We start from the raw sequence: 54,506 nt of genomic DNA on the forward strand, positions 1-54,506 counted from the left end.
GCGGCGCAGGGCGTGCGCGAGGTCCTGGGCGGGGGCTCCGGAGGCGCCGGGGTGCGCGGGGGCTCGGACCGGGGCTTGGGCGGGGATGCTGCGAGGGCTTGGGCGGGTTCTGAAAGTCGGTTGGGATCGAGTGAACCGATCCGCGGGGCTCGTCCGATGAGAGGACGTGAGCGAAACGAGAAGCGACGGTGAGCTGCTGCGTGCCGTTGCCGAGAGCGCCGACCGGCGCGCCTTCGAGGAGCTGTACCGGCGCTACGCCCCGTGGCTGACCGCCCGGATGCGCAGCCGGTGCGCCGACGCGGGGATCGTCGACGACGTCGTGCAGGAGACGTTCCTCGCGGTGTGGCGGGGGACGGCCCGGTACCGGGAGAACACGGCGGCCGCGGCGGGCGCCGCCGGTACGTCGAGTGGAGCTCGTGGGGATGCCGCCGGGTGGCTGTGGCGGATCGCCTCGCGCCGGCTGATCGACGCGCTGCGCGGTGCCGGGGCGCGCGGCCGGCTGCGGCAGACGCTGGCCCGGCTGCGGCACCGGGACGAGGTCTCGGCGGAGGAACGCGTGCTCGCGGGGGTGGAGCACGGGGACCTGGCCGGCGCGCTGGTCCGGCTGTCGCCGGAGCTGCGCGCGGTGCTCCAGGCCACCGTCGTCGACGGGCTGACCACCCGCGAGGCGGCCGTACTGCTCGGCATACCACCGGGGACGGTCAAGACGCGGGCGATGCGGGCCCGCAAGCAACTGCGGGAGGCGCTGGCATGACGTACGACTCGACGGACGGCGCGGCCGGTGGCATGGCGGAGGGCGCGAACGGTGGCACGGCCGGACGCCCGGTCGGTGGTCCGGCCGGGGGGACAGAGGGCGGCTCGCGGTGGCACGTGCCGGCGGAGGACCTGCGGGCGTACGCGCGAGGTGAGCTGGCGGCGCCGATGCTGTGGTCCGCCGACACCCACCTCACCGCCTGCGCGCACTGCCGGGGCGTCCTCGCCGAGGCCGGGGACCCCGTCGCGCTCGACGCGGGCTGGGAACGGCTCGACGCCGAGCTGGACGCGCCCCGGCCGGGGTTCCTGGAATCCCTGCTGCTGCGCCTCGGCGTCGCCGATCACACGGTACGCCTCCTCGCGGCCACGCCGATACTGCGCCGTTCCTGGCTGGGCGCGGTCGTCGCCGTGCTGCTGCTGACCGTGGTCGCGGGACGTTTCGGCGCGGCCACCGGTTCGCCCACCGGTTCGCCCAACCTCTTCCTCGCCCTCGCGCCGCTGCTGCCGCTCCTCGGGGTGGCGCTGTCGTACGGGCCCGCGCTGGACCCGACGTACGAGATGGCGGTCGTCGCCCCGATGCACGGGTTCCGGCTGCTGATGATCCGTACGGTGGCGGTGCTCGGCGCCGTGCTCGCCCTCAACGGCCTGGCGACGCTGGCCCTGCCCTGGTACGGCGCGGCAGCGCTGGCGTGGCTGCTGCCCGCCCTCGCGCTCAGCGCCAGCGGCCTCGCCCTGACGGCCCGCCTGGGTCCGGTGCTCGCACCGTCCCTCGTCGGCGGCGGCTGGATCGCGCTGCTGCTCGTCGCCCGGACGGGCCGGGAGGCCGTGACCGACCCGCTCGCCCCGTTCACCGCGGCCGGGCAGGGGGTGTCGGCACTGGTCGCCGTACTCGCGGCCGGACTGCTCTTCCTGTTCCGCGACCGTTTCGACCTCAGCCGGGCGACGGGCACGGCCGCGGGCGGTGGCGGCACGGCCTGAAGGCCGCCTCTGCCGTCCCGTCTCTGCCGTCCCGTCTCTGCCGTCCCGTCTCTGCCGTCCTGCTTCATCGGCTGCGTCGTCTCGTTCTCTCCTTTTCTTTCCCGTTTTTTCCCGCTCCGTCCCTTCCCTTCTGCTTCTTCCACGACCTGTACGGGAGTTCTGCATGACCCCGACCGTCTCCGCCTCCGGGCTGAGTCTCCACTTCGGTGGCACCCGGGCCCTCGACGACGTGTCGCTGCGGCTGTCCACCGGTGTCACCGGCCTGCTCGGGCCCAACGGCGCGGGCAAGACCACCCTGTTGAGGGTGCTCGCCACCGCCGTACCGGCCGACCGGGGCGTGTTCACGGTGCTCGGCCACGACCCCGGCACCTCGCGCGGCCGTCAGGAGGTCCGGCGCCGGCTCGGCTATCTGCCGCAGGCGCCCGGTTTCCATCCCGACTTCACCGCCTTCGAGTTCGTCGACTACGTGGCGATCCTCAAGGAGCTCACCGACCGCACCGCCCGGCACCGCGAGGTGCGGCGCGTACTGGACGAGGTCGGGCTCACCGACGTCCGCGGAAAGCGGCTGCGGAAGCTGTCCGGCGGGATGCGCCAGCGGACCGCCCTCGCCGCGGCCCTGGTCGGCGACCCCGCTTTCCTCGTCCTCGACGAGCCGACCGTCGGACTGGACCCCGAACAGCGCATGAGGTTCCGGGAGTTGATCGCTCAGGCCGGTGAGGGGCGGACCGTGCTCCTGTCCACCCACCAGACCGAGGACGTGGCGATGCTCTGCAACCGGGTGGTGGTCATGGCCGCCGGCGGCGTCCACTTCGACGGCACCCCCGCCGAACTGACCGCACAGGCCGCCGGGCGGGTGTGGAGCAGTGCCGAACGCGACCCCGGCGCGAAGGCGGGGTGGCGCACCGGCCTCGGCACCTTCCGCAACGTGGGCGATCCGCCCGACGGCGCCGACCTCCTCGAACCCACCCTGGAGGACGGCTACCTGCTCACTCTCGACGGCATGGGCGGCGTCGGCGCGGAGGTGGCGGCATGACCACGCCGACCATTGCGACCGTGACCCCGCCCGCGGCGACCGCGCCGGCCGGACCGCGCGCGTCCTGGGCGGCCGTGCTCGCCCTGGCCGGCTTCGAGGCCCGCAGACTGCTGACGCGCTTGCCGGTCCTCATCGCCTTCGCCGTGTACATCGGCTGGACCGTGTGGCGTACGCGCACCTCCTTCGAGGGCTTCCCCGCCCTTCAGGACGCCGACCGCGCCACCCAGGCCGCCCCCCTGCTCGTGGGACTCGCGGTGCTGCTCTCCGCCAACCAGGCCGTGCTGCGTTCGCGGCGGTACGGCACCGAGCGGCACTTCGCCGTGCTGGTGCTGCCGCCGTGGCGCCGTACCGTCGCGCATCTGCTGTCCCTCGTACCGGCGGTGCTGCTCGTCGCGGTGTGCGTGGGAGGGCAGTTCGGGTGGGAGGCGCTCAAGCCCGGCGCGGTCGGGAACGGTTCGCCGGGCGAACTCCTCGTCGGGCCGCTGTCCGTGCTGCTGCTCGGGACGTTCGGGGTGCTGCTCGCCCGGCTGTTCGCCTCCGCCTTCGCGGCGCCGCTGCTGCTCGTCGTGCTGCTCTTCTCCTCCCTGTTCGCCGCGGTGTTCCAGGACGACGACGCGAGCCGGTGGCTGATGCCGGTGGTCGGCGAGTACAGCACCAGGACCCTGCCGTCCGAACTGCTGGACCGTCCGGCCGCCTGGCACGCCCTGTACCTCGCCGGGCTCGCGCTGAGCGTGGCGTCGGCGGCGGTGCTGCTCTCCGGCGAGGGCGCCGGTTCCCGCCCCGGTTTTGGCCGGGGGCGGGGCCTTCGGGGCCGGTTCGTCGGCAACTGGAGTGTTCATGCCGGGCTCGCCGGGGCGGTGGCGCTGGCGCTGCTGGGCGCGGTGATGCAGTCCGGCGGCGTGTCGGCACGGACGGAGAAGGCCCGTACGCGGTACTCGACCGCCCCGCAGGACCTGCAGAAGTGCGTCGAACGGGACGGCACGTCGTACTGCGCCTTCCCGGAGTGGACTCCGCGCACCGGCCACTGGGCCGAGGTCGTGGGCCAGGTGCGTTCCCTCGCGGGCGACGCCGTGCAGGACCGGCCGCTGGTCGTACGGCAGCGGGTCGAGGCACGGTACGGACTGACCGGCGACGCGGCGATGGCCCCGCTCACCGACCCGAACCAGGTGAGCGTCGGTACGACGTGGGGCGGCAACCGCGTCCCCGAGTTCGCCGTCGCCGTGGCCGGTGTGCTGGTCACCGGGAAGGAGGCGGAGGTGGGCGCCATGTGCGACGGCCGGCTCGTCACCGTGATGTGGCTGGCGCTGGCCGGCCGGTCCGACCCGCTGTCCGACCTGAGCGACATCCGCCTCGACGACAGCACGTCCGGTTCGGCGGTCGTCGTCTCGGAGACGGAGCCGCTGTACATGACCGCGGCGCACACCGAACTCGTCCGCGAACTGCTGGACCGGCCGCGGGAGGAGACCGGTGCGAAGGTCACGGCGAACTGGGCCGAGCTGACGACCCCGAAGGTGACGACGGACCGGGTCGCGCAACTGCTGGGTCTGGACGCGCCGGAGGAGGCGGACGAGTGCCTGCAGTGAGTGGGGGCGTGAGCAGGGACATGAGCCGGGGCACGGGGGCGTGGCGCGCGCTGGTGCGGCCGGTCGTACGGACGGTGCCGTGGCGGGCGATCGGGGTGGCGGGCGGCCTCGGGCTGCTGTTCGCCACCGCGCCCCGGCTGATGGGGGAGGACGCGACCGGCCGGTCGGCGCTGAACGCGCTGCGGATGTCCGCCATCGCCTTCGCGCTCGGCGCGGCCTTCCTGCTGGACGACCCGGCCCGGCACACCACCGCCGCCGTACCGACCCGGCGTACCGTGCGGCACATCCTGCGCCTGGCCCTCCTCGCCCCGGTCGCGGCCCTGTGGTGGACGGTCGCGCTGCTGCTGGTCCCGGCGGGCGTACGGCCCCCGGTCGGCGGCGTCACTCTCGAAGCGGCGGCGACCCTCGCCCTCGCCCTGGCCGGAGCGGCGTTCGCCGTCCGCCGGTCGGACAGCACGCGGCCGGGCCAGGCCGTCGCGGGTGCCCTGTTCGCGACGGCGGTACTGGCCTCCCTGCTGTGGCCGGAGCGCTGGGCCCTGTTCGTGGCGCCGGACGACGAGAGGTGGGCGGCGGCCCACGACCGGTGGACGGTACTGCTGTGCGCGGCCCTGGCGGTGTGGGCGGCGTGCGGGGCGGAACCGGTACGGAGGCGGGGCGGCGGAGGCTTCGGGTTCCGCTCCTGAGGTCTGTGGGATCTGCGGGATCGGGGCCGGGGCCGGGGCCCGCGGTGGAGGTGATGCTGTCGGTCGATTCGGCCTGGCGTTCCGGGCTCCGCGAGCCCGGAACGCGGGAGCCGGGTACGCCGGCCGCGACCGTGGCACCTTCCCGGGAAGTGTCACGGTCGGCGGACTCATGCCCCGGGTCCGCCGGACTCGCCCACAGCGTGCGGAGGCCCGCGGGTTGGGGGGCTCGTGGTGCGGGGCCGGGTCTCGGGCCCCGGGGCGGGGGTCGCGGGCTGTGGGCCCCGGGTTTCCGCTCTCCGTGCTGCGGGTCGGGTTTCGGCCCGTGGGTTCAGGGTCCTACGGCTCGGGTCGCGGGCTGTCGGTTCCGGGTCACGGTGTCGCGGGCTGTCGGTTCCGGGACCCGGGGCGCGGGCCGCGCGGGGGCAGGTCTCAGGTCTCGGTGCGGTACATCAGGTCCGTCTCGTGGGTCAGGAAGCCCAGCCGTTCGTAGACGGCCACCGCCGCCTTGTTGTCGGCGTCCACGTACAGCATCACGGTGGGCAGTCCCTGCTCCGCCAGATGCCGCAGGCCGATCGTCGTGAGGGACTTGCCGAGCCCGCCGCCCTGGGCCTGCGGGCTCACCCCGAGGACGTACACCTCGCCGAGGCTCTCCGCCCGGTGAACCTTGGTCCAGTGGAAGCCGACGAGCCGGCCGCCCCGCTCGGCGAGGAAGAAGCCCTTCGGGTCGAACCAGGGCTCGGCCTTGCGGTCATCGAGGTCGCGCTGGGTGAGGGAGCCCTGTTCGGGGTGGTGGGCGAACGCGGCGGCGTTCAGCGCGAGCCAGGCGGCGTCGTCCTGGCCGGGGACGAAGGCGCGTACGGTCACGCCCTCGGGGAGCACCGGGTCGGGCAGGTCCAGGTCTGTCAACGGCCTCCGCATCTGCCGCAGTTCGCGGAAAAGGGTGAGGCCGAGGACCTGGGCGAGGTGCCGGGCGGCGGAGTGACCGCCGTGCGCCCACACCCGCAGCCGCTTGCCGGAGGCGGCGAGCAGCGCGGACCCGAGCGCCCGCCCGTGCCCCTGCCCGCGGTGCGAAGGGTGCACGACCAGTTCGGCGGCCGGGGGCTCGACCAGGTCGGTGTCCTCCAACTGGGCGTAGCCGACGAGTTCACCCGCGTCGGCATTGTTCCCCTCGCCCGTGAGGGAGAGCAGCAGATGCGAGACACCTGCCCGCTCCCCGCCGCGCAACTGCAACCGCCCCTGCTCGGACACCGCCTGCTGTCCGTCGGTCCTGGCGGCCTCGTCGAGCAGGGCGAGAACCACCTCGACCTGCTCCGGGGAGAGGGCGGCGTACGTCCGGAGCGAGCGGGTGCGGCCGGAGTGTGCGATGTCGTCGCTGGTCATGCGTACGAGGGTAAGCCGAGGCCGCCGAAAACGGACGGGACACGGAGAACGCCGTGACAGCCGATCGGGCCCGGCAACCACTGGCGGTGCGAAAGATAACCAGGACGTAACCGCGAACCCCCTGTCCCGCTACGCGCGTTGACCTTAGGATTCCGGGCGGTCGGCGTGCCTGGCGAGGATCCCACCCGGATTCACGTAGACCGGCCCCGACCGACCCCGGACGCAGCTCGAAGCACGCACACTCACCCGGACCCATGCAGACCCACGCAGATCCACGCAGACCCACTGGGGGGCACATGCCAGCCACACCCGCATCACCGGCCTCGTCCGTACAGCGCCGCAGACGCCGTACGAACCGTCTTCTCGCGACCGCAGCCGGTGTGCTCACCGTCGGCGCGCTGACCGCGGCCGCCCTGCCCGCCGGTGCGGCGAGCGCCGGCGGGGGCAAGGGCGGCACGTCGCACGGCCACCACAAGGGTCACGACGGCGGCAAGGGCGACAAGGGCCGCTACCAGGACGTGCAGTTGCTGTCCTTCAACGACCTGCACGGCAACCTCGAACCCCCGGCGGGCTCCTCGGGCCGGGTCACCCATCTCCACGAGGACGGGACGACGGAGAACATCGACGCGGGTGGTGTGGAGTACCTCGCCACGCACCTGCGCGAGGCCCGCAAGGGCAACCGGTACTCCGTCACCGCGGCCGGCGGCGACATGGTCGGCGCGTCCCCGCTGATCTCGGGCCTGTTCCACGACGAGCCCGCCATCGAGGCGCTGAACAAGCTCGACCTGGACGTCACGTCCGTCGGCAACCACGAGTTCGACGAGGGCGCGCAGGAGCTGGCCCGCCTGCAGAACGGCGGCTGCCACCCCACCGACGGCTGCTACACGGACAAGAAGTTCAAGGGCGCCGACTTCCCGTACCTGGCGGCCAACGTCCTGAACGAGAAGACCGGGAAGCCCGTCCTCAAGCCGTACTGGGTGTGGAAGCAGAACGGCGTCAAGGTCGGCTTCATCGGCGTGACGCTGGAGGGCACCCCGGACATCGTCTCGGCCGAGGGCGTCAAGGGCCTGTCCTTCAAGGACGAGGTCGAGACGATCAACAAGTACGCCAAGGAGCTCCAGCGCCAGGGCGTGAAGTCGATCGTCGCCCTGGTCCACGAGGGTGGCTTCCCGGCCTCGTCCGCGTACAACTACGACTGCGACTCCCCGGGCGCGGGCGACGGCGTCTCCGGCCCGATCGCGGACATCGCCAAGAACGTGTCGCCCCAGGTGGACGCGCTGGTCACCGGCCACACCCACGCGGCGTACGTCTGCACGATCCCGGACCCGGCGGGCAACCCCCGCATGGTCACCTCGGCCGCCTCCTTCGGCCGCCTCTACACGGACACCACGCTGACGTACGACCGCCGCACGGGTGACATCGCCCGTACGGCCGTGAAGTCGGCGAACCACGTGGTGACGCGGGACGTCCCGAAGGCGCCGGACATGACCCGGCTGATCGACAAGTGGAACACCCTCGCCGCACCCATCGGCAACCGCGCGATCGGCCACATCTCCGGTGACATCGTCAAGGACGGCACCGAGTCCCCGCTCGGCGACCTGATCGCCGACGCCCAGCTGGAGTACGGCAGGACGCTGGACCCGGAGACCGACCTGGCCCTGATGAACCCGGGCGGCGTCCGCGCGTCCCTCACCTACGCGGCGAGCGCCGCCGAGGGCGACGGCGTGGTCACCTACGCCGAGGGCTTCACCGTCCAGCCCTTCGCCAACACGGTCAACCTCCAGGACTTCACCGGCGCTCAGCTGATCCAGGTCCTCAAGGAGCAGGTGAGCGGCCCGAACGAGGCCTCGATGAAGATCCTTCAGGTCTCCTCCGGCCTGACCTACACCCTGGACCTGACGAAGACGGGCGCGGACCGGGTGGTGACGGACTCCATCCGGCTGAACGGCGCGCCGATCGACGGGGCCGCCACCTACCGCGTGGCCACGAACAGCTTCCTCGCGGGCGGCGGCGACGGCTTCACCACCCTCGGCGAGGGCACGGGCGACCTGGTCGGCGAGGACGACCTGACGGCCCTGGAGCAGTACCTGACGGCCAACTCCTCGGCCTCGAACCCGATCGCACCGCCGGCGGCGGACCGCATCACGATCGTCCAGTAGCCGACGGACAGCCCTGGGGAGGGGCCCAGCACCTGGCAGGCCGTACGAGCCCTACAGGTACCGGGCCCCTCCTTCCTGGTCCGGTTCAGGCCCGCTTGGGGCCGGTGATCGACTCTCCGATCACGAAGCCCGTGGCGGGGCCCTTCGGGATGTCGACATCGGTTCCGTAGGGGACCCGCACGACGCCCAGCCAGTCGGCCTTGTCGGGCCGGGGTTCGGTGAGGACGGTCACGGTGCCCTGCGCGTCGTAGTCGTCGATGATCACGTACACCGGGATGCCGGCGCGGGCGTATTCACGGCGCTTCCTGACCCGGTCGCGGTCCTCGTGGCGCTTTCCGGGCGAGACCACCTCGACCACCAGACGAACCGCCGCCGCATCGACACCGAGCCCGTCCTCGTCCGCGTACGGCTCCAGGTCCTCGGGCGCGACGAGGACATCGGGGATCCACCCCTTGCGCCGGAAGATGACATGGGCGTCCTGGTACGCCGAGTACTCGCCCTCTCCCAGGAACCGCACCAGCGCGTTGCGCAGCCGGTTGGCGATCCGGGTATGGGACAGGCGACCGGTGGGCGACACCTCGATGGCTCCCTCGATGATCTCGGCGCGGTAGCCCTCCGGGAGTTCCACGGCCTTCCATGCCTGCCACACGACCTCGTCCAGATCGGGCCCGTTCCCGGTTCCGTTCTCCGGCCCGGCCGCGGTCCTGATCTCAGACATGGTCTCGGGCCTCTCGTACGCAAGAGCGGTCATGGTGGCGTCACCTCCTCAAGTGTGGGCTGAGCGTGCCCAGGGCACAAGCAACGCGATCACGGTAGGCACGGCGTTACAGCCGACCAGGGGAAACGTCTCCTTCTCGCTCGATCGGATGAGGTCCTGGCCCGGCATCCGACGAGGGGAACAGGGCTGCCGCCACCGTACGGTGGCAGCCCTGACAGACGATGACGCGGCATCTCCCGCCGACACCGACGGGACGTGAGCGGGGAGGGGCGGACGCGTACCGATCCCGCGCGCACGCCCGGCGCGGACCCGTCACGCCGAGGCGGCGTCCCCCGCCCCGGGCCACACGACCGCCTGCGCGACGATCACCCGGTCGCCGTCGAACGTGGCCGACGGCCCTTCGTGGAGGCGATAGCCCATCGCCAGGGCCTCGCTCACACGATGACAGAACGCCACATCATCAGGACCGGTCAGTACGCGGTACACAGGCAGCCCATCCGGTGGTGTCTTCATGATCCCCAGCGTGCCACACGCGCCCTCGGTGTCAGAGGGCCACGAGGTCGATGACGTTGATGACGACGTGGCGGTTGGAGACGACGTAGGTGACGAAGCCGCCCTGGAAGCCCGCCGACCAGCTGTTGTCGCGATTGCTGAGCGCCTGCGGGCCGAACGGGTTGAGAGCGAGCAGCTTCTCGAGGCCCTCGAGCGAGGTGCGCTGGGAGTCCGGTAAGGCGGCCTTTCGCGCCGCCGCGCGGTCCACGTACCGGATGGTGTACGCGCTCACCGACGCCCGCCCGCGTCGACGGGCCGACCGTCCGCGTCATAGCCGTGGCCCTCCGCGTCACGGAACACGAGGCCTTCGGTGTCGTCCTCCGTCATGCGCTTGACGGTCTGCTCGACGTCGTCGAGGTAGCCCGGCGTGGCGCAGGCGCAGGCGAAGGGGAACCACTTGCCGATCACGGCGTCGAGTGCCGACTGGTCGAAGTCGGCGGCGGCGCTCAACCACTCCTGCTCGAAGGCCTGCAACCAGTCCCGGCGCCGTTGCAGGGCCGCTCGGATCGCCTCGGGCGTCCTTTCGCAGGAGTTCGGATCCACCTCGTGGGTCATGGCGGGCTCCTCATCTCCGGCCGGGGTGTGACAGGGGGAGGGCCGGAGGTCCACGGTAGAACGCGAGAGGCGACGGGCGGCTTCGGTTGTACGTGTCACCGGCCACCTGCCTCGACGCGTGCTCCCCGGCTGACCGCGACACGGAGTACGTCCTCCAGGGACTCCGTCGCCCTGGTGAGCGCGAAACGCACCGCCCGTTCACCGGCCTTCGGGTCGCCGAGCACGGCTCTGGCCCCCGCGAGCACCTGCTCACCCGAGTCCAGCTGGTCCGCCTCGACGTCGTCGGCGAGCCGGGAGAGTCTGCTGTCGTCCCTGTCGGTGCTCAGATAACAGGGGTTGCCTTCGGGAGTGGTCCAGGGGAGGAGGCGGAGCGGAGTGTTGCTCATGCGGAGACGTCCATTCTCTGGCGGCGACGGTGTCGTTCCTCTGACGTGAGTGCACAAGGGCGGGCGAGGTGCGTATCGCGCTCGTACGGGCGCGTACGCACGGCCGCCCGGTGACTGTCCTCGATGGTGGGAGTGCCCCCTGTCCGTGCGGGCCGCAGGGCCGGATGACGGCCGACGGCGATTACTACTTGTGTCCCGATCGTCACTTACGGCACGTACGCTGCGGAAGGGGGCCGCCGTGGTCCGGCACCCCGGACCACGGACAGGAGCGGCATGGCCGAACAGATGGACACGCGGACGGAGTCGGGACGCGTGGTGCTGGGGCGGACGCTTCGTTTCCTGCGGGAGAAGGAGGGCAAGTCGCTGGGGCGGCTGGCCGACGAGTCCGGGTACGACAAGAGCTATCTGTGTCGCCTGGAGTCGGGCGAGCGACTGTCCAAGGTGACGGTCATGGAGGATCTCGACGGGTACTACAGGTCGGGCGACCTGCTGGTCAGCCTCTGGAAACTGGCCCGGATCGACGCCTTCAAGGACAAGTACAAGGAGTACATGCGGCTGGAAGCGGCAGCACGCGTCATCCACGTGTACACGTCGAACGTACCGGGGCTGTTGCAGACCGAGGATTTCGCCCGCGAGGTGTTGTCCGAGCCGGAGGCAACGGGCCGGGACCGTGAGGCCATTGAGGAGCAGGTGGCCGCTCGCCTGGGACGACAAATCCTGCTGGGTAAGAGCCCGGCGCCGAGTGCCCGCTTCGTCATCGACGAACTCGCCTTCCGCCGGCCCGCAGCCGGCCCGGAGACGTGGGAGGGCCAGTTGAGGCGCATCGAAGCGGTCGCGCAGTGGCCCAGCATCGTCATTCACGTACTGCCGTTCTCCGCGGGGATCCATCACCTCATGGGGAAGGGATCGCTGACCCTGCTGTGGCAGAAGGACGGAAGCTCCGTGGCCTACACGGAAGGCGGCAGCAGCGGTGTACTGATGGATGATCCGGAGGACGTACTGCACCACCGCTTGTCCTACGATCGACTGCGGGATCTGGCGCTGACCCCGTCGGATTCGCTGACGTTCATCCGGGACGTACTGGAGGAGCACAGACCATGAAGCAGGCCCCTGACCTCAGCAACGCCACCTGGCGCAAGTCGAGTTACAGCGACGGGGGAGCCAACAACTGCGTCGAGGTCGCCGACGGCTGCGCGGGCCTCGCCCCGGTCCGCGACAGCAAGGTGCGGGACGGCGGGGTGCTCGTCTTCGGCTCGGCCGCGTGGGCGCTGTTCCTGACGGGGATCAGGAACGAATCGAGTCTTCGGTGAGGTGCCGGGGCCCGGCACGTCGTCTCCAGGCCCCGGACGAGCAGGTCAGGACGCCGTGGGGGTCCAGTCTCCTAGCCAGGTGCCGACCGCCTGGGCCGTCGCCTGAGTGTCGGTCAGGTGGGGGCGGGTGGAGGAGGCGGAGCCCGCGCCGGGGCCGGTGTTGCGGTATTCGGCGAAGCGGTCGTCCTTCCAGGAGAAGCCGCTCATGTCGGTCCAGGGCGCGGTGCGGATCGCGGCGCTGAGGGAGGTGTCGCGGACCGTGGCCTGCGGGTCGAGGGAGGCGTCGCCGCCCGCGTGCCAGGGGCGGCCCAGGTAGAAGGTGCGGTCCGAGACGTCGCCGTTCACCGTGGAGTTGGCGATCAGGATGCCGTTGCGGCCGGCGGCCGTGCTCGGGGCGGTGACGTAGCCCGCGGAACTGCCGTCCCAGCGCTTCTTCAGCGTGATGACGGAACGGTCGATCAGCGCCGTCGCCCGGCCGAAGATGAAGTCGACGTTGCCGACGACGTAGGAGTTGGTGACCTTGACCCTGCCGAGGCGGTCCTTGGCGGCCGTGTCGAGGAGCAGGGTGTCCTGGTCGCCCTCGACGATGACGCCGTCGAGGAGGACCTTGTCGGCGGCGGTGCGCAGGGCCACGGCCTGGTGTCCGGCGAGGGACTGGTTGGCCCGCTCGTCGAAGTCGTTGGCGATCGTCAGGTTGCGGGCCTGGAAGTCGTCGGCCTGCACGGCGACCGTCGCGCTGCCCGAGGTGCCGTAGGTCCCCGAACCGTCCGGCTTCGCCGTGCCCGCCGCGTTGTTGAAGACGATCACCGTGTCCTTGCGGCTGCCGCCGGTGCCCTGCACCGTGATGTGCGGCTTGTTCGACGGGACCTGGACCGTCTCCCGGTACGTGCCCGGCTTGACGGAGATCAGCACGCGGGACGGGTTGTTCGCGGGTACGGCGTTCACCGCGGCCTGGACCGTGGTGTATTGGCCGGTGCCGTCCTTGGCGACCGTGAGGGTCGTCGCGGCGGCCAAGGCGGTGGCTCCGGTAGCGGGGGCGGCCGACGCGGTGGGCGCCGCGGCCGGTGGTACGACGGTGGGGGTGGGGGCGGGAGCGGCCGTGCCCGGGGCGGCTGAGTAGGCCAGGACGGCGGCGGACGTCAGGGCCAGCGGGATGGCGATCGCCAGGGACCTTCCGGCCGGGCGGGGCCGGATCTTGCTGGGGTGCTCGCTCATACGGCGATCCGTTCCGTGTGGGGGGATGAGTCGCCGTTCGGTCGCCGCCGGGCATCGAAAAGTTGCCGCCCGGACCACCTGATGGTCTGATCTACGGCACCTCGGGGGGTGGGATCGGGGCCCCGGGAAGACGGATCGTGGCCGTCGTGCCTCCGGCGCCGTCCTCGGCGCCGGCCAGGGCGACCTCGCCGCCCGCCTGCTGGACCGTGCGGGCCACGATGGACAGGCCGAGACCCGAGCCGGGGAGCGCGCGGGCGGTCGGGGAGCGCCAGAAACGGTCGAAGACGTGGGGGAGTTCGTCGGCGGGGATGCCGGGCCCGTGGTCGCGGACGGTGAGGACGCCGTCGGCGAGGCGGACCTCGACCGTGCCGCCCTCCGGGCTGAACTTCACCGCGTTGTCGAGGACGTTGACGACGGCCCGCTCCAGCGCGGAGGGCTCCGCACGGACGTACCACGGCCGGACGTCCGCCGTGATGGTCAGCTCCGGGCCGCGCAGCCGGGCGCGGCGCAGCGCCGACTCCACGACGTCCTGCCAGGCGACGATCTGCGCACGGCCCTCGTGCTGGCCGGTGTCCGGCCGCGACAGCTCCTGCAAGTCGCCGATGAGCGCGGCCAGTTCCGTCATCTGTGCCTTGACCGAGGTGAGCAGCGCCCTGCGGTCCTCGGCGGGCAGGGGACGGCCCGTCTCCTCGCTGCGGGTGAGGAGTTCGATGTTGGTGCGCAGGGAGGTGAGCGGGGTGCGCAGTTCGTGGCCGGCGTCCGCTATGAGCTGCTGTTGCAGGTCGCGGGAGCTGGCCAGGGCGGACGTCATGGAGTTGAAGGAGCGGGAGAGGCGGGCGACCTCGTCCTCGGCGTCGTCCTCGACGGGGATGCGGATGCCCAGGTCCTCGGTGCGGGCCACCTCCTCCACGGCCTCGGTGAGTTCGTCCACGGGGCGCAGGCCGGCGCGGGCGACCGCGAGACCGGCGGCGGCCGCGCCCAGGACGCCGACGCCGGAGACGAGGAGCAGGATCAGGGCGAGGTCGTTGAGCGTCGACTCGGTGCCCTTGAGCGGGACGGCGACGAGGACGGCGGCCTTGGAGCTGGTCAGCGTGCTCGGGTCGTTGATCACCAGCGGCAGGGTCAGCACGCGCACCTCGGCGCCGTCCTGGTCGGTGCCGTCGCGGTACAGGCCCGTCGAGCCGGTTCCCGCACTCGCGATGACGTCCCGGTCGGACGGGGTGACCTCGATCCGGCCCGCCGATCTGGGGAACAGGCACACGGTGCCGTTGTCCAGGACCACCTGGGAGAAGGTCTCCCCGAAGGCCCCGTCCATGGTGTCCCGAGGTGTGTCCGTGCAGGTGTTCAGCGCCCTGCGGATCTCGTCGGCCCGCTGCGGGCCCTGGAGTACCGTCGCCTTCTCCAGGTCGTTGTCGAGCTGCTCGTACAGCTTCCCCTGCACGATGAACCAGCACGTCACCGACACCGCCGCCACCGCGAACGCCACCGCCGCCGCCACCAGCAGCGACAGCCGCGCCCGGATCGGGAGCGAGCGGAACCTGCGGACCAGCCTGTTCACTCCGCGCCGCCCTGCCGCAGGGCGTAGCCGACGCCCCTCACCGTGTGTACCAGGCGCGGCTCGCCACCCGCCTCGGTCTTGCGGCGCAGGTACATGACGTACACGTCGAGGGAGTTCGACGACGGCTCGAAGTCGAAGCCCCAGACCGCCTTCAGGATCTGCTCCCGCGTGAGCACCTGGCGCGGATGTGCCATGAACATCTCCAGCAGCGTGAACTCCGTACGAGTCAGCTCCACCTGGCGCGTGCCCCGCGACACCTCGCGGGTCGACAGGTCCATGCGCAGGTCGGCGAAGGTGAGGACGTCGCTGGGCCCGGTGGCACCGGCCACGGCGGTCGCGTACGAGCTGCGGCGCAGCAGCGCGCGGATACGGGCGAACAGCTCGTCCAGCTCGAACGGCTTGACCAGGTAGTCGTCCGCCCCGGCGTCCAGCCCCGTCACCCGGTCGCCGACCGTGTCCCGGGCGGTCAGCATCAGGATGGGCATGGTGTCGCCGGTGGCACGGAGGCGGCGGGCGGCGGTCAGGCCGTCCATCCGGGGCATCTGGATGTCGAGGACGACCAGCTCGGGCCGGTACGACGCCGCCTTCTCCAGGGCGTCCGCGCCGTCGACGGCGACCTCGGTGCCGTATCCCTCGAAGGCGAGGCTGCGCTGAAGCGCTTCGCGCACCGCCGGCTCGTCGTCGACGATCAGGATGCGCTGGGGGTCACGGTCGCCTTCTGCGGGGCTCATGGCTCGGGTTCCTCTGTCTGCACGGGGCGGGGGCGCGGGGGCAGGGCTTGGTGCCTGAGGGCTTCAGCCTCTCAAGCTCTCAGGCTCGCACGATCCCCCGGGGCGCGGGCGGCCCCGGTCGGCCGCGGGTCAGTCGCGGGCGGTGGGGCGGTGGCCGCCGCGACCGGGGCTGGGCTTCCGGTGGGGCGGGGGCGGGGCGACTTCCGGGGCCCGCCGTGCCGGCGTGGGCAGCTCGGCCGCGACCTCCAGCGCGAGGGCGAGACCGGCGGGGTCGCTGCCGGCGTCGGGTATCTGGTGGGTGACCTTTGGGATCTGCTTGGTCATGTCGGACTCCTTGGGTGGGTGCCGCGTCGTCGCGTCAGTTCATGGAGCCGGCCCGCAGCGTCGGGAGGTCCGCCTTGACGGTGTTGACCGGGATGGCGAAGCCCGGGCCCGTGCTGCCGGTGTCGGGTGTGTGGTGGGTGACCTGTGGGATCTGTTCGGTCATGTCGGACTCCTTGGGTGGGCGTCGCGTCGTCGCGTCAGTTCATGGAGCCGGCCCGCAGTGTCGGGAGGTCCGCCTTGACGGTGTTGACCGGGATGGCGAAGCCCAGGCCCACGCTGCCGGCGTCGGCCGAGGAGGAGCCGCTGCCGTTCGCCGAGTACATCGCGGAGTTGATGCCGATGATGTTGCCGTTCATGTCGATCAGCGCGCCGCCGGAGTTCCCGGGGTTCAGGGACGCGTCGGTCTGGATCGCCTTGTACGTCGTCGTGGCCCCGCCGGTGTCGCCGTTGAACTGCTGGCCGCCGAACGCGAACGGCCAGCCGCCGCCCTGCTGCCCCTGCTGCTGTTGCTGCCCCTGGTTCTCGTTCGTGGAGACGGTCACGTCGCGGTTGAGCGCCGAGACGATGCCGCTGGTGACGGTGCCGGTCAGGCCCTCGGGGGAGCCGATCGCCACGACCTCGTCGCCGACCTGAACGCCGTCGGAGTTGCCGAGGGTGGCCGGCGTCAGGCCCGACGCGTTGTTCAGCTTGATCAGCGCGAGGTCCTTCGAGCTCTCCGTGCCGACGACGTTCGCGGTGTACGTCTTGCCGTCACCGGTCCGCACCTCGACCGAGGAGGCGCCGGCGACGACGTGGTTGTTGGTGATGATCTCGCCGTCCTTGGTGATGATCACGCCGGAGCCGGTGGACGATCCGGCGTTGGAGGTGGCGTTGATCTCGACGATACTCGGGCCGACCGCCTTGGCGACGCCGGCCACCGTGCCCTTCTGGCCGGTCGGCACCACATGCGTGCTGCTCGCGCTCGACGAGGCGACGGTGGCGCCGCCGGTCAGCTCCTGGATGCCGTACGCGGTGCCGCCGCCCACGGCCGCCGCCACGATCGCCACGGAGGCGAGCAGCGCGACCGGGCCCCGGTTCCGCTTCCGGTGGGGCTTTGGGGCGGTCGGCTCGGACGCGTGGGTCGAGCCCGCGGGGTCCGACGGGGGCACGACAGGGATCGGGCGCGTTGCCGCCATCGGGTCCGACGGACCTGACGGACCCGACAAACCTGCCGGACCCGACGGGTGCGCGGCCGTGGCCGGGTGCCCCGGTGCGTATGCCGGCGGGGCCGGCCACTTCGGGTTCACGGGAGAGGAGTGGGGCTGGTGTCCGCCCGCTTCGGGGCTCTCGTGCTCGCTGCCTCGGCGATGGCTCTCGGTCATGTCAACGAGCCTGGCGCCCGACGATGAGAACATCCTGAGTGCCCGCTGAGAAGCCCGACAGAACCTCGTATGCCCGATATAAAGACGGCGGGGCCGCCCAGGGGGCCGGTGCTACCCGCAGCCGCAGGAGCGGCGGATCACCAGTTCGGACGGGAAGATCTTCAGCCGCTCGCGCTGCGAGCCGGCCACGCGCAGCCCGTCGTCGAGGACGAGGTCGACCGCCGCGCGCGCCATCGCCGAGCGGTCGGAGGCGACCGTCGTCATCGGCGGGTCGGTGAGCGCCGCCTCCTTGATGTCGTCGAACCCGACGACCGCCAGTTCGCCGGGCACGTCGATGCGCAGCTCGCGCGCCGCGCGCAGCACGCCGATCGCCTGGTCGTCGGTGGAGCAGAAGACCGCAGGCGGGCGGTGGGGCCCGGAGAGGATGTCGAGCCCGACGCGATAGGCGTCGTAGCGGTTGTACGGGGCCTCGAAGAGGCGGCCCTCGGTCGGGATGCCGGCGTCCTCCATGGCCCGCCGCCAGCCTTCGACGTGGTCGGAGACCGGGTCGCCGACGGAGGGGGTCTCGGCGGTGCCGCCGACGCAGGCGACGTACGCGTTGCCGTGCTCCAGCAGGTGGCGGACGGCGAGCTGGGCGCCGCCGAGGTCGTCGGTGACGACGGCGACGTCGTCGATGGCCTCGGGGCGCTCGTGCAGCAGGACGATCCGGGCGTCCCAGGCGTCTATCTCCGCGGCGGCGAGGTCGTTCAGCGCGTGGCTGACCAGGATCAGCCCGGAGACGCGCATTCCGAGGAATGCCCGCAGGTAGTGGACCTCGCGCTCGGCCACGTAGTCGGAGTTCCCGACCAGCACCATCTTTCCGCGCTCGGACGCGGCCTGTTCGACCGCGTGCGCCATCTCCCCGAAGAAGGGCTGGCGCGCGTCCGGCACGATCAGGCCCACGAGATCCGTACGCCGTGACGCCATGGCCTGGGCGACCCGGTCCGGCCGGTATCCCAGCTCCTTGATCGCGGCGAGTACGCGTTCGCGTGTGGCCGGGGCGACCGGCCTCGGTCCGTTGTTGATGACATAGCTGACGACGGCGGTGGAGGTACCCGCCAGCCGAGCCACATCATCCCTAGTCACCTTGGCCACGCGCGGAGTCTACGCGGATATAATCGGTCGGGGCAGAGCGTGGACGACCTTGTGAACAGCACGGAAACGGCTCGCGTGTGCGGGCGCGGCGCTCGTGCGGGTGCCGTTCACGCCTGGGCCGGGGCCTCGGCGGCGTCCAGGGCGGCCGTCTCGTCCGCATCCGCTGCCTTTTGGCGACCGGACTCGGCCTGCTGCCGGTCGGTCTTCGCCTTGGCCTTCTCGGCGGCCCGCTCGCCCTTCTCCGGCGTAACGAATCGGTAACCCACGTTCCGCACGGTGCCGATCAGCGACTCGTGCTCGGGGCCGAACTTGGCGCGCAGCCGCCGCACGTGGACGTCTACCGTTCGGGTGCCGCCGAAGTAGTCGTAGCCCCAGACCTCCTGCAGCAGCTGGGCGCGGGTGAAGACGCGGCCGGGGTGCTGGGCGAGGTACTTCAGGAGCTCGAACTCCTTGAACGTGAGATCGAGGACGCGGCCCTTGAGCTTGGCGCTGTAGGTCGCCTCGTCGACGGACAGGTCGCCGTTGCGGATCTCCGTGGGGGAGTCGTCGCCGACGATCTGCTGCCGGCCCGTGGCGAGCCGCAGCCGGGCCTCCACCTCCGCCGGTCCCGCGGTGTCGAGGAGGACGTCGTCGATGCCCCAGTCCGCGGTGACGGCGGCGAGGCCGCCCTCGGTCACCACGAGGACGAGGGGGCAGCCGGGACCGGTGGACCGCAGCAGCCGGCACAGGTTGCGGACCTGCGGGAGGTCGCGCCGGCCGTCGACGAGGATGACGTCGGCGCCGGGGGTGTCGACCAGGGCGGGGCCCTCGGCGGGGGCCACCCGCACATGGTGGAGCAGCAGACCGAGAGCGGGGAGCACCTCCGCCGACGGCTGGAGGGCGTTGGTCAGCAGGAGCAGTGAACTCATCGCACCCCCCCTCCGAGTCCGGCGAGTCCGTCGAGGACGCCGTCCTGGCCCCGGGGCTCGGGCCGTGGTGCTGCCCACGGCCGGGTCGTCATTCGTACGTGCACGGTTCGCTCGCCCATAACGTCTGGTTCCTCCTCGGTCCCTGCGATGGGGGTACCTCCCACGCCGTTAGGGCGGTGGGGGAGTTTGCGGCACTGCTTCGTGCGTTTCGACGGCCCGTACACCGGCGGTTTCCCGCGTCGTATACAACGCTTACGAAAGCACAAAAGGACTCGGGGGCTTCACTGCCCGAGTCCTCTCCCCAGGAGAATAGCCGACATGAGCACCGATCCGTCAGGTCATGTGGCGCGTTCCAGCAATGGTCCGCATTTCAAGAAACGTGCTGTGACGCGTGAAGTCACCTGCGGTGATACGTCTTTCCGGACGTTCTTGCGCACGGTGGACGGCGTGCGGATCGATTCCGTGTACAACCCGGCCGCGGCCGAAAGGATGACCGGGAAAGACGCCTCGCGGCCGCCTTCCCGTGATCTTGTGTTCGTGATCGCGCACGGGTTCACGGGGGACGTGGACCGGCCGCACGTACGGCGGGTCGCGCGGGCGTTCGCACGACACGGGGCGGTGCTGACCTTCTCCTTCCGCGGGCACGGCGCCTCGGGCGGACGGTCCACGGTCGGGGACCGCGAGGTGCTGGACCTGGCGGCGGCGGTGTCGTGGGCACGGGAGCTGGGGCACACGCGCGTGGTGACCGTCGGGTTCTCGATGGGCGGCTCGGTGGTACTGCGGCACGCGGCGCTGGGCGAGGAGGGGGAGGGAGAAGGGGACGACGGGTCCTCTGCCGGTGCCTCCGCCCGTGCCGGCACCGGCGCCGGTGGTCCCGATGCCGTGGTGTCGGTGAGCGGTCCGGCCCGGTGGTTCTACCGGGGGACGGCTCCGATGCGGCGGGTGCACTGGCTGGTGACCCGACCCTCGGGCCGGCTCGTGGGACGCTACGGGCTGCGGACCCGGATCCATCACCGGGACTGGGACCCCGTACCGCTGTCCCCCGTCGAGGCGGTGCCGAGGATCGCGCCGACGCCGTTGCTGGTCGTGCACGGCGACCGCGACGGCTACTTCCCGCTCGACCACCCGCGCATGCTGGCGGCCGCCGCAGGCAGGCACGGGGAACTGTGGGTGGAACCGGGCATGGGCCACGCGGAGAACGCGGCCCCTGACGGACTGCTGCACCGGATAGGGGACTGGGCCGTGGCCCGGGCGGGCTAGCCTGACCGTGTTCACTGTCGAACGATTGAGGAACCAGTAGATGGCAAAGGTCACGGTGCGGTACTGGGCCGCCGCCAAGGCCGCGGCCGGGGTGGCCGAGGAGTCGTACGAGGCGGCCACGCTCGCCGAAGCGCTCGACGCGGCGCGCGAGCGGCACCCCGGCGAACTCACGCGTGTCCTGCGGCGATGCTCGTTCCTCGTCGACGGTGATCCCGTGGGCACCCGCGCACATGAGACGGTACGGCTGGCCGACGGCGGCACGGTCGAGGTGCTCCCGCCGTTCGCAGGAGGGTGAGCGATGACCAACCAGCCGTATCAGGGCTACGACGGGTACGACGGGCGCCGCGAGGGTCACGAGGGCTACGACCCCTACGGCCGGCCCCAGCCCGAGCCCGAGCATCAGCGGCCCGAAGGACAGGCGCAGGGGCCGTCGCAGGCGTGGCCCGGAGGGCGGCAGGCGTACGACGATCCGCACGCCGCCCAGCAGTACACGCAGCAGTGGCAGGGACAGACCTGGGAGACGCAGATGCAGCCCCCGGTCCCGCCGACGGCCGCGGAGGAGACGTCGTACCTGCCCCAGCACACCGGACGGACTCCGCAGTCCCCCGCCGCCCCGCAGAACCCTCCGGGACACGCCGGGTACGCGGGTCAGGGTGACGGGGGCGCGCTCGGCGGACCCGCGGGGTACGGGGCGGCCTCCACCTACGGGGCACCGGTCCCCGATACCCATCCCGGCGCCGGTGCCGGAGCCACCGCCGGGCCCATGCCCCCGCCGGCCTCCGCCGCACCCGCACCCGCGCCCGCCCCCGATGCTCCGGGCGGTCCCGGGTACGGACCCGCCACCCTCGCCGGGAACACCCGGGTCACGGACGCGCAGCGTGCCCGCGCGGAGGGGCGTTCACCGATCATCGAGCCCGGCATGCAGCCGGCGGCGCTCACCGCGCTGCTGGGGCTGCTGCTCGCCGGCGGGGCGGCGCTGGGCACGTACGCCCTGCTCGTACCGCTGGTGGCCCTCCAGGGGCTCACCGCGGCCGGCTGGTTCCGGCTGAACGGCATGTGGCCCGCGCGGCAGGGCATCGCGTTGGGCTTCCTCGGAGCACTGGTCGCGGACGTGGCACTGCTCGCGTCCGACCGGTCGCCGTCGGCCCTTCTCGGCACGCTCGGCATATGGGTGCTGCTGTCGCTGGCGCTCCAGCTCCGGTCGCACGCCGATCCCGACGAGCGGATGTACGGCCTGACGGCGACGGTCGCCGCGGCCGCGCTGGCGATCATGGCGAGCGGCTACCTGGCGGCCGACGCCGACGCGGTGACGGTCGGCGGGATCGGAGTGGCGGCGGCGGTCGTGGCGCGGGCGCTGCCGTTGCCGACGCCGGCGTCCGTGGTGGCCGCGCTGCTCGTGGCGGCCGGTGCGGGTGCGCTGGGCGGCGGGATGACGGGGTTCGGCGCCTCGGGCGCGCTGATCGGCGCGGGTGCGGCGGTCTGCGCCCTGATCGGTCACCGCGCCGCGAGCTACGACTACCCGTCCCGCTTCGTCCACTTCACGGCCGGAGTGGCCCTGCCCCTGGCCGCGGCGGCACCGGCGGTGTACGTCCTAGGCCGCGTCGCCGGCTGACGTCCTGGCCGCGTCGCGGCCCCGTGTCCCGCCTCCCCCGCCGACGATCGTCGGCGGGGGAGGCCCGTTTCGGCCGCCTGTCACAGGTGATCGACAATTCCGGGGTTCCCCCGGACGTGCGGGCTACTCTCGCGTAGGACGGCTGCCCGGTCGTCGGGGACTGTCGTCGAAACGCACCTAGGTGGGGAATCAACCGCATGCGCGCACTGCGAATACTGCTGATCATCGTCGTGATCCTGGGCGGCGTCTTCGTGATCGTGGACCGCCTCGCGGTCAACTTCGCGGAGGGCGAGGTGGCCGACCGGCTCAAGGCGGCCGAGAACCTCAGCACCACCCCCGACGTGTCCATCAACGGTTTCCCCTTCCTCACCCAGATCGCCGGCGGCTCCCTCGACGAGGTGCAGATCGGGATCCAGGAGTACGAGGCCGGCACCGGCGACGGCAAGCAGAACATCCGGATCCAGGACCTGCGCGCCGACATGAAGGGCGTCGCGTTCTCCGGCGACTTCAGCTCCGCCACCGCCGCCGACGCGACCGGTACCGCGAGCGTGACCTACGACGAGCTGCTCAAGGCCGCCACGTCCGAGCCCACCCAGGTAGGCCCCGGTGTCACCGCCGGCGTCGTCGGCCTCTCCGACGGCGGCAACGGGAAGATCAAGGTCGCGGTGGAGGCCACCGTGCTCGGCACCAAGCTGCCCGAGCCGGTCTTCGTCCTCAGCTCCGTCACCGTTGTGGACGGCGACACCGTGCGGGTCCACGCGGACGGGCTGCCCTCGTTCGGCGGCGTCGAGGCGGCCGAGGCGCGGGTGCGGGAGATCACCGACTTCGAGCAGAAGATCGACGGCCTGCCCGGCGGGATCAAGCTCGACAAGGTCGAGGCGGGGAAGTCCGGCGTCGACATCACCGTGCAGGGTTCCAACGTCCGGCTTGCCGGGTAGGTAGGCGGTCGGCGGGGCCGCTCCGCCCCCGGGAGGGCCCCGGTGGACCCAGGTATCCGACAGGCGAGACGGAGACGTCCGTAGAGCAGATGCGAGGGTGGGCGCGGCCGGGTCCGGGGCGGGCTCGCCCCTCCTATGATCCCACATTGTGGATAATCTCGTCTCAGTATGCGACACGGCGGTGACATGCCCGCCCTGTCCTCCTTACGATCGACGGCATGCAGTGTCAGACGAGCGTCCTCCGAGCGCGGGGACAGGCGGATCTCACGAAGCGGCGGGCAGTGGACCTCTGCCGCGTTGCCGCCATGCTCTGTCGACCTTTCTGAGCGGGCGCCGCGCCGCCCGCATCCTCGCCTCGCCCCGCCCCGCCGAGGGGCGTCCGCGCGCACGCTCCCGCAGGAGCGGCCGCGCACCCTCGCCCTCGCACGCCTGCCGCAACTGCCCCGGAGGAGACAGAGCATGAGCCGTCACGACGTACTGGTCGACGCCGACTGGGTCCAGGAGCACCTGGACGACCCGACCATCGCCCTCGTCGAGGTGGACGAGGACACCACCGCGTACGAGAAGAACCACATCAAGAACGCCATCCGGATCGACTGGACCAAGGACCTCCAGGACCCGGTCCGCCGTGACTTCGTCGACCAGGAGGGCTTCGAGAAGCTCCTGTCGGAGAAGGGCGTCTCCAACGACCACACGGTCGTCCTCTACGGCGGCAACAACAACTGGTTCGCCGCGTACGCCTACTGGTACTTCAAGCTGTACGGCCACGAGAACGTCAAGCTCCTCGACGGCGGCCGCAAGAAGTGGGAGCTGGACGCCCGCGAGCTGGTCGCCGGCGACGAGGTGCCGGAGCGGGCGAAGACCGAGTACAAGGCCAAGCCGCAGGACCTGTCCATCCGCGCCTTCCGCGACGAGGTCCTGGACGCCATCGGCGTGCAGAACCTCGTCGACGTGCGCTCGCCCGACGAGTTCTCCGGCAAGCTGAACGCCCCGGCACACCTGCCGCAGGAGCAGTCGCAGCGCTCCGGCCACGTGCCGACCTCCCGCAACATCCCGTGGTCCAAGAACGCCAACGACGACGGCACCTTCAAGTCCGACGACGAGCTCAAGGCGCTCTACGAGGACGAGCGGATCGACCTGTCCAAGGACACCATCGCCCTGTGCCGCATCGGTGAGCGTTCCGCGCTGTCCTGGTTCGTGCTGCACGAGCTGCTGGGCGTGGAGAACGTCAAGAACTACGACGGCTCCTGGACCGAGTACGGCTCCCTCGTCGGCGTGCCGATCGAGCTCGGCCCCGCCAAGTAGGCCCTCGCCCGAACCACGACCCCGACCAGACCACTAGACCAGTTCAGGAGTACGCCATGTGCGGTGCGAAGGCCGGTGGCCCGGACGCCTCGACGATCAAGCCCGGCGAGACCACCATCCAGGGTCATCTGACCCGTGACGGCGAGCCGGTGACGGGCTACGTCCGTCTGCTGGACTCGACCGGTGAGTTCACCGCGGAGGTTCCGACCTCCGCGACCGGGCAGTTCCGTTTCTACGCGGCGGAGGGCACCTGGACGGTCCGCGCCCTGGTGCCCGGCGGTACCGCCGACCGCACGGTCGTCGCCCAGCAGGGTGGTCTGGCCGAGGTCGCCATCGCGGTGTGAGGGATCTTCGAAGGGCCGCATCCCACGGGATGCGGCCCTTCGGCACAGCTGTACAGCCGCGTACCTGCACGCCCGTGGGTCCGGTTCTACGCTGGAGGTATGTACGCGCGAAGGCGGCATGCCTACTTCGCCATGATGGGCACGTGCATCGTGCTGTTCGTCCTGGCCTGCGCCGTCGTGCGGCTCTGGTCGGTCCCGGCGGCCGTGGGCATGTGCGTGGTGGCCATGGCCATCCCGCCGTTCGCGGCCATGGTCGCCAACCGGCGCGGCCCCGACGACCGCTGGTGGGACGACCCCTCCGGCGACCCCGAGTCCGACGAGTGGTGGGACGAACTGGACGGGAAGAAGAGGCCCGGGCCCCGGTGAGCCCTCCGGGTCAGGTGAGCCCTCCGGGTCAGTGGACGAGTGCCTGCTCAGTAGATCAGTAGACGAGTGCCTGCGTGTCGTCCGCCAGCGCCTCCTGGACGAACACCTGTGCGCCCGCGATGCGTACGCCCTCGATGACGTCCTTCTCCGTGATGTCCCGGCGTGCCGCGCACTGGGTGCACAGGGTGAGGCGGCCCCCCGCGACGATCGAGTCCAGCAGGTCCGGCAGCGGCGCCGCGTGCGGCAGCTCGAACTCCGCGGCCCTGCCCGGCAGCGCGAACCACGCCGACTCCCCGGTGAGCCACAGCGAGACGTCCACACCGCTGGCCACGGCCACCGCCGCCACCGTGAACGCCTGCGAGCAGCGTTCGGGGGCGTCGGCCCCCGCGGTCACCTTGATCACGAGCTTCTTCGCCATACCCGGATCGTAGTCACTCCCGTCCCGCCCGTGCCCGAGAGCTTGTCGCCGGCCCGTGTCGCCGGCCCGTGTCGCCGGCCCGTGCCGCCTGTCCTGGCCGCCGGTCCGCGCCGCCGGGTGGGTGCACGTCGGGGCCGGGGTCCGGCCGCGTAAGCTGAGGGGCAGCCCTGTGCACATCACCGCACCCCCGCTCAAGGAGCATCCCGTGGTTGTCTTCTACGAAGCCCTGCTGGTCCTGGTCGCCGTCGGCGTTCTCGCCTTCGCCGGGCTGGCCGTGAAGAAGCTGTACCAGGGCCAGCGCTGACCGCCCACTCCAGGAACTGCCACTGATGATCGAGATCCCGTCCGACCTCAACAAGGGCCTCGTACCGCTCGCCTTCCTGCTCGGCGACTGGGCGGGCGCAGGCGTGCACGACTTCCCCGGCTCCGAGAAGTGCAACTTCGGGCAGGAGGTCTCCTTCACCCACGACGGCCGGGACTTCCTGGAGTACACCTCCCACAGCTGGGTGCTCGACGGGGACGGCGGCAAGGTCCGGCCGCTCGAGTCCGAGCACGGCTTCTGGCGGATCGACGCCCACCGCAAGGTCGAGGTCACGATGACCCGCGACGACGGCGTCATCGAGATCTGGTACGGCGAGCTGGCCGACCAGAAGCCGCAGATCGACCTGGTGACGGACGCCGTGGCGCGCACCGCGGCCGCCCGGCCCTACAGCGGCGGCAAGCGGCTGTACGGCTACGTCAAGAGCGACCTGATGTGGGTCGGCGAGAAGCAGACCCCCGAGGTCGAGCTGCGCCCCTACATGTCGGCGCACCTGAAGAAGGTCGTCACCCCCGAGGACGTCGAGCGCTGGGCCAAGGCCCTGCCCGACGACATGCCGGACGACGGGATCGCCTTCTTCAAGTGAGCCCTGCTCCCTACCGAACCCTTCACATCCTCCGCGACCGTAGTAGTGGTCCGGGGGATGTGGTGCGTGGTGTCCCGGTGAAGTGATGCCCACCCCGATGGGGGTTAACAAAAAACATTGCATAGCAATGCGCTTGCAGTGGGGGGGGCAGTGTGTGGCTACAGTGCCGAAGTCTCCGTAGCGCGAGTTGCGGGGTTTTGCGAATGCGCGGAGCCCCGGTCGTATCACTTCTACGACCGGGGCTCCGGAGGCTGTGTCCTGGGTGGCTTGCAGTGCAGAGGCGGGCCCAGAACGTTCACCGACCACCTTAGCACAGCGCACACAACGAGGCGCTGGGGGGAACCATGACCAATCGCCTGCCCGAATGGATGCTGCGCGACCTGTCCTTACCGCGACTGCGGCGGTACATTCGCGCCGTGCACGGCGACGCACCGGCCGCCGAACGCCTGTACTGGTGGAACATCGAGGCATCCGCCGCCCTGCTCGGCCCCTTGCACTGCCTGGAACTGGCGCTGCGTAACGCCCTGCACAACGCGCTCGCACGGTATTACGGCAGACCGGACTGGTGGATGGTGGCGCCGTTGAACGAGCGTGGGCACAAGCTCGTGAACGATGCTCGCCGCACCTGTGGACGGCGCCTGAGCCGGATTACACCGGACGACGTGGTGGCGGAGCTGTCCTTCGGCTTCTGGGTTTCGCTGCTCAGTCATGGCTCAGGTTATGACCGGCACTTCTGGGTGCCCGTTCTGCACTCGGCGTTTCCGCATTACCGCGGACGCCGTGACAGCCTCTACCGTGAACTGACCTCGCTGGTCTTGCTCCGCAACCGGGTCATGCACCACGAACCGGTTCACCACCGGCACCTCTCTGCCGACCATGCCACCCTCTACCGAGTGCTTGGGTACCTGAGTCTGGAGTTGGCCAAGGAGTCAAAGACCATGGACCGGTTCCCGGCCGTACTCGCCGGCCGGGCGGATGTCCTGCGCGGCGCCCGACCGCCACGGTTCTGATGGAGGAAGCACTGTGACGGACTTCGACACACAACGGTCCGGCACGGGGGCCGAAGCGGAGCTCGCCGAGGTGCTCCTCTCCCGACCCGACATCGCGCGACTCACGGGGGTCAAACGCCCCGCCGTCACCAACTGGGAGCGTCGGCACGCGGACTTTCCCCGACCTGTGACCGTCGGCACCGGAGGCGGCGAAGCAGTCGGCGCCGAGAGCGAGCGGTTCCGCGCTGACGAGTTGTTGGCCTGGCTCTCCGGAAGGACCGTTGCCGTGAACGCCCTGCGTCCGGGCGAGCTGGCGGGGGCGACCTACGGCGACCGGCTCCGCGCGGGCCTGACCGGGGGCATGGCAGGCGGGCTGTTTCGGGCGGTCGAGCGGCTTGCGGGACCGGAAGCGGACCGACTGCGGGGGCCCATGCCACTGGACCGATATCTCCTGTGGCTGCTGTACCTCGTCCTGAACCAGGTCGTGGAACCAGGCAAAGGCCTGGCCAAAGCCGTGGACAGCTTCCGCGGGATGGTACGTGACTACGACCCTTCGGAGGAAGTGGTTCCCCGTCATCTGCTGGCCACGCTCGCCGACACGCTCGGCCGTACCTCCGCGGGCTCCGTGCAGGAGGGCCGCGCGGCGTTCGACCACGTACTGGTGCTGTGGCGAGCCGCGCAGGCGCGCGAGGGCGGCGCCTTCTTCACCCCGCCCTCCGTGAGCCGAGTCATGGCCGGGGCGCTGGCAGCCGTACGGCCTGGGGCGGTGCGCGTGCACGATCCGTACGGCCGTACCGGAGAGCTGCTCGTGGCCTACCTGGACGCGGTCGCTACGCAGGCCGGCAGCGCACCGCCCCAGGTCGGCGGCCGGGTGCCCGAGCCCCTGGAACGGCAGGTGGCGGAAATGAACCTGCGGGTCCACCACGGTCTGGCCCTACGGCTCGACGAAGGACCGTTCACCCCGGCGTACGACCCCTTCGCCGATCCTCCCGGCGCCTTCGACGTGCTGTTGACCAACCCGCCCTTCGGCCGACGTGTGGAGAACGTGGCACCGCCCCCGTATTGGGCCTTTGGCACCGCCCGCCGGACCGAGTTCGACTGGCTGCAGTACATCGTCTCGCGCCTTGCTCCGGAGGGCCGGGCTGCCGTACTGCTGCCGGCCGGGGCCTCCTTCAACGCCGGTGCCGCCGAGACGGTGCGGGCCGGGCTGGTCGAAACCGGGGCGATGGAGTGCGTGATCGGGCTTCCTGCCGGACTCTTCGCACTCACCGCCGTCAAGACGCAGATCTGGTTCCTGCGGGCACCTGGCTCCGGGGAGACTACGGATCCCGAGGTGCTGTTTGTAGCTGGTGAGGATCTCGGGCACCGGCTCACCCGGACCCAGTGGGCCCTGACCGATGACGACATTGCACGGTTGGTGGGGGAGTACGTGTCCTGGCACACGGCCAGGGCGGCCGGACGTCCTTTCCCGGGTACCCCCGGCCTGAGCCAGGGAGTGCCGGTGCGGGACATAGCCGATCATGGCCACAGTCTGGATCCTTCGCTGTATGTCAGGCCGCCCGGCTCGGCCTCGGCCGCCCGTGTGGCCGGTCCCGCCGAGACCCGGGAGCGGCTGGCGAGGCTGACCGAGGAGACCGCGGCCCTGCACGCGAAGGCGGAAGCGGCCGACGCTCAGGCGACTCGGTGGCTGAGGAGGTACGGACTGTGACGGCGACCGATGAGTTCGTGCCGCCGGTCGGATGGTCGTGCAGCCCTCTGCGGGAACTCTGCGCGTCCATTCAGTCCGGGCCGAGCAGGCGTGCCGAGGACAAAGGCCACACCCAGGCGAACGGTGGGCTTCCCCTTGTACTGCCCCGCCACCTTGCGGAGCAGCGGATCGTCACCGCCACCGAGGAAGCTGGGGCCGATCCCGCCATCCCCCGGCACCGGGCGCGGACGCTGGTGAAGTACGAGCTGGCTGAAGGGGACATCCTCCTCACCCGGACCGGCACCGTGGGCCGCTGCGCCCTGGTCACCGGGGAACACACGGGCTGGCTGTTCCACCCCAACCTGGTACGACTCAGGCTGCCCGAGTCGAGGCGGGTGTCGGCCGCATATCTCACCGCTTATCTGAGCGCGACGGCCGCACAGGACTGGATCAGAGCTCGGACGGCCAGTGCGGTCATCCCGTCGCTGAGTATCCGCACCGTGGGCGAGCTACCCGTTCTCGTGCCGCCCGCTGCCGAGCAAGCGATGATCGGTGCCACACTCGCTGCCCTCGACGCCAAGATCCAGGCACATGCCGAGATCGCTCGCGTGACCCGTGACTACCGCAGCGTGCTCGCTGACGCCCTGATGACGGGGACTCTGCCGGCCGAGCCGTGAACCGGCCAGGAGCGCTCTAGACTCGTGGTGTGGTGAGCACCGACTGGAAGAGCGATCTCAGGCAGCGCGGCTACCGGCTGACGCCGCAGCGCCAACTCGTGCTCGAAGCCGTCGACACGCTGGAGCACGCGACCCCCGACGACATTCTCGTGGAAGTGCGGAGAACGGCGTCGGGGGTCAACATCTCGACCGTCTACCGCACCCTGGAACTCCTGGAGGAGCTGGGTCTGGTCAGCCACGCCCACCTCGGGCACGGCGCCCCGACCTACCACCTCGCCGACCGGCACCACCACCTCCACCTGGTCTGCCGTGACTGCACCGAGGTCATCGAGGCGGACGTGGAGGTGGCCGCCGAGTTCACGGCGAAGCTGCGCGACACCTTCGGTTTCGACACCGACATGAAGCACTTCGCGATCTTCGGCCGCTGCAAGGACTGCTCCCTGAAGGGTTCAACTACCGAGTCGTAGGCTAGGGGGTATGAAGAGCCCCCTGCTGACCCTGCCCGGCGCCGTCCCCGCCGAGGGCGTGGACGAAGGCGTCGCCGCCCACTACGGCGACCTGTTCCGCGAGCAGCGTGCCCTCGCCGAAGGCACCGGCTTCGTCGACCTGTCCCATCGCGGGGTCGTCACCGTCTCCGGACCGGAGCGGCTGAGCTGGCTGCATCTGCTGCTCACCCAGCATGTCAGCGACCTCCCGCCGCACCAGGCCACCGAGGCGCTGATCCTCTCCGCGAACGGCCACATCGAGCACGCGCTCTACCTCGTCGACGACGGCGAGACGGTCTGGGCCCATGTCGAACCCGGCACCCAGGAGGCGCTGATCGCCTACCTGGAGTCGATGAAGTTCTTCTACCGGGTCGAAACCGCCGACCGCACCGCCGACTTCGCGGTGGTGCACCTGCCCGCCGGTTCCATCGTGGAGGTGCCCGAGGGCGTCGTCGTCCGCGAGACGTCGTACGGCCGTGATCTGTTCCTGCCCCGCGCCGATCTGGAGTCGTACGCCGGGAAGGCCGGGCCGCCCGCCGGCATCCTCGCCCACGAGGCGCTGCGGGTCGAGCAGCACCGCCCCCGGCTCGGCTTCGAGACCGATCACCGCACCATCCCGCACGAGCTGGGCTGGATAGGCGGTGCGGTGCATCTGCAGAAGGGCTGCTACCGGGGCCAGGAGACGGTCGCCCGGGTCCAGAACCTGGGCAAGCCGCCGCGCAGGATGGTCTTCCTGCACCTGGACGGCAGCGAGGTGCACCTTCCACCGGCCGGGACCGACCTCCGGCTTGCCGACGACGGCCCGGACGGGCGCAGGATCGGTTTCGTCACCACGTCCGTACGCCACCACGAGCTGGGCCCGGTCGCCCTCGCGCTGGTCAAGCGGAACGTCCCGGTCGACGCCCGCCTGATGGCCGGGGACACGGCGGCGGCCCAGGAGACCGTGGTCGAGCCCTGATCCACGTCGAGCCCTGATCCACGTCGGATGCTGGACCGTCGGATGTGACGTGGATCAGATCTCGAGGAGGACGGTGAACGGGCCGTCGTTGGTCAGCGACATCCGCATCCGCGCGCCGAAGCGGCCCGTCGCCACCGTCGCGCCCAGCGCACGCAGCTGGGCGACCACCTCGTCCACCAGCGGTTCGGCCACGTCCCCGGGGGCGGCGGCGTTCCAGGTGGGGCGGCGGCCCTTGCGGGCGTCGCCGTAAAGGGTGAACTGGCTGATCACCAGGAGCGGCGCGTCGACGTCGCTGCACGACTTCTCGTCCTGGAGCATCCGCACCGACCAGAGCTTGCGGGCGAGCCGGGCCGCCGTCTCCTCGGTGTCCTCATGGGTGACGCCGACCAGGGCACACAGCCCCTCGCCCTCGATCGCCCCCACCGTCTCGCCGTCCACGACGACGCTCGCGCCGTCCACCCTCTGCACCACTGCACGCATACGTCCATCATGCCGGTCGGCGCACGGATGACCGACGGCGGTCCACGCGATGCCCCGGGCGGGCTATTTTTACTCCTTACCCCCCATCTGGGGTGGATCAGGGGCACTCGGTCACATAGCGGCCACCAGGGGTGGCACGATGCTGGCACACACTGGTCGAGGGGACGGTCGAGGCACATGAGCACACCAGGAACCGGGCAGCGGTCCGGGCCTGTCCTGCCGCCCCGGGCGGGGGCGGGGGAACGCGAGTTCCACCGCCCGCCCGCACAGCGCACGGACAGCCCGGCGCTGCCCGAGGAGCGCCCGGGGCCCGAGCCGGCCCTGGCCGGGCGCAGCCTGCCCGAGCTGCGCACGCTGCGCCGCGACGCCCAGCGCGACGAGGCCGACCTCAGTTATGTGCGGCGGCTGCTCCAGGGACGGATCGACATCCTGCGGGCGGAACTGACCCGGCGTACGCCGGTGGGCGCGGCCTCGGTCGCCGCGCCGGCGGAGGCGTCCGTGGTGGAGCGGCTTGCGGAGATCCTGCGGGACACCCCGGTGCGCCGGCGTTCGTCCGCCCGCCATGTGACCCTGGGGACGCCGCAGAGCGAGGAGTACGGGCGGCTGGCGGCGGAGATGCTCGCCGAGGTGGAGCTCTCGGACCTGGGTGCGCGGACGGACGGGGAGCTGACGGCCGCGATGGGGCGGCTGGTGGGGTACGAGCAGCGGGTGTCCCGGAGCCGGCAGTGCCTGCAGCGCACCGCCGACGACTGCAGTGCGGAGATCGCGCGCCGGTACCGCGAAGGGGAGGCCCAGGTCGACGACCTGCTGGTGTGAGGCGGGCGGGGCGGGGTGCCGGGCGGGCGGCCCGCATCCGGTGGCCGGGGCTGAGGGCGGACGGGGGCGGTCGGAAAAGCGCGCGACACCTCCTCAGGAGGCGACCTACCGTGAAGCCATGACCTCCAGCGCCGGAACGCCCCGCACCGACATCGACGTACGCCCGATCACCGAGGCCGAGTTCGCCGACTGGAACCGGGCCCTGAACACCGGGTTCCTGCGGGAGCCCACCTCTTCTCCGGAGGTCCTCGACACCCGCCGTCTGCAGTTCCTGCCGGGCCGGTCACTGGGGGCCTTCGACGGCGGCCGCTGCGTCGCGACGTTCCGTTCCTTCCCGCAGGAACTCACCGCGGTCGGCGGGGCCGCCGTGCCCGCCGACGCCATATCGAACGTCACCGTCAGCCCCACCCACCGCCGGCGCGGTCTGCTCACCCGCATGATGGCGCAGGACCTCGCCGCCGCGAAGGAGCGCGGGGACGTCGTCGCGACCCTCATCGCCGCCGAGTACCCGATCTACGGCCGCTACGGCTTCGGCCCCGCCACCTGGGCCACCGAGTGGACCGTCGACGTCCCGCGCACCGCCCTCGACCCGCGGTGGGCCCGCCCGGAGGACGGCGGACGGGTGGACCTCGTGGACGCGGAGGACGTGCGCAAGCTCGGCCCGGAGCTGCACGAACGGCTGCGCGGGATCCAGCCGGGCGCGGTCAGCCGGGCCGACCTGTGGTGGAAGACCGCCACCGGCGCCGTGCCCGTCCCCCCGACGTGGAACGAGCCCTACTTCGCCGTGTACCGCTCGGCGGACGGCGAGGTCGAGGGACTGGTCTCCTACACGGCGGACGACAAGTGGGGCGATTCCAAGCAGCCGTTGAACACGGCGCGGGTGAACTGGCTGCTCGCGGTGAGTCCGGCCGCGGAACGGGCGCTGTGGCGCTACCTGTGCTCGATCGACTGGGTCGTGAAGGTGAAGAGCGGCTGGCGGGCCCCCGACGACCTGCTCCCGCTCCTCCTGCCGGACCCGCGCGCCGCCGCCGTGACGACGCACGCGGACTGGCTGTGGGTGCGCCTCCTGGACGTCGTACGGGCGCTGGAGGCCCGGACGTACGAGGCGGCCGGGTCGCTGGTGCTGGAGGTGGCCGACGGTGCGGGGCCGGCCGGCGGGCGCTACCGGCTCCAGGCGTCGGCGGACGGCACCGGGACGTGCGCGGCGACCACCGAGGACGCCGATCTGACCCTGGACGTCGGCGAGTTGGCGATGCTGTGGCTGGGCGACGAGTCGGCGGTGCGGCTGGCGGCGCTGGGCCGGGTCCGGGAAGAACGAGCGGGCGCCGCCCGTGAGGCCGACGCCCTGCTGCGTACGTCCAGGCGTCCATGGTGCCCGGACCTGTTCTGAGCGCTGCCGCGCTCCCTCGGTGTCGTTCGCTCCTCCTCCCCCTCGTCCGGCGGGTGTCTGTGCATCCGTAGCTGTTCCTGTTGTTCCTGCTGTTCAGTTGTGGTTGTCGCGCTGGTGCTGACCGACCGGGTTCCCGGCTCCCCTCCGGAAGGGAAGCCCGGTCGGCGGCTTGAGGAGTGGTCCCCACCGTCACCGTGATGGCCAACCTCCCGGGAGGTTCGACCATGTCACTCAAGTTGGCGACCAACTTCTTTTAAGTTATCTCCGCTTGAATGCGGCTCATAACCACCTTCAACTGAACTGCCAAAAGATGGCGAGAAGTTGTAGGGTTTCGGCGTGGATCCGGAATACGCCCCTGTCAATGGACGGAAGAGGTCACAGCGGCCACAAAGGACACATCGCGAGGTGGCCGACGAGTTGCGCGCCCGGATCAGGTCCGGGGAGCTGAGGCCTGGCCAGCGCATGCCCACTCAGGCGAAGCTCGCGGACGAGTTCGGCGTCGAGCGCGGTGCCGTACGCCAGGCGCTGCGCATCCTGCAGTCCGAGCAGTTGCTCACCAACGTCGCCAAGGGTGCCCCGGCGACCGTCGCCGGCCACCCCGGTGGTGCGCCGACCGGCCCGGGAGCGCCGCCCCAGCCCACCACGGCGGCCCTCACGCCTCGTGTCGCGGCCGCCTTCGAGGCCGAGCACGTCGAGATCGACGCCGTCTGCCTGACCGCGATATCCCTCACCCTCGCCATCGGTGAACCGCTGCGCCAGATCCATGCCGGACGGATGAAACCGGCCAAGGTCGACGTCCGCGTCCTGCTGCCCGGCAGGAACATCGACCTCGCCTTCCCGGTGGCGGTCGAGGGCCCCGGCGGCGGCCGGGACGGCGACCGTGGCGACGACCCCGTGCACGAGCGGTGGCTGGCGATGCGCAACGCCCAGGGGCAGGTGCTCCGGCACAATCTGCTCGCCCTGCGCGCCACCCACGGCATCGACGTGCGGGTCTCCTTCCGGGCGCTGCCCTTCACCCCGCCGGTGAAGCTGTACCTGCTCAATGGCGTGGAGGCGCTGTTCGCCTACTACACGCTGTCCCGCGGCGAGGCGCAGATCGACCAGGAGAACGTTCAGACGTACGACGTACAGGGCACCCGCTCCGCGTTGTTCGCGTTCGAGCAGGGCGCCGGGATGCGGGACGGCGCCTTCGTGACGCAGTCCCAGCTGTGGTTCAACGCGTTGTGGGAGACGATCAGTTCGGAGTTGCAGCTCACGAGCTGACGTCTCCCTGCCCCATGGGCAGGGGCTCGGCACGTACGGGTGGTTCAGAGTGCGGGCCGCGCCACCAGCAGCGCGAGCAGGACGGCTCCGGCGGAGCTGACGCCCGGCCTGCGGGCCTTGATGCCGACGGTGAGCAGCAGCAGGCCGACGATGCCGGCGATGCCGTACTTCCATTCGACGTACTGCTCGAGGGTGACGACGAGGATCGCGGAGACGAGAGCGAGGACTGGCACGATGTTCCCCCTTCGTGCTGCTTCGTGCTTTCCTGTGAGCGGAAGCGGAACGTCCGCCAACTTGGCCAAGTTGGTAACCAACTCTGGCTAGGTTGTCCCCACTTGGCAGGCACTTATAAACAACTTTCCAACAACTCCCCATAGATGGATCAAAGTTGTAGCGTTTGGTCGTGGCCCAGGAGGGCGTCGAAGTGAACGGCAACAGCAGTAAACCGCCCCACTCGCCCCAGGAGATCGCCGACATCCTGCGCGAACGCATCCGTGCCGGGGAGCTCAGGGCCGGCGAACGCCTGCCCACCCAGGCCGAGCTCGCCGAGGAGTTCGGCGTGGAACGCGGCGTCGTCCGCCAGGCACTGCGCGTCCTCGCGGACGACGGCCTGCTGAGCAACGTCAGCAAGGGCAGTCCGCCCCGGATCGCCGAACCGGCCCCGGCGTCGGACGAGCCCCAGCCGACCATGGTCGGTCTCGCCTCCCGTCTCACCGAGGCCTTCTCCGCGCCGCACGTCCGTATCGACGTCGTGTCCCACACCTCCGAGACGCTGATGGTCGCCGTCGGTGAACCCGTCCGGCTGATCCACGAGGGCAGACTCCGCCCCGAGTCGATCGAGTTCCGTGTCCTCCTGCCGTCCCGGACCATCAACCTGGCCTTCCCCGTCCTGGTCGACGGGGACGCCGACGGCGGCGATCCGGTCCACGAGCGATGGCTGCAGATGCGCAACGCCCAGGCCCAGGTGCTCCAGCACAACCTGCAGGCCGTCCGCCACACCCACGGCATCGACGTGCGGGTCTCCTTCCGTGCCCTGCCCTTCACCCCGCCGATGAAGCTGTACCTGCTCAACGGCCAGGAGGCGCTGCTCGGTTACTACATGCTCGCCAGGCGCGAGGAGGAGTGGGGCACCCAGACCCTGGACATGTACGACGCCCTCGGCTCCCAGTCCCTGCTCTTCTCCTTCGCCAAGCAGGCCGGGCAGCGGGACCAGGCGTTCGTGGAGGAATCCCAGAAGTGGTTCGACGCCCTCTGGGAAACCATCACAACGGACCTGACACTCTCCTAGTGACTTCTGACGCGACGCAGACTGAATCGGTGACATACGAGACCGAGAACGACCAGAAGGACCTCAATGATCCGGACGAGCTGAAGGAACTGGTCAGCGGCGCCCGTGTCGTGCTGTGGGACTTCGACGGGCCCGTCTGCCGCCTCTTCGCGGGCCACTCGGCGGAGCGGGTGGCGACGGACCTCGTCGAGTGGCTGGAGGGCCGGGGCCTGCACGGCCTGCTCACGGAGCCCGAACGCGAGTCGCTGGACCCCCACGCGGTGCTCCGCGCCGTCGACCGCGGGCACCCGGGCAGCGACCTGGTGGCCGAACTGGAGGCGCGGCTCACCCAGGAGGAAATGCTGGCCGCCTCCTCGGCACGGCCCACCCCCTACGCCGACCCCCTGATCCGCACCTGGACCGCGGTGGGCTCCCGGCCGGCCGTCACGACGAACAACTCCCCCCGCGTGGTCCGCGCGTACCTCGCCAACCGCGGTCTCCTCGGCTGCTTCGCCCCCCACATCTACGGCCGCACCCAGCAGCTCAGCCGGCTCAAGCCGGACCCCCACTGCATCAACCGCGCCCTGAACGCCATGGGCGCGCCCCCGGACTCCGCCCTGATGATCGGCGACACCCCCTCCGACTTCCACGCCGCCCGAGCGGCCGGCGTGCCCTTCCTCGGCTACGCCCGCGACGAGGAAAAGGAAAAGGCACTGCGCACCGCGGGCGCCACCGCGATCCTGTCCTCCCTGGAACCCGTACTCGCCAGGATCCGCACCGCATCTCAGGCCTGAACCATCAGCAGGGCCGGCAGCAGGGCGGCGCCGACAGCACGCCCGTCCCGCCGGGTCCGCGCCCATATGCCGATGAGAAGCAGGAGCACCAGACCGACCACACCGAGTTCCTTCTCCGCGACCAGTCCCAGGAACAGTTCGCCGAGTCCCGCGAGGATGTGGAGCTGACAGACCGGGAAGCCGGTGTCGTCGGTCGACCTGCAGGTCCGTCGGACACCGCTGACGCCCGCCTTCAAGCTGTATCCGCCCAACGGTGTCGAGGTCCTGCACGGGATGTACGAGGTGATCAAACGGCCGATGGAGCTGGAGGCCGACGAGGTGATCGCGGCTCTGGACGTCCTGGGCCTCGGCGCCACCCTCACCCGCCATGGGGAGGATGCGGACCCGACGTCTCCGGGCTCGGTCTTCGTGGACAGCATGCGGCAGTGGTTCGACTCGGTGTGGAACCTGCTCTCCACCGATGCCTGAGCCGGACCCGGGCCGGCTTCCCGCAGCATGCCCGCACCGACTGGGCAAACGCTCTCCGGCGCTCGTATCAAGAGGCTGACAAGCCCATCCCGCACGAGCTCGCGCGGCCCTCACGCAGAGTGGTGGCAACCCACCCGGTGCGCCTGGCGCGCTACTCCGGCGCGCGTCGTTCCCCGTGCGTGACAAGGGCCTCATGCTTACCGTTTGCCATGTCGTGGACTCCTTTCGCACCTCCGGAGCGGTCAGTGGGCGCACCCCCTCCTCCCCGTCCCACTCCCGGGAAACGTCCCCTGCCCGACCAGGGATACCGTGCCTTCGTCGACCTGGCCGAGCGGGAGGGGCAGGCGATCGGCGGCCACCACAACCGGAACTACGTCGTGCCGGTCACACCGGCCATGGCGAAACCGCTGGGTCGTGAGGCCGGTACCTCCGTGACCGTGCGGATCCGGCGTTCCGGGGTGCTGCCGGTGGTGATCAGAACCTGGCAGCACGAGGAGGAGATCCTCGGCGCCCTCAAGGGCGTCCTGCCGCATGTGCCCGAGGTCCTGGCCAGGGGAGACGGGTTCGCGATCCACAGCTATGTGGAGGGGGTCCCGCTCTCCGGCGTCTGCGGGAACGGCAAGCGTGTCGACTCCCTGCTCGTCCAGGAACTGGCCCGGCTCCTGGCCCGGATGGCTCTGGTGCGCCGCAACGGTCTTCCTCCGCTGCCACGCGCCTGGCCCCACAACGACACGGACAGCCAAGGCTTTCTGCGCGGGTTGACACGTCTCGCGGATCAGCAGATCAGGCAGCCCAACCGGACGGCGTTCGGCGGGCTGTTCGCGGCTCTGGGTATTCCCGAGGACGCCCTGCTCAGGCTGGCCGACCGGGTACCCGCCATGGCGCGGCGACCGTACAGCCTGCTCCACGCCGACCTGCATCGCGACAACCTGATCCTGTCCTGCACCGGCGACCGGCCGCCCATCTGCGTCGACTGGGAGCTGGCGACCTACGGTGATCCGCTGCACGACCTGGCGACTCACCTGGTGCGGATGCGGTATCCGGCACACCAGCTCTCCGAGGTGGTGGACGCCTGGGCGGACGCCATGCGGGAGGTCCGTCCGGCCGCCGTCAACGGTCTGGGCACGGACTTGCGCCACTACATGGCCTTCGAGCACGCCCAGTCCGTGTATCCCGATGTCATGCGGGCGGCGCGATCCCTGGAGGAGTCGTTCACCCAGAAGAGGCTGGACGAGGCGACGGCGGAAGTGCGCAGGGCCCTGGAGGCGGCTGCCGAACCGCTGCGGCTCAGGAGCGTGCCGGGTGGTGGGGAGACCGAAGGGGCACTGTTCCGATGGCTGACGGCCCGTGACGGCCGCCATCGTCCTGGCCGCGCCCCGATCTCGGGAGCCTTCGCCTGGCAGCCGGACCGGCGTCTCGAACAGCCCGTCGATTTTCCGGAGTCCGCGGTGCGGAAGGCCCTGGCACTCGAGGGAGCGGCTCCGGCGAGTCGGGTGTTCAAGGGGACCGCGCACCTCAACTCGGTGGTGTGTGTATCGGGTTTCGACCGTCCCGTGGTCGTCCGGCGGAAGCTGCCCGAGGAGTGCCGAAGGGAACGCAGTGTCCTCAGCGAGCACGCCGTGCTGCGGGCCATCGAGGAGGCGTCCGTCCCCGTGGCCGCGCCCAGGGCCCTGGCGCTGGGCGTCAGCTATCCGGAGGACCCTTTCGCCATCCATACCTACGTAGGGCCGGACGACAGCGGCCGCCCCCCGGACCACCCGGTCAACGGTCTGCTGCCGCACGAAGCGGACGGTCTCGTGGACCAGCTCCGCGCCCTGACACGGGTGGACTACACACCACTCGATCCGCTGGCGGGGGCGGGGGGTTTCCACCGCCGGCTCAAAGACCAACTGGTCCTGCTGGTGGCCGAACTGCCCGAGAGGTCACAGCGGCTGGCGCGGCATCTCGGGCTGCCGGACGTCGACCGCCTCGAGCAGATCCTCTCCCGTCACGCCGTGAGCGACCGAAGGCCCTCCCTGCTGCACGGCGACCTCAACCCGTGGAATCTGGTACGCGGCGACGACGCCTTCGCGCTGACCATCATCGACTGGGAGATGGCCCTGGTCGGCGACCCCCTCTACGACCTGGTGCGCCACATGCACCTGACACCCACCCGTCCGGAGATCCGCGACCGGATGTTCCGCCGCTGGGAACGCCGGCTGCCGTCCGAGTACACCCGTGACTGGCAGAAGGACTGGCAGGTGTACCGCTTGCTGGAAATCGTGCGCTCCGCCTACATCGACCTCGACCGCATCGTGACCGGAGCCGGCCTGGACGCTCCCAACGTCCAGCGCGCGGTGGACTCGTACGCGATGACGCTGGCCGTGGCGACCGGCTCGCTCGGCCTTCCGGTCCGTTCCACCGCCGATCCTCTTCTTGCCCGTGCCCTGGTGCAGGCGGAGCACCGGACGCCGGACGAGTCACCAGACGACCGGGGCGTAGCCGTCACAAGTCATCCGACCTGTCGTGTCGCAGGGGGGTTGTCATGACCGAAAATCTCGTGCCACCATCCCGAGTCGTCCTGTGTCCTGGGCCTTCCTGTTCCGGGGGTCCGATGACTGCCGGTGCGAGAGAGCTGTACCCGGGGCTTCTCCCGGGACCCGGAGGGGAGTCATGTGAGCGAGACCGAGGTCACCACCGCACCGCGGCCCCTGCTGCTGGCCGACGGCCGGCCGGCCCTCCACGCGTGGTCGCTGGACCCGGCCCTGCGCCACCTCAACCACGGCTCGTTCGGGGCGGTCCCGCTGGCGGCGCAGGAGCACCAGCAGCGGGTGCGGGAGGAGATGGAGAGCGCGCCGGTGGTCTGGTTCCCCGCGCTGCCGCAGCGGCTCGCGGAGGCCAGGGTCGACCTCGCCGCGTTCCTCGGGGCGCACCCCGGCGACCTCGCCCTGGTGCCGAACGCGAGCGCCGGTGCCAGCGTCGTCTTCGCCGGCCTCGAGCGCCGCCACGGCGGGGAGATCGTCGTCACCGACCACGGCTACGGCGCCGTCACCATGGGCGCCGAGCGCCTGGCACGCCGCTGGGGCGGCCGGGTCCGTACGGCCACGGTGCCGCTGGACGCGGACGAGGAGCAGGCGTACGAGGCGGTGGCCGCCGAGCTGAGCGACGCCACCGACCTCGTCGTCGTCGACCAGATCACCTCGCCGACCGCCCGCCGCATGCCGGTGGAGCGGATCGGCGTCGAGACGCGGCGGCGCGGTGTCCCGCTGCTCGTCGACGGCGCGCACGCGCCGGGGCTGATCGCCGCCCCGCTCGCCGGGCCGGCCTGCGACTTCTGGGTCGGCAACCTGCACAAGTGGGCCTGCGCGCCGCGCGGCACCGCCGCCCTGGTCGCCCGCGGCCCGCAGCGGGACGCCCTGTATCCGCTGATCGACTCCTGGGGGGCCGAGGACCCGTACCCCGACCGCTTCGACCAGCAGGGCACGATCGACGCCACCGGCCCTCTCGCCGCCGCCACCGCGATCGGCCTCGTCGAGAGCACCTGGGGCTGGCCCACCGCCCGCCGGTACATGGACGACCTGGCCGGTTACGCCGAGCGGACCATCGGCGCCGCGCTCGCCGGACTGACAGGCTTCGACGGCCCGGTGGACGTCGGCATGCCCGTGCCCGGGATGCGGCTGGTGCGGCTGCCCGAGGGACTGGCCGACAGCCGCATCGCGGCCGACGCGCTGCGCGACCGGGCGGCCGGGGAGCTGGGGGTGGAGGCCGCCTTCACCAGTTTCGACGGCATCGGTTATCTGCGGCTCTCCGCCCACGTCTACAACACCGCCGAGGACTACGAGTACTTCGCCGAGCACTGCGTTCCGATCATCGGAGAGTGGGCCCGCGCGGCCCGCGCAGAGAAGCGGCACGGCGCTTCCTAGCGGCGTCCGGCGTCCGAGCCCCTGGCGGCCCCGCGCTCAAGGACACCCTGACCCCCGGGGCCGGTGCGCGGGCGCGGGCCGGGGCCGACACGTTCCGCACCGACGGGGCGGCGGTGGCGGCGAAGCTGCTGCTCGACGCGGTCAGCCGGGAGAGGGGGCCCATGTCCGGGTGAACCGGTCGGGATCGCCGTGCCGGGGAGAGGGCCCGGCACCGGGCCGCACCGCCGCCTCGGAACGCCCGACGGGACCGGCATACATGATCCCTTCGTCTTCGTCTTCGTTTTCGCCGGCCGCCACATCGTCCAAGGCCTCACTTCGGGTGCGGTGAAGGGTCGAGCGGCCGGGCCGGACGACAGGAGGGCGCGGCCTCGGATCCGGCGGCGCGCTCCTCGCCTGTCGGGCGAGCCGGTACGCGTCGGCCTCCCGCATGAGTTCCTGAGCACGGATCCGATGCAACTCGAAGTGCATGCCGTTCACCACCGTTCCTGACGCCGGGCCCTCTGCCCGGCCCTCCTGAGACTCCGGCCTCACCCAAGGTGAAGGTCAACCACCGGCGCCCGCACCGCCGGGACCGTCACCTCGTGGGACATCACCGCACGGCATCCGATCGGCTCAGGGCCGCCGCACCCGCGTGACCGAAAGCCCCCCGCCTCGTTCTTAGAGATGTACTTCTAAGAGGTATGTCCCTAAGAGAGAGGGGGACCGCTCCCATGGCTCGGTCTCTGCCTTGGCCGCCGTCCCCGGCGCGCAGTCTTCCCAGACCGCCGGACATGTTCGACCGGGAGTGGGAGTGGAGCGAGCTGACGGCGTTCGCGACCGCAGAGGGCGCGGGCCCGAGGCTCGGGGTGGTGTCGGGACGTCGTCGTCAGGGCAAGAGCTTCCTGCTCCAGGCCCTCGCCGACGCCACCGACGGCTTCTACTACGCGGCCGTGGAAGCGTCGGCCGCCGAGTCCCTGCGTCTGCTGGGCGAGGCAATCGCCCGCTACACCGGCGCCGCCTCCCCTCCGCGGCCCGCCACCTGGGACGAGGCACTGGAGCTGCTCTTCGACCTGGCGGCCGAACGGCCGGTGACGGTGGTGATCGACGAGTTCCCCTACCTGGTACGCAACGCCCCCGCCCTGCCCTCACAGCTCCAGGCGGCGATCGGCGTGCGGTCCGGCCGTCATCTGACCCGGCACCCGCGCATTCTGCTCTGCGGCAGCGCCATGTCGTTCATGGACGGACTCCTCTCAGGAGGGTCGCCCTTGTACGGCCGTGCCGGGCTCGACCTGACCGTCCACTCGCTGGGCTACCGGGAGGCCGCCGAGTTCTGGGGCATCGACGATCCCCGGCCGGCGGTCCTCGTCCATGCCATCGTCGGCGGAACCCCCGCCTATCGGAGGGAGTTCGTCGACGACGACGTACCCGAGGGCGCCGACGACTTCGACGCCTGGGTCTGCCGTACCGTCCTCAACCCGGCGCGCCCCCTCCACGGCGAGGCGCCGTACCTGCTGGCCGCCGAACCGGACCTGCGCAGCCGCTCCCTCTACCACTCGGTACTCGCCGCGGTGGCCGGCGGCAACCACACCAGCGGCGGCATCGCCGGTGCGGTGGGGCGCAAGGCGACCGACATCTCCTTGCCGTTGACCGTCCTCAAGAACTGCGGCCTGCTGACGTTCGAACCGGACGCCTTCCGCGCCAACCGCACCGCCTACCGCATCGCCGAACCACTGATCGCGTTTCACCATGCCGTGGTACGTCCCCAGGCAGCGCTGCTGAGCCGCCGTCGGCGTGCCGCGCAGGTCTGGGAACACAGCCGGAGCACCTTCCTGAGCAAGGTGGTGGGCCCGCATTTCGAGCAGCTGTGTCGCCAATGGGCCGAGTGGCACGCGGCCCCGGAGACGTTCGGCGGCATGCCGATCCAGGTCTCGGCCGGCACCGTCGTCGACCCCGACAGACGTACGAGTCTGGAGGCCGACGTCGTCGTGCACGGCGCGATCGGCCAGGACCAGGGCATCCTCCTGTCCGTCGGCGAGGCCAAGTGGCAGAAGGTCATGGACCTCGGCCACCTCGAACGCCTCCGCCGCATCCTGCACCTGCTTGCCGCACGAGGCGTGGACACCAGCCACGCCACCCCCGCCTGCTACAGCGGCGCGGGCTTCACCACGGAGTTGCGGGCGGCCGCCGACCGGGGCGAGGTCCTGCTCGTGGACCTGGAGCGGCTGTACCGGGGCTCGTAGCGTCGTTCCGGTTCGGGCAGGTCGGCGAGGGGGCCTGGGAGGCCTGGGAGGCCTGGGAGGCCTGAGTGGCCTGGGAAGTCCGAGAGGCCTGGAGGACGAAACGAAAAAGGCAAGGAGAGAATCCGCCTCCTTGCCCTTCTCAACGTATAGCGCACCAGGGGGCTTGCGGCAAGGCCCCGGTCGTGCCGCAGAATCGTCGCCCTGGGCCGGAACCTGAGTAAACAGGCGATTCACGAAGTGTGTGCGTCGTTGTCGAGGTATGCGCCTCGTGTGGGGCGTCGAACCGTTGGCGGCGCGCGCGGCGCGGTTCGTGCGGCATCCGGCATCGTTCATCAGGGGGTTGGGGCTTTCATGAGTGACGTGATCGTGGTCGGCGGCGGGCCGACCGGGCTGATGCTGGCCGCCGAGCTGCGGCTGCAGGGTGTGCGGGTGCTCGTGCTCGAGAAGGGGGCCGGGCCGAGCGGGCACGCCCGTGCGCTGGGGCTGCACGTGCGCAGCGTCGAGGTGATGGATCAGCGCGGTCTGCTGGAGCGGTTCCTCGCGCTGGGCAAGCAGTACGCGGTCGGCGGTTTCTTCGCCGGCATCGACAAGGGGTGGCCCGAACGGCTGGACACCGCGCACGGGTACGTCCTCGGCATTCCGCAGCCGGTCACCGAGCGCCTGCTGACCGAGCACGCCGTCGCACTCGGTGCCGAGATCCGGTACGGCTGCGAACTGGTCGGGCTGAGCCAGGACGCGGACGGGGTGACTGCCGAGTTGACCGATGGCACGCGGCTGCGCACGCGCTACCTCGTCGGCTGCGACGGCGGCCGCAGCACCGTACGCAAGCTGCTCGGCGTCGGCTTCCCCGGCGAGCCCTCCCGGGTCGAGACGCTGCTGGGCGAGGTGGAGCTGGACGTACCGCCGGAGACGCTGGTCGCCGTGGTGACCGAGGTCCGCAAGACCCAGTTCCGGTTCGGTGTCATCCCCGAGGGGGACGGGGTGTACCGGGTCATCGTGCCCGCCGAGGGCGTGGCCGAGGACCGTACGGTCCCGCCGACCCTCGACGAGCTCAGGCGGCAGCTGCGGGCGTTCGCCGGCACCGACTTCGGCGTGCACTCACCACGTCGGATCTCCCGCTTCGGCGACGCCACCCGCCTCGCCGAGAGCTACCGGACCGGCCGGGTGCTGCTGGCCGGCGACGCGGCGCACATCCACCCGCCGACCGGCGGGCAGGGCCTCAACCTCGGTATCCAGGACGCCTTCAACCTCGGCTGGAAACTCGCCGCCGAGGTGGCCGGCCGGGCACCGGAAGGGCTGCTGGACAGTTACCAGACCGAACGACGCCCGGTGGCCGCCGACGTGCTGGACAACACCCGCGCGCAGATGCTCCTGCTGTCGGCCGAACCGGGATCCCAGTCGGTGCGCCGGCTGCTGTCGGAGCTGATGGACTTCGAGGACGTGAACCGCTACCTGATCGAGAAGATCACCGCGATCGGGGTCCGCTACGACTTCGGCGAGGGCCACGAACTCCTCGGCCGGCGACTGCGGGACGTGGGGCTGAAGCGGGGACGCCTGTACGAGCTGATGCACGGCGGACGCGGACTACTGCTCGACCAGACCGGTGGCCGGCTCTCGGTGGAGGGCTGGGCGGACCGGGTCGACCACGTCGTCGACGTCAGCGAGGAACTGGACGTCCCCGCGGTGCTGCTGAGGCCGGACGGACATGTGGCGTGGGTCGGCGAGGACCAGCGAGACCTGCTCGGCCGGCTCCCCAGGTGGTTCGGCGCTGCCGTCGGCTGAGCACTACCCCGCCCCGACCGGCCGGCCGGACTGTCGGCCGGCCGCTCGGTCACGGTACTGGGCAGATCGAACGGAACCGAACCGAACCCCTCCTCCGGGTGATTGCTCAGTCCGGCGCGATCACCCGGAGGGCGTCGTGGGCATGCCGACCAATCCTGTGATCCTGCTGCTGGTGTCCCGTGCCGCAGGTTCGCCGGTTCTCAACCGACTTCCGGTGCGGCGTACGAGAAGTCGTACGCGGCCCAGTCGGTGAGCGTGCGATAGCCGAGGCGCTGGTAGAGGGCGTTACTGGTGGGGTTGGACAGGTCCGCGAACAGGACGACCTCCCGCGCGCCCGCGGCCAGTGCGGCCCGGCTCACCTCCGCCGTCACGGCGCCCGCGTAGCCGTGCCCGCGCAGGTGGGCCGGGGTGTAGACGATGTCCACCTGGATCTGGCCGCCGATCATCGGGTTCATGCCCGCGAGGGAGACGGGAGTGCCGTCCGGGGTCTCCCAGAGCGTGTAGCGCTTGTCGGCGAAGCGGGTGCCGGCCCACGTGTCGTCGTCGATGGAGACGTCTTCCCCGACGGCCTTGGCGAACTCGCCGCACCAGAACATGACTTGGTCAAGGTCCTGCTCGCCCAGGACGCGGCCCCGGCCCGCCGGCAGCGGCTCCGGTGGGGTGAGTGTGCCGAGGCGGTACAGACGCAGCCGCGTGTCGCGGAGTTCCGGCGTCGCGCCGGTGTGCCGCTGCCAGGCCTCGGCGAAAGCGGTGGCGGTGCTGTGGTCCGCGCTGACGGAGGGAAGGGAGTGCCCGAGGGCGGCCAGACGGGCGGCGAGGGAGTCGGCCTGCTCGGGCGTGAGCGGGGAGAGTCCGAGACCACGGGGCGGGAGGCGGAAGAAGGTGGCGTGGACCTCGCCTGCTCGCTCCAGCACGCCGAAGGCGGGGGCTTCGGTGCCGAACGCCTCCGCCCCACGCGCTCGCACCCTCTCGGCCCAGGTCAGCTGCATGACGTGCCGGCCGGGCCGAGAGCGCAGGAATTCTCCGGCCCGGGCGAGGAAGTCGTCGACGTCTTCGGTGAGGTGCCAGTCGTCCGGTCGCATGCTTCATGATCCCCCGTGCTGGAGGTGTGCCCCGTGGTTTTCCGCCAGGGCGAGTCCGTGGGAGCGGACTGGTGCCACCCGGCGTGCGGGCCGCTCGCTCCTAGGGCTGGAGCTCCACGACATCGGCGACCACGCAGCTGACGTTGTCGGGGCCGCCGGAGCCGTTGGCGAGGGCGATGAGTTTGCGGACTGTCTGCTCCGGCTCCGTGACCTCGGAGATCACCCGGTGGATCTCTTCGGTCGGCACGACGGCCGACAGGCCGTCGGAGCAGAGCAGGTACCGGTCTGCCTGCCGGGCATCGTGCAGGCGCATGTCAGGGGTGCCCTCGGCTCCTCGGCTCAGAGCGCGTATCAGCAGCGACCGCTGGGGGTGGGAGGCCGCTTCCTCAGGGCTGAGGCGTCCTTCGTCGACCATCGACTGCACCATGGTGTGGTCGTGGGTGATCTGGAACAGCTCTCCGTCGCGCAGGAGGTAGACGCGGGAGTCGCCGATGTGGACGAGGGCGAGTTGTGATCCGGTCCAGAGCATCGCGGTGAGTGTGGTCCCGGCCTCTTCGGGGGAGGAGCCGGTCCCGGCGACACCGTGCACGGCCTGTTTGGCCTGCTCGACCGCGTCTTCGAGGACGTCGAGCAGATTGCCCGCCGTGATGCTGTCGGTTTCGAGGTGCTTGAGCGCGTCGACGGCGGCCGCGCTCGCGGGGGCTCCTCGACCGCCGAAGCCGTCGGCGACGGCGAGCAGACGGGACCCGGCGTAGGCGGTGTCCTGGTTGCTCTCGCGGACGAGACCGGTGTCGGAAAGAGCGGCGTAACGGATTCCCAGGGGCTTGGCGGTCGAGGTCATGGCAGGGTCCTTCCAGGACAGGTGGTCGATGAGGAAGGCGGCCAGGTCCCGTCGTGCGACGGTGTCGGCTTCGACCTGGGCCCAGAACGCGCGGATCTCCTGGGCCGCCGAGGCTGTCTCCAGGCCGCAGACGCGTCGGATGCGGGCCAGGGGCATTCCCAGTCGTCGGAGCCAGGCGACCAGCCGGGCCTGATCCAGTTGTTCCGGTGCGTAGAGGCGGTAGCCGGTCACCGGGTCGACACGCGCGGGGGTCAGCAGGCCGAGCTCGTCGTAAAGACGCAGCGCCTTCGGCGACAGCCGGGAGGCCTTCGCGAACGTCCCGATGGTCAGCAAACCCATGCTCGTCCCTCCTCATGCCGAGCACGTCGCCCGGCCCCAGCGATGCTGAGGGCTCCCCCAGGGTGAAGGTCAACCAAGGGTTCTGCCGGGCCCCGTCCGATGGTCTCCCCCTTGTGCGGGACCGCAGACCCATTCCTGCAGCAGTTCCTGGAACTGACGGATCGTCCGGACCGCCTCCGAGGCCGGATCGGCGCCGTGGTGCTCTGTGCCGCGGCCCGTGAACGCGCCCCACCTCGCCGCCCTCGTCCGCCTCGTCGAACGTCCCGAAGCCCGTGCGGCATGAGTGATCGCCGCCGATCCGCAGAACGCCACCCATGGATCCGGGTCACGGGCGCGGGAAGCGGGCGCGCATGGCGTCGATCCACGCGCATGGCGTCGATACAGGTGTCCCGGGACGTGGGCCCGCCGAACCGTAGACGCCCGAACGCGGTTGCCCATACGTTCGGTCGCATGGCTGACGAGTGTTTCGGGCATCCACGCCTCGCCGCGATCTACGACCCACTCGACCCTGACCGCAGCGATCTCGACGCGTACGTCCACATGGCGGATGAGTTCGAAGCGCGTCGGGTGCTGGACATCGGCTGCGGGACAGGCGTGTTCGCGCTCCTGCTGGCCGATCGCGGGATCGAGGTGGTCGGCGTCGATCCCGCCCAGGCATCCGTCGACGTGGCGCGCGGCAAGCCGGGCAGTGAGCGCGTGCGCTGGATCTGTGGTGATGCGGCGACGCTCCCGCCGCTGCGGGTTGACCTGGTGACCATGACGGCGAACGTGGCCCAGGCCATCGCCGATCCACAGACGTGGCGGGAGACCCTGCGAGGGGCCTACGAAGCACTGCGACCCGGCGGGCATCTGGTCTTCGAGACCCGGGACCCGGCCAGACGCGCCTGGGGAGAGTGGAACCGTGAGGCTTCCTACTCGGTGACGGAGATCCCGGGCGTCGGCACCGTCGAGAGCTGGGTCCAGCTGATCGAGGTGAGCGAACCGCTGGTGACGTTCCGCTGGACGTACGTGTTCGGCGCGGACGGGCAGGTGCTGACGTCGGATTCCACTGTGCGTTTCCGTGGGCGACAGGAGGTCGAGGCCGAGCTGACCGCGCAGGGGTACGTGGTGGAGGACGTACGCGACGCTCCTGACAGACCGGGCAGGGAGTTCGTCTTCGTCGCGCGACGTCCGTAAGGGCAGCCTGCAAGAGATCTCACTGCGCGGAACGACCGGGACTCATCACTTCACCGAGCAGATCCAGTGGGAAACCCGCACAAGCGCGGGGAAGGGACACCGGGGGTGGATCACGCTCGGCCGTGCACAATATGGCGCACTATTGCAAGCAGGTGCTTGCAATAGTTAGCGAGGTGCGGCAGGGTGGAGGCATGGCATCACTCAACGTCGGCAATCTCGGTGACTATCTACGCGAGCAGCGGCGCAACGCGCAGTTGTCGCTGCGGCAGCTCGCCGATGCCGCCGGGGTGTCCAATCCGTATCTGAGCCAGATCGAGCGCGGGCTGCGCAAGCCGAGCGCGGAGGTGTTGCAGCAGGTCGCCAAGGCGCTGCGGATCTCCGCCGAGACGCTGTACGTGCGCGCCGGCATCCTCGACGCCGAGCGGGACCGCGACGACGTGGAGACACGGGCCGTCATCCTCGCCGATCTCGCCCTGACCGAGCGCCAGAAGCAGGTGCTGCTCCAGATCTACGAGTCCTTCCGCAAGGAGAACGGGTTTGTGGGTCCCGAGGACGGTGAGACGACGGGAAGTGCCGATGCTGCTCAGGGAGCCGAGGCCGTGGAAGTAGTCGCGGAGGCTTCGGACACCGCGGACGGTTCCGGGGGTGGTGCCGGGATACGGCGGGGGCGTCAGGGCGGTGGCGGTGCGTCCGCCAAGCGCCGGCCTCCCTCCACCAGTAAGGGCGGCACGTCCGCCAAGCGCCGCCCCCGTACAACCGGCGGCACCGACACCGATCCGCAGCAGACGGCCGGCTGAGCCGGACCAGGGCACCGGCCGCCGCCGCGGATCACACAGACCCTCAGCCGAAAAAAGAATCCGGGAGGACCCTCACCATGGCCATCACCGACGACCTGCGCAAGACCCTCAGCAACCCGACCCCCCTCTACTTCGCCGCCGGCACCGCCGACCTCGCTCTGCAGCAGGCCAAGAAGGTGCCGGGGCTGGTGGAGCAGATCCGCGCCGAGGCTCCCTCGCGCATCGAGGCCGTGCGTCACGCCGACCCGAAGGCCGTCCAGGAGAAGGCGACCATCAGGGTCAAGGAGACGCAGGAGACCGTCCAGGCCAAGGTCGGCGAGTTCTTCGGCTCGCTCGACACCGACCTCAAGAAGTTCGGCGAGACCGCTCAGGACCTCGCCCTGCGTGGCGTCGGTGTCGCCGCCGAGTACGCCGTCAAGGCCCGCGAGACGTACGAGAAGGTTGCCGAGCACGGCGAGCAGACCGTGAAGACCTGGCGCGGCGAGGCCGCCGAGGGCATCGAGGACTTCGCCGTCGCCGTCGAACCGAAGGCCGAGCCCAAGCCGAAGCTCGAGGTCGTCGAGGTCAAGGAGGACGAGGCGGGCAAGGCCGACCCGGCCGCCTTCGCCTCCGACGAGGCGAAGAAGTCCGCCGCCAAGAAGGCTTCGATGCGCAAGGCCACGACCAAGAAGCCGACGCCGCCCGCCAAGTAGCCGCGAGCGGAGCGACAGCGGTGAGCAGTGGGGGGAACTGAACGGGCTGGGCACTCTCTCGGTGCCCGGCCCGTTCTAAGGACAGCCGGCCGGCGGTTGCGGGTACGGTGACCGCGTAAGGACGAGCCGAATCGGGTGGTGGACGTTGTGCTGATGCAGGGCTTCGCTGGGTTCATGTGGCTGCTGAGCATGGCCCTGATCGTTTTCAGCGGGTTCGCGTTGATCGACGCGGCCATCCGCCGTGAGGACGCCTATCGCGCGGCGGACAAGAAGACCAAGCCGTTCTGGCTGATCATCCTCGGGATCGCCTTCGTGGTGAACCTGATCTTCAACATCCTGTCGTTCCTGCCGATCATCGGGCTGATCGCGACCATCGTCTACATGGTCGACGTCCGTCCCGCCCTGCGCGGCCTCTCCGGCGGCGGGCGCAGCCACCGGGGCTCCAGCAGCGACGGCCCCTACGGCCCGTACAACGGCGGACGGTAGAAGGCACCGGACCGGAGCGGACCGGAGCGGACCGAGAACTGGACCGGCCACGGTTACGGCTGCGGCACCCGGTCCAGGAGGAGTACCGCCACGTCGTCGGTCAGCTCGCCGCCGTTGAGGTCGCGGACCTCGTTGACCGCCGCCCGGAGCAGTTCCTTGCCGCGCAGGCCGTCGGTGAGCTGACGGCGGACCATGCCGACCATGCCGTCCTGGCCGAGCCGTTCCCCGCTGTCGCCGACGCGGCCCTCTATCAGGCCGTCGGTGTAGAGCATCAGGCTCCACTCGGCGCCCAGTTCCACCTGTGTACGCGGCCAGCGGGCGCCGGGCAGCAGCCCGAGCGCGGGGCCGTTGTCGTCGTACGGCAGCAGCTGCGCGGGGTTTCCCGGGCGGGCGAGCAGCGGTGACGGATGGCCGGCCAGGCACAGGCCCGCCTCCCGGCCATCGGGGGAGATGTCCACCGCGCAGAGGGTCGCGAAGATCTCGTCGTCCGCGCGCTCGTGTTCCAGCACCTGCTGCAGCGTGCCCAGCAGCTCGTCCCCGGACAGGCCCGCCAGCGTCAGCGCCCGCCAGGCGATCCGCAGCTCCACGCCGAGGGCGGCCTCGTCCGGACCGTGGCCGCAGACGTCGCCGATCATGGCGTGCACGGTGCCGTCCGGGGTGCGGACGACGTCGTAGAAGTCACCGCCGAGCAGGGCGCGCGAGCGGCCCGGACGGTAGCGGGCGGCGAAGCGGAGCGGGGAGCCGTCCAGGAGCGGGGTCGGCAGCAGTCCGCGTTCCAGCCGGCGGTTCTCCCGGGCGTGCAGTCTGCCCTCGGCGAGCCGGCGTTCGGCCGAGTCGGACCGCTTCCGCTCCACCGCGTACCGGATCGCCCTGCTCAGCAGCCTGCTGTCCAACTCGTCGCGGAAGAGATAGTCCTGGGCGCCCACGCGCACCGCCTCGGCGCCCCGCTCGGCGTCGCCGGACGCGGTCAGCGCGAGGACGGCGTGCCGGGGCGCGAGCTCCAGCACGTGCTTGAGCACGGCGAGCTCGTCGGCGCCCTCACCGCCGCCGCTCTCGTCACTCCCGCCGCTGCCGCTGCTGCTGTTCGCGCTGTTTGCCGCCCGGCTGCCGGGTGCGGGCAGGGCGAGGTCCAAAAGGATGCAGTGGACGTCGTCGGTCAGCAGCCGCGCGGCCTCGGTGAGGTTGCGGGCGGTGCGGACGCGGATCGGCTTGCCGCTCCGGTCGAGCAGGTCGGGCACGATCGGCGAGCCTGCCGGGTCGTCCTCGATCAGCAGCAGGGTGAGGTTGGTGGGGGCGGTCGAGGTCGCCTCGGCGCTGTCCGGCGTGATCCTGGTCCTGACCTTCCCCATGTGGTTCGCGGCGTGTCCCGCCGTGTGCGGGGCCTTCGTCCCTGCCTCCGGGGCGCCCTCGGTGGGGCCGCTGTTCATGGATGCGGCGTGCGCCTGACCGCTTTCCGCGGCCGGGAGCGTTCTCTGCCGCGGTACGGGTGCGGGCATGGTTCCGGGTTCCTTCCCTCCCCCCGAGGGCGTGGTGGGGGGTGTGGGCTCTCGGCCCGTCCCGTGCTCACCAGCTTTGTGCGAGCAGGGGCGCCCCTTTCCAGCGGGGACGATAGCGGGTGTCGGCGCCGCAGCGGAATGGTGTGCAGCACGCCGTTCGGCCGTCAGCCAGTGTCATATGCCGCGTTATGGGCAGCAGTTGGACAGGCTCGGAGATGCAGCCGGAATGACGAACGTCACGTCCGCGGGGGTTTGACGGCGCCAATTGCGTGGATTGGGTCACATGGTGCAGGTCACGGGCGGAGCGAGCGGGGCGGGTCGAGCGGGTCGAGCGGAGTGGGAGGGTGCGGGACCCGGGTCGTTCAGTCCGCGGCCGTGTCCGCGCCCGGGCGCGCCTTCGCGTCCTCGGTCGTGTGCGATGCCGCGTCCGCGTTTCCGCTCCCGCTCCTGCTCTCGTTCCTGCTCCCGCTCCCGTTCTTGCTCCCGCCCGCGTTGTCGCTTCCGCTTTCGCCGGCGGTCCCACCCGGGCGTACCACCCCGAGGATCGGCATCGAACCGGCGCCGGCGGTCGTCACCGTCCGTCCCGGGCGCGGGGCGTGCACCATGGCGCCGTCGCCGATGTACATGCCGACGTGGCTGGCGTCGTCCCAGTAGATGATGAGGTCGCCCGGCCGCATGTCCTTGACGGCGACGCGCGGCAGCTGCCTCCACTGTTCCTGCGAGGTGCGCGGGATGGCCTGCCCGGCCGATAGCCACGCCTGTGAGGTCAGCCCCGAGCAGTCGTAGGCCTTTGGGCCCTCGGCGCCCCACACGTACGGCTTGCCGAGCTGAGCGGTGGCGTACGCGACGGCCTTCTCGCTCTGTCCGGTCGCCTCGGCCGCGGTGCCTTCGAGTGCGCCGGAGTTCAGCCAGGCGGCCTGGGCCTTTTGGGCGGCCTGCCGCTCCAGTTCGGCCAGGCGCTCCTTCTCCTCCCGCTCCAGTTCGGACTCGATCTTCTCGGCCGCCGCGATCTTCTTCTCGATCTTCCTCTGCGCCTTGGCCTTGGCCCTGCGGCCCGTTTCCAGCTTCCGCCACTGGGCTTCGGCGTCCTCCGCGTACTGCTCCAGATCCTCCTGGGTACGCCTCATGTCACCGAGCAGGCCCTGGGCCGCGTGCTGGCCCTGACGGATCCGGCCCGCGCCGACGAGGAAGTCCTGAGGGTTGTCGCTCAGCATCAGATGGGCCTCGGGCGGCAACCCGCCGCCGCGGTACTGGGAGGCGGCCGCGGTGCCCGCGCGGTCCTTCAGATCGTCCAGCTTCTCCTGGCCCTTGACGATCTTCCCGGTCAGCTTGACGATCTCGGCGGACTGCTGCTTCGTCTTCTCCTCGGCGGCGTTGTACTCCTCGGTGGCGACGGCCGCCGCGCGGTAGAGCTTGTCGATCTTCTTGCGTACGGCTTCGAGATCCTTGGACGGTGCGGCCTCGGGGCCCGCGCCGGGATGCGTGCCGGCGCTCGCGGTAGCGCTCGGGGAAGGTGGGGGGATGGGGGCCGCGAACGCCGCGCCGGGTGCCGCCAGCACGGTGATCGCGCAGACCACGGTCACCGCCGTCGCCGTCAGAGTGCGCCTGTCCGCCTTCATGACCCCGCCCCCAAACTGATTAACCAATCAGTAACATCCCGTCACTCGGGGGATGTTGCCACGCCGACCTGTGAAGTGACCAGAGGTGACACTTCCCGTACCTCCCTCCTCATCATGACGATCACCCCGTCGATGTGACGAACGACTCACGGGGATCGTTCCTGGCGCCGGTCCGGATGTCGGAGCGCCAGAGCGCCGACTCGCCCTCGGAGTGCCGGCCCGCCCCCGCGTGCCGACTCACCCCCGGGGCGCCAGGGCCTCCCACCGCACCGTGACTTCGCCCTGCCGCCACCGCGCCGGGCCGTCCGTCACCGGCCAGTCGGCCGCGAGAT

At 71.0% G+C, this 54,506-nt stretch carries 58 protein-coding genes and 1 pseudogene (1 of these 59 running past the window's edge); 36 read left to right on the forward strand and 23 right to left on the reverse strand.

Annotation, left to right across the window (positions count from 1 at the left end):
• Positions 1–166: 166 nt before the first annotated feature.
• From ACFP2V_RS32655 to ACFP2V_RS32675, 5 genes are all read left to right on the forward strand, one after another.
• Positions 167–754 carry an RNA polymerase sigma factor gene (locus ACFP2V_RS32655; protein WP_381218894.1) on the forward strand — a complete coding sequence of 196 codons (588 nt, stop codon included), beginning with the start codon at positions 167–169 and terminating at the stop codon, positions 752–754.
• A 32-nt stretch (positions 755–786) separates the two neighbouring features.
• Positions 787–1,731 carry a cupin domain-containing protein gene (locus ACFP2V_RS32660; RefSeq protein ID WP_381218962.1) on the forward strand — a complete coding sequence of 315 codons (945 nt, stop codon included), beginning with the start codon at positions 787–789 and terminating at the stop codon, positions 1,729–1,731.
• A gap of 163 nt (positions 1,732–1,894) precedes the next feature.
• A complete protein-coding gene (locus ACFP2V_RS32665) occupies positions 1,895–2,764 on the forward strand; it encodes an ABC transporter ATP-binding protein (protein WP_381218895.1) in 870 nt (289 codons plus the stop codon).
• Entirely contained in the window at positions 2,761–4,347 is a 1,587-nt protein-coding gene (locus tag ACFP2V_RS32670) for an ABC transporter permease (protein WP_381218896.1), read from the forward strand. Before ACFP2V_RS32665 ends, ACFP2V_RS32670 begins: the two co-directional genes overlap by 4 nt.
• Before the next feature lie 8 nt (positions 4,348–4,355).
• Positions 4,356–5,030 (forward strand): ABC transporter, encoded by a 675-nt coding sequence (locus tag ACFP2V_RS32675; RefSeq protein ID WP_381218897.1) that lies wholly within the window; start codon positions 4,356–4,358, stop codon positions 5,028–5,030.
• A gap of 429 nt (positions 5,031–5,459) precedes the next feature.
• Here ACFP2V_RS32675 and mshD read toward each other — a convergent pair whose 3' ends face one another.
• Positions 5,460–6,410: a mycothiol synthase gene (gene mshD, locus ACFP2V_RS32680; protein ID WP_381218898.1), complete on the reverse strand. Its 951-nt coding sequence runs from the start codon at positions 6,408–6,410 to the stop codon at positions 5,460–5,462.
• A 296-nt stretch (positions 6,411–6,706) separates the two neighbouring features.
• Between mshD and ACFP2V_RS32685 the strand changes: the two genes are divergently transcribed.
• Positions 6,707–8,569 (forward strand): bifunctional metallophosphatase/5'-nucleotidase, encoded by a 1,863-nt coding sequence (locus ACFP2V_RS32685; RefSeq protein WP_381218899.1) that lies wholly within the window; start codon positions 6,707–6,709, stop codon positions 8,567–8,569.
• A gap of 85 nt (positions 8,570–8,654) precedes the next feature.
• On the opposite strand, the gene ACFP2V_RS32690 is transcribed toward ACFP2V_RS32685, so the two are convergent.
• The 5 genes from ACFP2V_RS32690 to ACFP2V_RS32710 all read right to left on the reverse strand — a co-directional run bounded on the left by ACFP2V_RS32690 (position 8,655) and on the right by ACFP2V_RS32710 (position 10,780).
• On the reverse strand, positions 8,655–9,320 hold the full coding sequence (locus tag ACFP2V_RS32690; RefSeq protein ID WP_381218900.1) for a Uma2 family endonuclease: 666 nt from the start codon (positions 9,318–9,320) through the stop codon (positions 8,655–8,657).
• Positions 9,321–9,599: 279 nt separating this feature from the next.
• On the reverse strand, positions 9,600–9,800 hold the full coding sequence (locus ACFP2V_RS32695) for a DUF1737 domain-containing protein (protein ID WP_381218901.1): 201 nt from the start codon (positions 9,798–9,800) through the stop codon (positions 9,600–9,602).
• 31 nt (positions 9,801–9,831) lie between these two features.
• The gene (locus tag ACFP2V_RS32700; protein ID WP_381218902.1) at positions 9,832–10,071 is read right to left on the reverse strand and encodes a hypothetical protein; all 240 of its coding nucleotides are present in this window, start codon (positions 10,069–10,071) and stop codon (positions 9,832–9,834) included.
• Positions 10,068–10,394: a DUF6247 family protein gene (locus ACFP2V_RS32705; protein WP_381218903.1), complete on the reverse strand. Its 327-nt coding sequence runs from the start codon at positions 10,392–10,394 to the stop codon at positions 10,068–10,070. Before ACFP2V_RS32705 ends, ACFP2V_RS32700 begins: the two co-directional genes overlap by 4 nt.
• Positions 10,395–10,489: 95 nt before the next feature.
• Positions 10,490–10,780, reverse strand: coding sequence for a hypothetical protein (locus ACFP2V_RS32710; protein ID WP_381218904.1), 291 nt, complete (start codon positions 10,778–10,780; stop codon positions 10,490–10,492).
• 273 nt (positions 10,781–11,053) lie between these two features.
• On the opposite strand from ACFP2V_RS32710, the gene ACFP2V_RS32715 reads away from it, so the two are divergent.
• Positions 11,054–11,881 (forward strand): helix-turn-helix domain-containing protein, encoded by an 828-nt coding sequence (locus ACFP2V_RS32715; protein WP_381218905.1) that lies wholly within the window; start codon positions 11,054–11,056, stop codon positions 11,879–11,881.
• Positions 11,878–12,090, forward strand: a complete 213-nt coding sequence (locus ACFP2V_RS32720; protein WP_055628231.1) for a DUF397 domain-containing protein — start codon at positions 11,878–11,880, stop codon at positions 12,088–12,090. Before ACFP2V_RS32715 ends, ACFP2V_RS32720 begins: the two co-directional genes overlap by 4 nt.
• Positions 12,091–12,135: 45 nt before the next feature.
• Here the strand turns inward: ACFP2V_RS32720 and ACFP2V_RS32725 are convergent.
• The 8 genes and pseudogenes from ACFP2V_RS32725 to ACFP2V_RS32760 all read right to left on the reverse strand — a co-directional run.
• Positions 12,136–13,110: pseudogene (locus ACFP2V_RS32725) on the reverse strand (pectinesterase family protein); the annotation flags it as partial.
• A gap of 286 nt (positions 13,111–13,396) precedes the next feature.
• Positions 13,397–14,863 (reverse strand): sensor histidine kinase, encoded by a 1,467-nt coding sequence (locus ACFP2V_RS32730; protein ID WP_381218906.1) that lies wholly within the window; start codon positions 14,861–14,863, stop codon positions 13,397–13,399.
• Positions 14,860–15,594: a response regulator transcription factor gene (locus ACFP2V_RS32735; RefSeq protein WP_381218907.1), complete on the reverse strand. Its 735-nt coding sequence runs from the start codon at positions 15,592–15,594 to the stop codon at positions 14,860–14,862. Before ACFP2V_RS32735 ends, ACFP2V_RS32730 begins: the two co-directional genes overlap by 4 nt.
• Positions 15,595–15,723: 129 nt before the next feature.
• Positions 15,724–15,918 carry a hypothetical protein gene (locus tag ACFP2V_RS32740; protein WP_381218908.1) on the reverse strand — a complete coding sequence of 65 codons (195 nt, stop codon included), beginning with the start codon at positions 15,916–15,918 and terminating at the stop codon, positions 15,724–15,726.
• Positions 15,919–15,952: 34 nt separating this feature from the next.
• A complete protein-coding gene (locus ACFP2V_RS32745) occupies positions 15,953–16,081 on the reverse strand; it encodes a hypothetical protein (RefSeq protein WP_381218909.1) in 129 nt (42 codons plus the stop codon).
• 34 nt (positions 16,082–16,115) lie between these two features.
• On the reverse strand, positions 16,116–17,279 hold the full coding sequence (locus ACFP2V_RS32750; protein WP_381218910.1) for a S1C family serine protease: 1,164 nt from the start codon (positions 17,277–17,279) through the stop codon (positions 16,116–16,118).
• Between the two features lie 111 nt (positions 17,280–17,390).
• Entirely contained in the window at positions 17,391–18,413 is a 1,023-nt protein-coding gene (locus ACFP2V_RS32755) for a LacI family DNA-binding transcriptional regulator (RefSeq protein ID WP_381218911.1), read from the reverse strand.
• A 107-nt stretch (positions 18,414–18,520) separates the two neighbouring features.
• On the reverse strand, positions 18,521–19,321 hold the full coding sequence (locus ACFP2V_RS32760; protein WP_381218912.1) for a winged helix-turn-helix transcriptional regulator: 801 nt from the start codon (positions 19,319–19,321) through the stop codon (positions 18,521–18,523).
• 318 nt (positions 19,322–19,639) lie between these two features.
• Here ACFP2V_RS32760 and ACFP2V_RS32765 point away from each other — a divergent pair, with 318 nt between their 5' ends.
• From ACFP2V_RS32765 to ACFP2V_RS32800, 8 genes are all read left to right on the forward strand, one after another.
• Entirely contained in the window at positions 19,640–20,581 is a 942-nt protein-coding gene (locus tag ACFP2V_RS32765) for an alpha/beta hydrolase (protein ID WP_381218913.1), read from the forward strand.
• A 40-nt stretch (positions 20,582–20,621) separates the two neighbouring features.
• A complete protein-coding gene (locus tag ACFP2V_RS32770; RefSeq protein ID WP_381218914.1) occupies positions 20,622–20,876 on the forward strand; it encodes a MoaD/ThiS family protein in 255 nt (84 codons plus the stop codon).
• Positions 20,877–20,879: 3 nt separating this feature from the next.
• Positions 20,880–22,193, forward strand: coding sequence for a hypothetical protein (locus ACFP2V_RS32775; protein WP_381218915.1), 1,314 nt, complete (start codon positions 20,880–20,882; stop codon positions 22,191–22,193).
• Between the two features lie 197 nt (positions 22,194–22,390).
• Positions 22,391–23,131, forward strand: a complete 741-nt coding sequence (locus ACFP2V_RS32780) for an LmeA family phospholipid-binding protein (protein WP_381218916.1) — start codon at positions 22,391–22,393, stop codon at positions 23,129–23,131.
• Between the two features lie 218 nt (positions 23,132–23,349).
• Complete coding sequence (locus tag ACFP2V_RS32785; protein ID WP_350849312.1) at positions 23,350–23,457, forward strand: Ms5788A family Cys-rich leader peptide; 108 nt, start codon at positions 23,350–23,352, stop codon at positions 23,455–23,457.
• A 133-nt stretch (positions 23,458–23,590) separates the two neighbouring features.
• Positions 23,591–24,436: a sulfurtransferase gene (locus tag ACFP2V_RS32790; RefSeq protein WP_381218917.1), complete on the forward strand. Its 846-nt coding sequence runs from the start codon at positions 23,591–23,593 to the stop codon at positions 24,434–24,436.
• A 56-nt stretch (positions 24,437–24,492) separates the two neighbouring features.
• Positions 24,493–24,780 (forward strand): DUF1416 domain-containing protein, encoded by a 288-nt coding sequence (locus ACFP2V_RS32795; RefSeq protein ID WP_055606626.1) that lies wholly within the window; start codon positions 24,493–24,495, stop codon positions 24,778–24,780.
• Positions 24,781–24,879: 99 nt separating this feature from the next.
• Complete coding sequence (locus ACFP2V_RS32800) at positions 24,880–25,146, forward strand: DUF3099 domain-containing protein (protein WP_381218918.1); 267 nt, start codon at positions 24,880–24,882, stop codon at positions 25,144–25,146.
• Positions 25,147–25,201: 55 nt separating this feature from the next.
• On the opposite strand, the gene ACFP2V_RS32805 is transcribed toward ACFP2V_RS32800, so the two are convergent.
• On the reverse strand, positions 25,202–25,564 hold the full coding sequence (locus ACFP2V_RS32805; RefSeq protein ID WP_042174837.1) for a DsrE family protein: 363 nt from the start codon (positions 25,562–25,564) through the stop codon (positions 25,202–25,204).
• Between the two features lie 329 nt (positions 25,565–25,893).
• On the opposite strand from ACFP2V_RS32805, the gene ACFP2V_RS32810 reads away from it, so the two are divergent.
• The 6 genes from ACFP2V_RS32810 (at position 25,894) to ygfZ (ending at position 31,265) form a co-directional block, all read left to right on the forward strand.
• Positions 25,894–26,469: a heme-binding beta-barrel domain-containing protein gene (locus tag ACFP2V_RS32810; RefSeq protein ID WP_381218919.1), complete on the forward strand. Its 576-nt coding sequence runs from the start codon at positions 25,894–25,896 to the stop codon at positions 26,467–26,469.
• A gap of 344 nt (positions 26,470–26,813) precedes the next feature.
• Positions 26,814–27,479: a hypothetical protein gene (locus tag ACFP2V_RS32815; protein WP_381218920.1), complete on the forward strand. Its 666-nt coding sequence runs from the start codon at positions 26,814–26,816 to the stop codon at positions 27,477–27,479.
• Positions 27,480–27,492: 13 nt separating this feature from the next.
• A complete protein-coding gene (locus ACFP2V_RS32820; RefSeq protein WP_381218921.1) occupies positions 27,493–29,166 on the forward strand; it encodes an N-6 DNA methylase in 1,674 nt (557 codons plus the stop codon).
• On the forward strand, positions 29,163–29,822 hold the full coding sequence (locus tag ACFP2V_RS32825) for a restriction endonuclease subunit S (RefSeq protein WP_381218922.1): 660 nt from the start codon (positions 29,163–29,165) through the stop codon (positions 29,820–29,822). Before ACFP2V_RS32820 ends, ACFP2V_RS32825 begins: the two co-directional genes overlap by 4 nt.
• A 29-nt stretch (positions 29,823–29,851) precedes the next feature.
• Positions 29,852–30,289: a Fur family transcriptional regulator gene (locus ACFP2V_RS32830; protein WP_055626043.1), complete on the forward strand. Its 438-nt coding sequence runs from the start codon at positions 29,852–29,854 to the stop codon at positions 30,287–30,289.
• Between the two features lie 10 nt (positions 30,290–30,299).
• Positions 30,300–31,265: a CAF17-like 4Fe-4S cluster assembly/insertion protein YgfZ gene (ygfZ, locus tag ACFP2V_RS32835; protein WP_381218923.1), complete on the forward strand. Its 966-nt coding sequence runs from the start codon at positions 30,300–30,302 to the stop codon at positions 31,263–31,265.
• Between the two features lie 54 nt (positions 31,266–31,319).
• On the opposite strand, the gene dtd is transcribed toward ygfZ, so the two are convergent.
• Entirely contained in the window at positions 31,320–31,745 is a 426-nt protein-coding gene (gene dtd, locus ACFP2V_RS32840) for a D-aminoacyl-tRNA deacylase (protein WP_381218924.1), read from the reverse strand.
• 177 nt (positions 31,746–31,922) lie between these two features.
• On the opposite strand from dtd, the gene ACFP2V_RS32845 reads away from it, so the two are divergent.
• From ACFP2V_RS32845 to ACFP2V_RS32855, 3 genes are all read left to right on the forward strand, one after another.
• Positions 31,923–32,561 (forward strand): RsiG family protein, encoded by a 639-nt coding sequence (locus ACFP2V_RS32845; RefSeq protein ID WP_381218925.1) that lies wholly within the window; start codon positions 31,923–31,925, stop codon positions 32,559–32,561.
• Between the two features lie 118 nt (positions 32,562–32,679).
• Positions 32,680–33,951 (forward strand): GNAT family N-acetyltransferase, encoded by a 1,272-nt coding sequence (locus ACFP2V_RS32850; RefSeq protein WP_381218926.1) that lies wholly within the window; start codon positions 32,680–32,682, stop codon positions 33,949–33,951.
• A 336-nt stretch (positions 33,952–34,287) separates the two neighbouring features.
• Complete coding sequence (locus ACFP2V_RS32855; protein ID WP_381218927.1) at positions 34,288–35,214, forward strand: winged helix-turn-helix domain-containing protein; 927 nt, start codon at positions 34,288–34,290, stop codon at positions 35,212–35,214.
• 44 nt (positions 35,215–35,258) lie between these two features.
• Here ACFP2V_RS32855 and ACFP2V_RS32860 read toward each other — a convergent pair whose 3' ends face one another.
• A complete protein-coding gene (locus tag ACFP2V_RS32860; protein ID WP_381218928.1) occupies positions 35,259–35,447 on the reverse strand; it encodes a hypothetical protein in 189 nt (62 codons plus the stop codon).
• Between the two features lie 170 nt (positions 35,448–35,617).
• On the opposite strand from ACFP2V_RS32860, the gene ACFP2V_RS32865 reads away from it, so the two are divergent.
• Both ACFP2V_RS32865 and ACFP2V_RS32870 read left to right on the forward strand, forming a co-directional pair.
• Positions 35,618–36,502, forward strand: a complete 885-nt coding sequence (locus ACFP2V_RS32865; RefSeq protein ID WP_381218929.1) for a GntR family transcriptional regulator — start codon at positions 35,618–35,620, stop codon at positions 36,500–36,502.
• A complete protein-coding gene (locus ACFP2V_RS32870) occupies positions 36,502–37,275 on the forward strand; it encodes an HAD family hydrolase (RefSeq protein ID WP_381218930.1) in 774 nt (257 codons plus the stop codon). The genes ACFP2V_RS32865 and ACFP2V_RS32870 overlap by 1 nt, the downstream gene beginning before the upstream one ends.
• Here ACFP2V_RS32870 and ACFP2V_RS32875 read toward each other — a convergent pair.
• Positions 37,266–37,526, reverse strand: coding sequence for a hypothetical protein (locus ACFP2V_RS32875; RefSeq protein WP_381218931.1), 261 nt, complete (start codon positions 37,524–37,526; stop codon positions 37,266–37,268). The two genes, ACFP2V_RS32870 and ACFP2V_RS32875, sit on opposite strands and share 10 nt — an antisense overlap.
• A gap of 22 nt (positions 37,527–37,548) precedes the next feature.
• Here ACFP2V_RS32875 and ACFP2V_RS32880 point away from each other — a divergent pair, with 22 nt between their 5' ends.
• The 5 genes from ACFP2V_RS32880 to rox all read left to right on the forward strand — a co-directional run bounded on the left by ACFP2V_RS32880 (position 37,549) and on the right by rox (position 45,646).
• The gene (locus ACFP2V_RS32880) at positions 37,549–37,743 is read left to right on the forward strand and encodes a hypothetical protein (protein ID WP_381218932.1); all 195 of its coding nucleotides are present in this window, start codon (positions 37,549–37,551) and stop codon (positions 37,741–37,743) included.
• 245 nt (positions 37,744–37,988) lie between these two features.
• A complete protein-coding gene (locus ACFP2V_RS32885) occupies positions 37,989–40,271 on the forward strand; it encodes a phosphotransferase (protein ID WP_381218933.1) in 2,283 nt (760 codons plus the stop codon).
• A gap of 126 nt (positions 40,272–40,397) precedes the next feature.
• Entirely contained in the window at positions 40,398–41,645 is a 1,248-nt protein-coding gene (locus ACFP2V_RS32890) for an aminotransferase class V-fold PLP-dependent enzyme (protein ID WP_381218934.1), read from the forward strand.
• A 770-nt stretch (positions 41,646–42,415) separates the two neighbouring features.
• On the forward strand, positions 42,416–43,864 hold the full coding sequence (locus tag ACFP2V_RS32895) for an AAA family ATPase (RefSeq protein WP_381218935.1): 1,449 nt from the start codon (positions 42,416–42,418) through the stop codon (positions 43,862–43,864).
• Positions 43,865–44,215: 351 nt separating this feature from the next.
• The gene (gene rox / locus ACFP2V_RS32900; protein WP_381218936.1) at positions 44,216–45,646 is read left to right on the forward strand and encodes a rifampin monooxygenase; all 1,431 of its coding nucleotides are present in this window, start codon (positions 44,216–44,218) and stop codon (positions 45,644–45,646) included.
• A gap of 200 nt (positions 45,647–45,846) precedes the next feature.
• Here the strand turns inward: rox and ACFP2V_RS32905 are convergent, their stop codons facing one another.
• Together ACFP2V_RS32905 and ACFP2V_RS32910 are read right to left on the reverse strand one after the other, a co-directional pair.
• A complete protein-coding gene (locus ACFP2V_RS32905; RefSeq protein ID WP_381218937.1) occupies positions 45,847–46,728 on the reverse strand; it encodes a GNAT family N-acetyltransferase in 882 nt (293 codons plus the stop codon).
• A 100-nt stretch (positions 46,729–46,828) separates the two neighbouring features.
• Entirely contained in the window at positions 46,829–47,908 is a 1,080-nt protein-coding gene (locus ACFP2V_RS32910) for a protein phosphatase 2C domain-containing protein (RefSeq protein ID WP_381218938.1), read from the reverse strand.
• Positions 47,909–48,358: 450 nt separating this feature from the next.
• On the opposite strand from ACFP2V_RS32910, the gene ACFP2V_RS32915 reads away from it, so the two are divergent.
• The 4 genes from ACFP2V_RS32915 to ACFP2V_RS32930 all read left to right on the forward strand — a co-directional run bounded on the left by ACFP2V_RS32915 (position 48,359) and on the right by ACFP2V_RS32930 (position 51,059).
• Positions 48,359–49,084 carry a class I SAM-dependent methyltransferase gene (locus tag ACFP2V_RS32915; RefSeq protein WP_381218939.1) on the forward strand — a complete coding sequence of 242 codons (726 nt, stop codon included), beginning with the start codon at positions 48,359–48,361 and terminating at the stop codon, positions 49,082–49,084.
• A 191-nt stretch (positions 49,085–49,275) separates the two neighbouring features.
• Complete coding sequence (locus ACFP2V_RS32920; protein ID WP_381218940.1) at positions 49,276–49,881, forward strand: helix-turn-helix domain-containing protein; 606 nt, start codon at positions 49,276–49,278, stop codon at positions 49,879–49,881.
• 77 nt (positions 49,882–49,958) lie between these two features.
• Entirely contained in the window at positions 49,959–50,573 is a 615-nt protein-coding gene (locus ACFP2V_RS32925; protein ID WP_381218941.1) for a hypothetical protein, read from the forward strand.
• A gap of 153 nt (positions 50,574–50,726) precedes the next feature.
• Entirely contained in the window at positions 50,727–51,059 is a 333-nt protein-coding gene (locus ACFP2V_RS32930) for a DUF2516 family protein (RefSeq protein WP_381218963.1), read from the forward strand.
• A 53-nt stretch (positions 51,060–51,112) separates the two neighbouring features.
• On the opposite strand, the gene ACFP2V_RS32935 is transcribed toward ACFP2V_RS32930, so the two are convergent.
• The 3 genes from ACFP2V_RS32935 to ACFP2V_RS32945 form a co-directional block, all read right to left on the reverse strand.
• Positions 51,113–52,555: a PP2C family protein-serine/threonine phosphatase gene (locus ACFP2V_RS32935; RefSeq protein WP_381218942.1), complete on the reverse strand. Its 1,443-nt coding sequence runs from the start codon at positions 52,553–52,555 to the stop codon at positions 51,113–51,115.
• Positions 52,556–52,917: 362 nt separating this feature from the next.
• Positions 52,918–54,174, reverse strand: coding sequence for a C40 family peptidase (locus ACFP2V_RS32940; protein WP_381218943.1), 1,257 nt, complete (start codon positions 54,172–54,174; stop codon positions 52,918–52,920).
• A 237-nt stretch (positions 54,175–54,411) separates the two neighbouring features.
• Positions 54,412–54,506, reverse strand: the 3' portion of a protein-coding gene (locus ACFP2V_RS32945) for a class I SAM-dependent methyltransferase (protein ID WP_381218964.1). The gene runs 697 nt beyond the window's last position; 95 of the gene's 792 nt are visible here — the last part of the coding sequence; its start codon lies beyond the right edge, outside the window; its stop codon occupies positions 54,412–54,414.

Source organism: Streptomyces incanus (assembly GCF_042656345.1).
GTDB classification, from domain to species: domain Bacteria; phylum Actinomycetota; class Actinomycetes; order Streptomycetales; family Streptomycetaceae; genus Streptomyces; species Streptomyces incanus.

Excerpts from the sequence above, each read along its gene's own strand:
- ACFP2V_RS32660 (WP_381218962.1), top strand. The coding sequence starts at position 787 with ATGGCGGAGGGCGCGAACGGTGGCACGGCCGGACGCCCGGTCGGTGGT.
- ACFP2V_RS32665 (WP_381218895.1), top strand. The coding sequence starts at position 1,895 with ATGACCCCGACCGTCTCCGCCTCCGGGCTGAGTCTCCACTTCGGTGGC.
- ACFP2V_RS32670 (WP_381218896.1), top strand. The coding sequence starts at position 2,761 with ATGACCACGCCGACCATTGCGACCGTGACCCCGCCCGCGGCGACCGCG.
- mshD (WP_381218898.1), bottom strand. The coding sequence starts at position 6,410 with ATGACCAGCGACGACATCGCACACTCCGGCCGCACCCGCTCGCTCCGG.
- ACFP2V_RS32685 (WP_381218899.1), top strand. The coding sequence starts at position 6,707 with ATGCCAGCCACACCCGCATCACCGGCCTCGTCCGTACAGCGCCGCAGA.
- ACFP2V_RS32690 (WP_381218900.1), bottom strand. The coding sequence starts at position 9,320 with ATGACCGCTCTTGCGTACGAGAGGCCCGAGACCATGTCTGAGATCAGG.
- ACFP2V_RS32695 (WP_381218901.1), bottom strand. The coding sequence starts at position 9,800 with ATGAAGACACCACCGGATGGGCTGCCTGTGTACCGCGTACTGACCGGT.
- ACFP2V_RS32705 (WP_381218903.1), bottom strand. The coding sequence starts at position 10,394 with ATGACCCACGAGGTGGATCCGAACTCCTGCGAAAGGACGCCCGAGGCG.
- ACFP2V_RS32710 (WP_381218904.1), bottom strand. The coding sequence starts at position 10,780 with ATGAGCAACACTCCGCTCCGCCTCCTCCCCTGGACCACTCCCGAAGGC.
- ACFP2V_RS32715 (WP_381218905.1), top strand. The coding sequence starts at position 11,054 with ATGGCCGAACAGATGGACACGCGGACGGAGTCGGGACGCGTGGTGCTG.
- ACFP2V_RS32720 (WP_055628231.1), top strand. The coding sequence starts at position 11,878 with ATGAAGCAGGCCCCTGACCTCAGCAACGCCACCTGGCGCAAGTCGAGT.
- ACFP2V_RS32735 (WP_381218907.1), bottom strand. The coding sequence starts at position 15,594 with ATGAGCCCCGCAGAAGGCGACCGTGACCCCCAGCGCATCCTGATCGTC.
- ACFP2V_RS32740 (WP_381218908.1), bottom strand. The coding sequence starts at position 15,918 with ATGACCAAGCAGATCCCAAAGGTCACCCACCAGATACCCGACGCCGGC.
- ACFP2V_RS32745 (WP_381218909.1), bottom strand. The coding sequence starts at position 16,081 with ATGACCGAACAGATCCCACAGGTCACCCACCACACACCCGACACCGGC.
- ACFP2V_RS32750 (WP_381218910.1), bottom strand. The coding sequence starts at position 17,279 with ATGACCGAGAGCCATCGCCGAGGCAGCGAGCACGAGAGCCCCGAAGCG.
- ACFP2V_RS32760 (WP_381218912.1), bottom strand. The coding sequence starts at position 19,321 with ATGAGTTCACTGCTCCTGCTGACCAACGCCCTCCAGCCGTCGGCGGAG.
- ACFP2V_RS32765 (WP_381218913.1), top strand. The coding sequence starts at position 19,640 with ATGAGCACCGATCCGTCAGGTCATGTGGCGCGTTCCAGCAATGGTCCG.
- ACFP2V_RS32770 (WP_381218914.1), top strand. The coding sequence starts at position 20,622 with ATGGCAAAGGTCACGGTGCGGTACTGGGCCGCCGCCAAGGCCGCGGCC.
- ACFP2V_RS32775 (WP_381218915.1), top strand. The coding sequence starts at position 20,880 with ATGACCAACCAGCCGTATCAGGGCTACGACGGGTACGACGGGCGCCGC.
- ACFP2V_RS32780 (WP_381218916.1), top strand. The coding sequence starts at position 22,391 with ATGCGCGCACTGCGAATACTGCTGATCATCGTCGTGATCCTGGGCGGC.
- ACFP2V_RS32785 (WP_350849312.1), top strand. The coding sequence starts at position 23,350 with ATGCAGTGTCAGACGAGCGTCCTCCGAGCGCGGGGACAGGCGGATCTC.
- ACFP2V_RS32790 (WP_381218917.1), top strand. The coding sequence starts at position 23,591 with ATGAGCCGTCACGACGTACTGGTCGACGCCGACTGGGTCCAGGAGCAC.
- ACFP2V_RS32795 (WP_055606626.1), top strand. The coding sequence starts at position 24,493 with ATGTGCGGTGCGAAGGCCGGTGGCCCGGACGCCTCGACGATCAAGCCC.
- ACFP2V_RS32800 (WP_381218918.1), top strand. The coding sequence starts at position 24,880 with ATGTACGCGCGAAGGCGGCATGCCTACTTCGCCATGATGGGCACGTGC.
- ACFP2V_RS32805 (WP_042174837.1), bottom strand. The coding sequence starts at position 25,564 with ATGGCGAAGAAGCTCGTGATCAAGGTGACCGCGGGGGCCGACGCCCCC.
- ACFP2V_RS32810 (WP_381218919.1), top strand. The coding sequence starts at position 25,894 with ATGATCGAGATCCCGTCCGACCTCAACAAGGGCCTCGTACCGCTCGCC.
- ACFP2V_RS32815 (WP_381218920.1), top strand. The coding sequence starts at position 26,814 with ATGACCAATCGCCTGCCCGAATGGATGCTGCGCGACCTGTCCTTACCG.
- ygfZ (WP_381218923.1), top strand. The coding sequence starts at position 30,300 with ATGAAGAGCCCCCTGCTGACCCTGCCCGGCGCCGTCCCCGCCGAGGGC.
- dtd (WP_381218924.1), bottom strand. The coding sequence starts at position 31,745 with ATGCGTGCAGTGGTGCAGAGGGTGGACGGCGCGAGCGTCGTCGTGGAC.
- ACFP2V_RS32845 (WP_381218925.1), top strand. The coding sequence starts at position 31,923 with ATGAGCACACCAGGAACCGGGCAGCGGTCCGGGCCTGTCCTGCCGCCC.
- ACFP2V_RS32850 (WP_381218926.1), top strand. The coding sequence starts at position 32,680 with ATGACCTCCAGCGCCGGAACGCCCCGCACCGACATCGACGTACGCCCG.
- ACFP2V_RS32880 (WP_381218932.1), top strand. The coding sequence starts at position 37,549 with ATGTACGAGGTGATCAAACGGCCGATGGAGCTGGAGGCCGACGAGGTG.
- ACFP2V_RS32895 (WP_381218935.1), top strand. The coding sequence starts at position 42,416 with ATGTTCGACCGGGAGTGGGAGTGGAGCGAGCTGACGGCGTTCGCGACC.
- rox (WP_381218936.1), top strand. The coding sequence starts at position 44,216 with ATGAGTGACGTGATCGTGGTCGGCGGCGGGCCGACCGGGCTGATGCTG.
- ACFP2V_RS32905 (WP_381218937.1), bottom strand. The coding sequence starts at position 46,728 with ATGCGACCGGACGACTGGCACCTCACCGAAGACGTCGACGACTTCCTC.
- ACFP2V_RS32910 (WP_381218938.1), bottom strand. The coding sequence starts at position 47,908 with ATGGGTTTGCTGACCATCGGGACGTTCGCGAAGGCCTCCCGGCTGTCG.
- ACFP2V_RS32915 (WP_381218939.1), top strand. The coding sequence starts at position 48,359 with ATGGCTGACGAGTGTTTCGGGCATCCACGCCTCGCCGCGATCTACGAC.
- ACFP2V_RS32920 (WP_381218940.1), top strand. The coding sequence starts at position 49,276 with ATGGCATCACTCAACGTCGGCAATCTCGGTGACTATCTACGCGAGCAG.
- ACFP2V_RS32925 (WP_381218941.1), top strand. The coding sequence starts at position 49,959 with ATGGCCATCACCGACGACCTGCGCAAGACCCTCAGCAACCCGACCCCC.
- ACFP2V_RS32930 (WP_381218963.1), top strand. The coding sequence starts at position 50,727 with ATGCAGGGCTTCGCTGGGTTCATGTGGCTGCTGAGCATGGCCCTGATC.
- ACFP2V_RS32935 (WP_381218942.1), bottom strand. The coding sequence starts at position 52,555 with ATGCCCGCACCCGTACCGCGGCAGAGAACGCTCCCGGCCGCGGAAAGC.
- ACFP2V_RS32940 (WP_381218943.1), bottom strand. The coding sequence starts at position 54,174 with ATGAAGGCGGACAGGCGCACTCTGACGGCGACGGCGGTGACCGTGGTC.